The following is a 57,671-nucleotide window of genomic DNA, read 5'->3' as shown; positions in this document are numbered from 1 at the left end:
TATGCGGAAAATGCTGCCCAAAACTTTGGAAAGGAGCGTGGCAATGGTCAGGATAATCGTACTTTTAACAAAAGTTGACTGGCTCATCGTGTTGACCCCTGGCCTTTACCTTTTAACTTGAATACTTGGATGGCAAAGCGCGGCAAGGAAAGCATTCTGCCGAAGCGGCTTGGCTGGGAAAGCAATCGGTAAAGCCATTCCAAATTCAATTTTTGCCAAACAATCGGTGCGCGTTTGACGGTTCCAGCAATAACATCAAATGAACCGCCAACACCGATGAAAACACCATGGCTAAACTTGTCCAGGTTCTCGGAAATCCATTTTTCCTGACGCGGCACGCCCAATGCGACGAAAACTAAATCAGGCTGTGTTTCGTTAATGCGATCGGCGATATCATTCGAATTCCAATCAAAATATCCGTCTTGATATCCGACGATTTCTACGTTTGGGTAGGTTGCATTGATGTTTTCGACCGTTTTTTGAAGGGTCTCGTTTTTGGCGCCTAGAAGGAAAACTTTAAAGCGTTTTTGGTTGCCAATCTCAAGCAACTGAACCATTGAATCGTAGCCCGTTACGCGTTCAGGCAGCGGGTCACCGAGAATTTGCGCGGCTTTCACAACGCCAATTCCATCGGCGCAAACGTATGTCGCTTTTTTGACATATTCCATAAATTGCGGCTCTTCCTGTGCTTTCATCACCACTTCGGGATTCGCCGTAATGACAAACGTTTTTTCTTTCTGCTGAATGCGCTCTGTTAATAAGGAAACAAAGCCCTTCTGATCAATATGTAAAAAAGGGATACCCATTATCATCACTTGCTTCATTTACAATTAAACCTCATTTCTATTACCTGTTTACTGCCAACTATCATACCATAAAAGCGAATGCTGAAGGAAATTTTCGAAGGAGGGGGAAGTTGGAGAAACGGTGTAGAATGCTGGGTTCTGCAAAAAAAAGGATGTATTGATGTAATCAATAAGGTTTCTTTACTACTATCTCTACATAGCAATCGAATTTAACATTGAGTATAGATTATTGTCAAATCGCGATATAGAAGAAGAGGCATGAAGGAAAGAAATTCACGTGATGACTGGTCATGCCGTGAATTTCCCCCTTCATGCCCCTTTCTGTGTGCTTGCGGTTCAAAAATAATATGTTTTAGGTAATTAATCTCTTTACTTTAAAGATGTTTTACCAAGCTGTAAATCCCAACTACTTTTCCTTGTTTTTTTATGGGCATGGCTTTTACCTGAATCTCTATTTTTCGGCTGTCTTTGTGAACCACTTTAGTATGATATATGAGTGTTTGGCCTTGCAATACTCGATTAATATAATCCCTAATTTTAGGAATTTCAAGCATGGGCAACAAATGAGCAACGCTCTTTCCCAATAATTCAAAGGAAGAATAGCCACAAATTTTTTCGGTTGCCCCTTTTACTTCCAAAAAGAAACCATCTTCATCAAGGATATAAAGTGCATTATTTTTGAAGGTGCAAATATTTTTGCATTTGATTTTAAGGGACATCATTGTGTATTAGCCTCCTCAATTCAATAATGCTAGGTGGAATCATAATTTTTTACCTATTAAGCCGTTTTTACGTTTCACTTTTGTTGTTAGTTCTTTTCCCGTTTTCTGTAACCTATTAGAAGGCACTCTTCTCACAACAGATTAACTAATGCAGAAGTGGGCGTGTTGAAATAGCAATTCGCGGTTTCTTGTGGTTCGTCATAGCTGCAACTTCTATAGCAACACTTCAAATGACGAGCAACAACGAAATTTCATACGCCCCACATCCTTAATTGTCAACTAACTACACAGGTGCAAGGAATGCTCATATTATTTATGTATTTTGAAAATTCCTCACAGTTACAATTTATTATTAAAATATTGATATTTATCTACAATTACCTTCCTGTATGGTGGCAGACTTGTATTATTATTTAATAGAATACTAAAAGAATTAAGAAGAGTAGATAATGAAGCTTGTTCATCTTCTTCAAGAATAAACTTAATACCATATTCCATTAAATCCTCATTTATTTCTTCTTTCCAAACGATGCTCCCATTAAAAGTAATGATTTGTCCAAGAATTTCTGTTTTAAAACGGTAAATCACATCGCCTCTTATAGGTAACTTTAAATCAGATACGAATCGTAGACCACCAATACTGATATCTTCAATCAATACCTTTGATACCCCTAATTGCATAGCTCGACCCGCAATTGATGCAAGTAGTATGTCAGCCTCAAGCGGACTAGGTAAATTAATGCGATAATGTTTTCTTTTGCTTTGTTTCGCTTTTTGTTTAGGATCCATCGGCGATAATACTTTTTTCTGTAAAAGTACTTCAAACTCTTTAACGGGAACCGGGTGACTAAATAAATAGCCTTGGATTTCATGACATTGTTCTTGTTGAAGTATTTTTAATTGCTGAATCGTTTCTACACCTTCTGCTACTACTCTTACATTTAATCCTTTGGCCATATAAATAATTGATTTTGTAAGATGCAAATCTCGATCACTATAGTGCATGTTTCGTATAAATGATTTATCTATTTTAATCACATCAAATGGATATTGAGTTAAATAGGAAAGAGAAGAATAGCCTTTTCCAAAATCATCTAAAGCTATTTTAATTCCTAATTCTTTTAACATTAATATTGAATTTTTAACTATTTCCGAGTCATTTAATATCGTACTTTCTGTAATTTCAAATTCCATATCGGATGGATGAATTCCTACATCTCTAATAATTTCGGCAACTTTTCTAGGCCAATCTGGCTTCAAAAAATGAACTGCAGAAATATTAATTGAAATCGGTACAAGATGCATCCCCCTATCTTTCCAATTTTTTATTTGATTACAAGCTTCATTTAAAACCCAATCATCTATCTCAGTAATTAAGCCATTTTCTTCGGCAATTGTAAGAAATTCATGTGGAGAAATAAGGCCCCACTCAGGATGATTCCAACGGATAAGAGCTTCTGCACTAATGATTTGGTTTGAATGGGCATCCACTCGAGTTTGAAAATACAAAACCATCTCCCTATTCTCTACTGCTTTTTTCAAGTCTCTTCCAATACTATAGTTTTTATAAGATTGTATACTACTAGAATATGAGAGGATATGATAATTATTTTTCCCTCGTTTTTTCGCATTTTGTAATGCGTAACTTGCATTTCTTAATAGCTCCAAGCTAGTTACTCCATTTTCAGGGTAGGTACAAATTCCAATACTTACAGTGATATATAATTGATACTCTTTTATATTGAATGGTTTGTTAAGGGATTCATTTATCTTTTTGACTATTTCTTTCAGAGCGTCAAGCGAATTTATTTTGTCAACTAATATCATAAACTGATCCTCACCACGACGAGCAAGCAAATCTTGGGACGTTAAATGTTTTGTTGCGCGAATAGGTAATTGTTTTAACAACTCATCGCCAACTTCATTGCCGAGAGTATCATTGATATACTTGAAACCATCAATATTCAATTTTATGACTGCAAATTGATTATTGCTGTCAGCATACTCATCTATTATTTGATTTAACCTTTCAATGAACATATTCCGATTGGGGAGTTTTGTCAAAACATCGTAATTAGCCAAGTATTTAATCTTTTCTTCCAACACTTTTTGTTCAGTAATATCCGATATTAATCCATCAAGACGAACAATTTGCCCATTATTATTCCAAGATGGGATTATATAATTCTGTACCCACCGGATCCCACCGTTCTTATGTATAATCCGGAATTGATGCATGATACTTTCTGTTGCCGAATTAATAATATCCATAAATTTCTGTAAATCCTCAGGATGGATAATGGAAGGCCATTGAAAACCATTATAAATTTCATCGTTTGTATAACCAGCTAAATACTCTATCCCCTTTGAAATGTTGAATTTATCTGTGAGCATATCAAAAGACCAAATTCCTATATCTGAATTATCATAAAGTAATTTAATTTGTTTTTCTTTTTCTGATATATCATCAGAAATTCCATAATCTGTAACATCCTGGACGAATCCTACAAGACCCTCAAGGTTTCCTTTTTTATTAAGAAAAACTTCTGTTTTAACTTTAATTTGACGTACAGTTCTATCTTTTTTAATTATTCGAAATTCCATTTCATATCCAGTTTTTTCTCTTAATCCGTTTTGAACTGTATTTTTTACTCGACTACTATCTTCGGGATGGATAAAACGCAGAACATAATTCAAAGAGGGAGTAAAAGTTCTTTCCTCATCAACCCCAAAGATACTAGCGAATTGCTTAGAAAAATAGTGAAAATCATTAATGGCATCGTAATAAAAACTGCAGATCTCTTTAATATCGTTGAACACTTCAAGCCTTTTTTGCACTAGAGAAAGTTCCTTCTTCTGATCTTGATATTCAGTGATATTTTTTATGATTACATAAATATCCTTAATAGTATTCTTCTCTTTGATTGGAATAAATGTGACATTAATTTCAATCAAAGTGCCATTTTTTGTGACCCCTAAAGTGTTAAATTTCTCGGTCTTTCCAAGCAAAGCTTTTTCGAGATATTGTATGCAATTGAGTGAATCCCTCTTACACAGTACATTAAAGAATGGCTCTTTAAAATCTTGTTCAGTATAACCATATTGCTTTGCAAAAGCTTTATTATAAGAAACTAGCAGACCATTTTTATCCAATTTTACAACAGCATTTATATGATCATAAACTTCTGGAGTAAAATCCCCCTCAACTTCTAAAACTTGCTTCTCTTGTTCATTTGCTCTATTAAAGAAGATTCCCATAATCATAAATACCTCCCCACAAAGAAATTTATTTAACAATTAATTTTATAAAACTAATAAAAAAAACACCAAAATATTATATATCTCAAAAAAAGAATAGAAATTAAAATGAAGTGTAACCTTTTTCCTATTGTTAAAACTTTTATTAGTATATAAGTTTATATATGTAAAAAAAAGATTTTTTCACAAAAATAGGTAATTTGTAATAACGATATTTCAAATTTCTACATTAAACGATATAATCGCAATTTGTTTGACCAATTGAGGCTGCAATATATGTCTCATTCACAACAAACTTAGAAAATAAGAACATTAGATTTTTTAAATATAGAATATAAAAAAGGCATTGAGAAATTGGTAATGATCGAGGAGGAAATTATGGATTTACAAAAATATAGGAACCATTTAATTCAAAATATAAAAAATAAGTTATCGGAGTGGGCTCGCTCTGAAGAAACGGAACTAATTCCGTTTAAGGAAGTTTATCGTTTCCTACATTCAATTAAAGGAACTTCAGGAACGCTTCAATTGGTAGGTCTAGTGGAGATTTCTGCAGAATTATTATCTAAGTTGGAAGGAAGGGTGGAGAATTGGGATAAATTCGAGGTGAAGAATTTTTTATATCCATTAATTGAATTTATCTATAAACACGAAAACTCTAATGAACTAGCAAATCTTAATGAGACAGTCCTCTATTCTAATGCTCCTGTTATTCATATAATCGACGATGATGTTTCAATGCTTATTCTTCTTAAGGATGTGTTAGAAGGAGAAGGGTGGATAGTTATAACAAACACAAACCCAGAAAAGGCAGTTAAACAGTACTTTGAAATGAAGCCAGATTGTCTTATTATTGATATTCATTTGCCGCAAAAAGATGGTTTTCAAATATTGGAGGAAATCTACGAACATAATAAAAAACACTTCATTCCAACGATAATGATCAGTATTAAAAGCAGCAAGGAAACACGAATGAAAGCTTATCAAAAAGGAGCAGATGACTTTTTCAAAAAGCCAATTGATCTTGAAGAGTTTGTTGCAAAAATTAACCGTCATTTGCAACGTAAGAAACTTTTCGATGAATCAGTTTTAATTGATGAACTGACACAAGTTTATAATAGAAAATACCTCTTAGAAAGTTTGAACCGATTTTACCAAGACTTTAAACGAACAAAGCAGCCATTTTCAATTAGTATTGTTGATATTGACTTTTTTAAAAAAATTAACGATACATATGGTCATCTTATGGGTGACCAGGTTCTTAGGGATTTTGCTCAATATATCAAGAAAAATGTCCGTAACTTAGATATGATTTTTCGATATGGGGGAGAAGAATTTGTTATTATCTTTCCAAAAACCAATAATGTTGATGCAAAAAAGCGTTTAAATGAATTAATTAGGGGCTTTTCGCAAATTGAATTTACGCATAACGATAATAACTTTACCGTAACATTTTCAGCAGGTTTATTTACTGTAGATGATATGGGGATTGAAATTAGTGAAGCCCTCAAGGAAGCAGATAGCTCACTGTATGAAGCGAAGAGGCTTGGCAGAGCAAGAGTAGAATGCTTGCAAATGACATCTAATACTTACAAAAATAATGTTCTTAACATTTCTGTTATTGATGATGACATCATTATTCGATCACTATTGGCTCAAGTTCTAGACTCTATTTCCATTGAAAATTTTGAATTGAATATTAAGACATTTGAAAATGGACCATCCTTTTTAAATTCTGCACATGCAAAAGAAGAAGTAAACCATTTTTTAATTCTAGACGGAATCATGCCAGAAATGGATGGCTTAGAGGTTCTTCAAAACATCAAACAAGGGAAAAGTGTAAATAAATATAAAGTATTAATGCTTACTGGCCGAAATAGTAAATATGAGATTGAACGTGCCCTAAGGCTAGGTGCCGATGATTATGTAACAAAACCGTTTAATGTAAATGAGCTGCGAGTGAGAGTTGAACGAATACTAAACACATTAAAATGATTGTTTCACTATTGATTCAATTATTGAGATATAAATAAATTATAGTTTGTTAAATAATTAGAAATGGAGAGGCAAAAAAATGAACCGAATATTGTTGGCAGAGGATGAAGAAGTACTTCGTATGCTTATAGTAGATATATTCGAAGATGAAGATTTTACGATTGATGTAGCAGCGGATGGCGGTGAAGCAATGGAGTTTTTGAAAAATAATAAATACGATTTAGTCATCCTGGACTATATGATGCCTGTCTATACAGGTCTAGAAATCGTTGAAAAAATACGTTGCGCCGAAACAAATGAGCATACAAAAATTCTAATGCTTTCAGCGAAAAGTCAGGAATATGAACAAAAGAAAATTTTCGAAACCGGCGCCGATTATTTTATGGCTAAGCCGTTTAGTCCAATGAAACTATTAGCGTTGGTAGAGGATATTCTTGATGGAAATAATTAGAAATATAAATCATTCCTTAGCGCGTAAAGTTTTAGCATTAATGAGCATCTGTCTCTTCTTTTTTGCTATCGGGTGCGGGTCTATATTTTATTATCAGCATAAAATGCAGGATGAATACATTCAACAGCAGAGTATTATTAAAGAAAAACAGCAAATCACTAATACTCTTTTCAGTCTGTTTAATTCCGACTTTTTAATAATGCAGGACTCTATTGCTTTTAAAGTCCCAGCAAGTATGGAGGATGTGCTGAAAACTGAAACTGTCGTTAAACAAAACCTTGAAGAACTCAATCGTTTGATTGGAACGGAAGAAGAAGAGTTAATTTATCAGGAGTTTGATGGTTTTACATCTTATTATTTTGCTACACTAATTCCACTTATTATGAATGAATATGAAAAGAATCAAGATCCTAGTATTGACCTTCATGATAATTCGGTAACTTATAAAGTGAAAGAATTCCTAGAGCAAAACAGATTTTATGAAAATCTACTTGAAGAAAAACTAACAGATTTGTCTGAAGAGCTGGCAGAAAAACAATCGATTGCACAAAAGGCTATCATTATTTTTTCTATTTTTGTCTTAATTCTTTCGATTTTAGTAATCCAGAGAATACTTGCCAGCATAGGAAAACCACTTGCAAACTTTACTTTTGCTGCAAATGAAATCGCAGCGGGCAGAGATGCGATGATAGAAATAGATGAGAACCGGCAAGATGAATTAGGAGTTTTATCAGTTGCTTTCAAAAAGATGATGAATACTATTCAGGATAAAGAGCAGAGTTTGGTGGCTCATAACGAAGAACTAATTGCCCAACAAGAAGAACTTCAAGCCCAACAAGAAGCGCTCCTGGATCAGCAATCCGAACTACAGAACGCACTGGCCACACTTACAGATAAAGACCAAAAATTAATGAGAAGGAATCAGTTAATTAAGCACATTTCTACGTCTCTAAATAAAACAGAGGTTCTCCAAAGTATCATTGAAAACATGTGTAAAATTACCGAATCGGATAAGGGAATCTTTTCCTCAGTTCTGGACGATGCGATTGCTTCATATGGAATTTCGGATTTTGGCGTTGAACAATTTAGAAATAATATGGATAACGACGGTTTAATTCATCGGCTAAATAATGAAAAGAAGCCATTTACAGTGAAACGATTACAACATCCTATAGAAAAGGGGTATCATGAAACTTCTAATTATAGTTTCGATTTGTATTTGCCTATTATCTCTTCCTCTTATCTAGCAGGCGTTATAGTGTTATCTAGATACGGTGATCCTTATTCAGAAAATGAGCTTTCTGAGTATGAAACGTTAGTTAAGCAAGTTGCTATTTATCTTGAAAAAATAAGTTTATTTGAGCAGTCAGAGAACGATCGGCGATTAAATCAAGATATTATAAATACTGTTCAGGAAGGTATCCAGTTAATTGATACTGAACATAATATTATACAAATTAACAAACCTTTATCCGAGATATTTGAATGGTCTGAAACTCCTGAAAGAATAATAGGGCTTCCTTGGGGACAGTGGAGTCATATCATGGCAGGACAAATTCAAGAGCAAGAATTCATTCAAAATTTAGAGAATTTGATTCAATCTTCTTTCCTTTCTCCCGATGAAGAACATTCATTTATTTACAGAAAGAATAACAGCAATCAAGTCATTGAAGTGTATTGTAGAACAATTAAATACTGTAACGAACATATCGGGACCTTATTAGTCCATCGTAATATTACGAAAGAATATGAATTATCACAGATGAAGTCTGAATTTGTTAGTACAGTTAGCCATGAATTAAGAACCCCATTAGCGAGTGTTCTTGGATTTACAGAGTTGTTGTTAACAAAAGAATTAAAGCCTGAACGAAAAATTAAATATCTACAAACGATTTATAATGAATCAAAAAGACTTACTGCTTTAATTAATGATTTCCTTGATATACAAAGAATGGAGTCTGGAAAACAAACATATGAAAAGAATTTTATTGACATTACATCTATTTTAAAAAATGTCATTGAACTTCAAGAGGTTAACACCTCACTACACGAGATTAAGCTCTCTATAGAATTAGAAGAAACAATTATTCTAGGAGACAAAAATAAAATAAAACAAGTTTTTACGAACTTATTAAGCAATGCGATCAAATATTCTCCGGAAGGGGGGAACATTTTAATACGCATTTATGGTGATAATCAAAATGTATCTATTGATATAAAGGATGAAGGGCTTGGTATCCCAGAGGATTCTATACCTAATTTATTCCAGCAGTTTTATAGGGTAGATAATTCCGACAGACGGAAAATTGGGGGTACAGGTTTAGGGCTAGCGATTGTACAAGAAATTGCCAAGGCGCACGGTGGCAAGGTTACTGTAAGCTCTGAGTACGGGAAGGGAAGTACTTTTACTACGCAATTTCCTAAAACTTCGATGAAGGCCAATAAAGATAGTGTAAATGACAAAGAAACTTCCATGTTAAATTACTCCATAATGGTCATAGAGGATGACTTAAGCCTTGCAGAACTCTTGAACCACGAGTTGCAAGAGAGTGGTTTTCATGTAAACTTTCAAAATAGTGGCCAAAAAGCATTGGAACAAATGAGAAAAGAAACGCCCGATGCGATTGTTTTGGATATAATGCTTTCGGATGAAATAGATGGTTGGACAATTATGAAACAAATGAAAGAAACCAAAAAACTAGCAAATATCCCTATTTTCGTATCAACCGCACTCGAAGAAAAAGAACGAGGATTTTCCTTGGGAGCACAAGATTACTTAATAAAACCTTACAAACCAAGCCATCTATCCGAACTGATTAAGCAAACTTTAAAATCTAATGAAAAGAACGGACAAATTTTGATGCCTCATTAAAGAGAAAATCCTTTTATGGTATTTTAAAAGTAATAATCATCATTAGCTTTTATTTATGTTAAAAAGCTAAAACATCGAAGGTCCTTATCTGAATATGATTGTAAAGATAAAAATAAAATCTTAAAATTCAGCACAATGGATCAAGTGTCCATCGTGCTGAATTTTTTTCTTTGTATAAGCAATAATACTTACTTCCATTCATGCAAAAATACCTCCTTCCAAATCGAAAGGAGGATTAAATAATCTTTATTTCTTCGCAGTACTTGGTTCTTGAATATAATCCGCAGATACCCAACCCGGTTGCTGGTTATAAAGAACACTGTACCATTTTCCAGTGGAATCTTTAACAAAGTTTCCATCCTTATCTTTAACGCCAAGGATATAACCGTTAGCTTTTATGCCGCCGATTACCGCACTATAAGTGTTTGCTTCACTGCGAACCTTCAGGCCGGAAGTAACATTATTTTTTACTCTTAATGCATCTTTAAATGTTAAGTATTGACCAGACACCCAGCCTTCTTTGCCGTTTACGGAAATTTTGTACCAGCCGCCATTTTCGCCAAGCACTGTTACTTCTGATAAGTTTGGCAATGAAGTAAAGGCCGTACCATTCACAGGGTAAGTTCTCACATTTAAATTCACAGTCGTCACTTGAACAATTCCCGTTGCACCGTTCAATCCAGGGTCAACTGCGTACTGAATTTCAGCACTTGGCATTGGGGATGTTGCAGGTTGAGCTTCATATTTTGGAACTTCAAAGACTAATTTCGTCGATTCATCCGGATCGGTTAATGCATAAATGTCCCGAATCTTTTTCGCTTGAATCGTTGCCCACATCACATGTGTTGCATATTGGTGAGAAGCCGGATTTTCCGGGTTCCAACGCATTTTATATAATGTGTCCTGTCCAATTCCGATATATCTCTCTTTCACGAACTGGGCTCCACCCACAATTGCTTTGTCTATTGTGAACCAACCGTACGAGTAGGCTGTCTCTGAACCGAATTTATTTGGATCCTTATCCACGGCACCAATTCCATACACGTTATATGTCTTTTTAATGTTCGTCAGTTTTTCACGGTTAGCATCGGTTACCATTTCAGGCTTATTTTCCGCATTTAGCCCAACTTCGATTCCATTTGCCAATTTTGAAGCACCATTGGCCGTTTCATGCAGCGCATGTGACATTAAATAGATGGCATTTATATCAAAAGTTTTGCCCGCTTCGATAAAAGCCTCTGCTTTTCCAGTTAAAATCCCCTTATTTTGAAGCACATTGTTATTGATGTTGTTCACACTCAGCCCTTCAACGGCAGAAGATAATTTTAAGAATTGATAATATTCCACACTATCCTTTTTGAAGTTTCCTGGATTCATATAATAAGCCACCAAAGGTTGCGCAGCTGTAAAGATTCCGCCACCATCCACCTTTGGATTGTTGTTTGCTTGTTTTGCCAGTGCGGCATCAAAGCTTGAAGCAACCGTTTGTGTAACATATTCTTTTCCGCTAACAATAGGCGTATTCGTATTTTCCTCTTCTTTACCGCCAGTACCAGGCGTGCCCGTATTTACATCTAGATTAAGTACACGATAAATAACAGTTGCTGCTTCAGCACGTGTTGAATTCGCTAATGGAGCGAAGTTATTATTTTCTCGGCCAGCAAGGATATTCGCACCAACTACAGAATCCACAGCATAGGATGCCCATGATGCAATTTTCTGCTCATCTTTAAAAACATGGTTCGATGGCGTTGCTTGTACCCCTAAATAATTCAAGGCGCTTTTAATCATAACAGCCATTTCTTGACGAGTAATGTTGGCATTTGGACCGAACTTTCCTTTACCAATCCCATTTACCAAACCATGTGATGCAGCCACACTGACATCTTCGTAAAACCAATCTCCTTGTTTCACATCCGTAAAGCTGACAGTTGTGGAAGCAGGGGATAACTCCAAAGCTCTAACTAGGAAACTAGCAAATTGAGCGCGTGTAACATTGTTGTTTGGCGAGTAGTTCCCTTTTTCATCGCCTTTTAATATATCTTTGTCAATGAGCGAGCTCATCGCTTCGTAGGCCCAGTGATTTGAGATGTTTTCAGCGTATGTATTTGCTGGAAGTGCAGTGAGAGTGGAAGAAGCAAATAACCCAAGCCCTAATGCAATAGATAATTTTTTATTCATTTTATTTCTCCTTTTCTATAAATAACCTTTACTATATAAAACTACCAAACAATTAACTAAAAAAATAGGGAAGATTTATAAAATTTTATAGGAGAAATTTCCCTTTATGCTTACTTTTTGTCGTAACCAATGTAGAATTATGGTATATTTTGAATATCCTTAGTTTTATTCAGTAAGCTACCCCTACTTCTAATAGTAGGATAATTAAGAAAAATATAGCAATCTACCATTACTGAATAAAGTTAAGGATCGGGGCCGAAAGGGTCGAAAATATGCCAAGGCGTATTTGAAAAAATAAAGAAAAGAGGTTAGGAGAACCAACGATGGAAAGAAGAAGGTTTTTGTATAGTTTGTTTCTCATGCTGCTCTGCTTAGTGATTATTCCCAACAAATTTGCTTCCGCAAATTCGCTTTCTGATATACCGAATGCATACAAAGAGGAAGTGAACTATTTAATAGGAAAAAACATCATTTTTGGATATGAAGATGGAACGTTCAAACCGAATCAGTTAGTGTCTCGCCAAGAAGCTGCAACAATGATGGGGAGAGCTTTAAAGTTAGACGGCTCAACGCCAAGACAGACGGTATTCAGTGATGTCAACCCTAATTCATATGCTGCAGGCTATATTCAATCAGCAAATGATAAAGGCATTATTAGTGGGTACGGCAATGGAACATTTGGTCCGACAAAAAATATGACACGATTGGAAATGGCTTATCTGATTTCCAGTGCATTCAATTTGTCAGATTCAGGTGATGTATTCTATGTGGACATGCCTCAAGCTTCAGGTGCAAAAGCAGCTATAGCAGGAGTGACAAATGCCGGAATCACAAACGGTTATACAGATGGCACGTTCAAACCAAGCAGCTCGATTACCAGAGTTGAATTTTCACTTATGCTTGCGCGTGCGTTAAATCCGGATTTCAAAGTAGAGCCGATTAAAATGCAAGGCTCAACGAAATATGTAACAGCTTCCAGTTTGAATGTCCGTAAAGGCCCGGGAGCAAATTACGATCGAATTGGTTCTTTAACGAAAGGTGCTTCGATTACTGCTTATGGAAGTAGTGGAGATTGGGCGTTTATCGAAAATGGAAATGTAAAAGGTTATGTACATACAGCTTATCTTTCTTCCACAAAACCAACCGTTGCATCCGCTAGCACAACGAAAGGGAAAGTGATTGCCATTGACCCTGGTCATGGCGGACATGATCCGGGTGCAGTTGGAAATGGATTGAGAGAGAAAGATATTGTTCTTGGAGTAGGACTTGAACTTAAGAAATATTTAGAAGCAGCCGGAATCAAAGTGGTGATGACTCGTTCAACGGACAAGTTTATTCCATTGGATGACCGACCAAAAATCGCCAAAAACGCCGGGGCGGATACATTTGTCAGCCTACATATGAATGCAGCTTCTGCTTCAGCAAACGGAACAGAAACGTTTTATTCGAAAGGTGGAAGTTCAACAAGAGTAAATCAAAGTTCGGCTTTGGCTGGATTTATTCAAGACCGCTTGTTGGATACCCTTGACTCAAGAGACCGTGGAGTAAAAACGGCGAATTACTTAGTAATCTACCAAAATACACTCCCGTCAGTTCTAGTGGAAATGGGCTTTATTTCAAACAAGGCAGAAGCCACTTATATCAATTCACACCAAAAAGAAACAGCACAAGCCATTTATTTGGGAATCATGGATTACTATAAATGGTTAGGTAAATAAGAAATCTTAGCTTGCAGGAAAAGTCGATCTCGGCTTAGACTGCAAGTTTTTTTTTCAACAATATAACGACTTGGAGCTTCTTGTAATCTTTTTGCCAGACATTTGAAATACATAGAGCGTTTAACGTTGGTACGAAATTTTAATGGAGTAATTGTCATTATTTTGATACCCATTTTTCATTAAACGATAAACGTTGTAAAAACTCCTTTGTAATATTTGAAACATTTGTCATAAAATCTTAAGAAAAGAATATAGTGGGTAGGGAGTGGCTTTTGGAATAGGATTTTTGTAAAAAAATCCTATTCTTTTTTTGCGGGAAATCCATTGGGAGAGTAAGTATTGTATAACATTACCAAAAAGTATTATACCAGCTTCCATAATGTACAATACTTACCAGTATTATATCCTAATACCTGGGTGAATTCCTAAATCTTGAAATAGCGGCTTGAATTTGTAAATTGCTAGTGCTATACTTTTGGAGTAAGTAAATGAATCTACCAAAATGGTAAAAAATCTACTATAAAGTAAGATAATGCCTAATATGTGTAGAATTATTACTATATTTACTTTGTTTTCTATTATTCAAAGAAACTATAATACATACATTCGTGAGTATTATCCTAGTAATATAGTTTCGGAATAATATAACTTTTTCAAATTCAGGGAGGAATAAATGAATGGCAAAGCAAAACAAAGGTCGTAAATTATTCGCAACAACTGCATCTGCAGCATTAGTAGCATCAGCAATCGTACCGGTAGCATCAGCTGCTCAATTAAACGACTTCAATACTGTACCATCTTGGGCAAAGGATGCTGTTCAGTACTTAGCTGACAACAACATCTTACAAGGTGACGAAAAAGGAAACTTCAATCCGAACGGTACATTAACTCGTGCACAAGCTGCGGAAGTTCTTTACAAAGCTTTAGGATTAGAAGCTACTGGAACTGAAGATTTCAAAGACGTAACTAACACTAACTGGTACTACAAAGCAGTACTTGCAACTTCTCCAGAATTATTCGAAGGTTTCGGAGATGGCAACTTCAAGCCAAACCAAAAGTTAACTCGTGCTCAAGCTGCAAAAGTTTTAGTTATTGCTTATGATTTAAAAGGTGAAGCTGACGTTTCTAACTTCACAGATGCAGCAAAAGTTCCTGCTTGGGCTGCTGACTACTTCTCAACTGCAGTAGCAAACGGAGTAATCAACGGTAAAGGATCTCGTTTAGCTCCTAGCGACGACATCTCTCGTGCTGAATTCGCTACAATGGTTAAACGTGCAATCGACGCTGATACTGTAAATGCTGACGTTGCATCTGTAAAAGCAATTAACGCTACTACTGTTGAAGTTGACTTCAAAGAAAACATCGAAGACATCGATGCTCTTGACTTTGCAATCGAAGGTTTAGAAGTGAAAAACGCGGTAGTAAAACAAACTGACGCTTCTGTAGCTGTATTAACTACTTCTACTCAAGAAGGCGGTAAAGAATATACAGTAACAAACGATGGTAAAACACTTGGTAAATTCAAAGGTGTATCTGCTGTATTACCAACTGCTGTTAGCTTTGTCAATAAATCAGTACAAGGTATTTATGGTCAAGAAGTAACTGTTTCTGCACAAGTAACTGTTGCTGAAGGTCAATCTAAAGCAGGTATCCCTGTAACTTTCAACATTGATTCTAATGCTGACAATGCAACAGGTAGTTTCGGTAAAGATTTTGTAGCTGAAGCTTATACTAACGATCAAGGTGTTGCTACTTATTCATATACTCAATACAACTCAAAACGCACTGAAGACACTGTAACTGCTTATGCTACTGGTAAAGCAAACGCTCGTGGAACTGCTCAAGTTTACTGGGCTGATGTTGCTCGTTTGGCTGTTAAAGATGTAACAGAAGGTTCTACAATTGCTAACTCAAACACTAAAGTTTACCAAGTAACTTCTAAAGAAAATGCTGGCGAATATGTAGCAGTAACATTCAAAGAAAATCTTAATGTTGCACCAGACAAAGTTGTAAAAGGTGTTAAGTTCACAGATGCTAACGTATATAGCGTTTCTTCAACTGGTGCTTTAACACAAATTTCTAACGGTGTGCCTTTTGAGGTAACAACTGGTGGTCACCAAGTTGCTTTAGTAAAATTAAATTCAGATGGAGTAGGTAACTTCACATTAACTGGTGCAGATGCTACTGTAACTCCAATTGTTTATGATCATGAAGATTCTAAACTAAATGTATCAGCATTAACTTCTACTAAAGAAGAATTAGAGTACGATGCAACTGATTTACAAGCTACTGCATCAACTGTAACATTCTCAGTAAACCAAAACGTTGAAATCGGTATTTCTTCTAAAGGTGTACAAAAGGCTGCAGCTCGTAATGCTAATAATGGTACTGGTATCGGTGGACGCGAGTATACTGTAACTCTTAAAGATAAAAATGGTAAAGTAGCAGGTGAAGGAACAACTGCTTACATTTACTTCGATAAAGCATCAACTGGTAACTCAAATAGTTCTAACCATAATGTAACTTTAACAAAAGTAGTCGATGGTAAAGAAACTACAACTCATAATGTTGTAAGAGCTGATTCAAACAACATTTCTGATGCTATTCCTGTAACTGTTGATAAAAATGGTCAAGCTACATTCGTTATTCGTGGTGCGGTAAATGATTATGCTACTCCGATTGCAGTTTATAATAACGGTAACGATACAGCTAAAATCGACAGTTCAGATGCAAAAGCAACTGGTGAAATTGTATACTTCGGTGATGCTACAGTTGGTGCATCTAAACTAAAAATTACATCTGTAGAAACTGGTAAAGAAGTAACTTCAATTACTGGTAATGATGTAGCGAAAGTTGAATATATTGCAGTGGATCAAAACGGATTCCCTTACTATAATTCAACAACAGATGACTTCATTTCTACACTAAGCTTTACAGAAGCATTTGCTAACTACACTGTATCAGCAACAGCTGGCGGTGCAGAATTACCGGTAATTAGCGGAGAGAATAACCGTAAAACTTACCGAGTAACAGCTACAAATGGTAAAGTTACAGTATATGTATCTTCATCTAAAGGAACTGTAGACTTTACAGCTACAACAACAGACAATGTTCTAGAAGCAAAATCTGGTTCTATCACATTCAATACATTAGCTGACAATGCTACTTTAACTGGTGCTGTACACGCTGTTAATACTACAGACAACAAAGTAACATTATTAGTAAAAGGTCAATTAGTTGAGCTTTCATACAAAGATGCTGATCTTTTCTATAAAGGTTCTTCAATTGGAGTTGATGAAGCATACTTTGAAGGTAAACTTAAAGTTGGAGCTCAAGTAGCTTATAACAAAGCAACTGACTCTTCTAAAGCTAAATTCAATATCCTTGAAGATGCAGCTTCTTTAGCTGATTATGCTAACAGAGTTAACTATGCAAATTCTGCAACTGAAGTAGAAGGAATTTTGGCAACTGCTGGATTAACACCTACTTTTGATAACTTAACAACTACTCAAAAACGTGCTGTTGCAACTGATGTTTTCAATGGTATCGGAGCAGGCTATACTGAAATTAGCCTAAGAAATGCTTATCAAACTTCATATGCAGATGAAGTTGCAGCTGCAATTGATGCAGTCGAAGCAGCAGCATTAGCAGCTGTACCGACTAAGCTAGCAGAAGTTCCTGGACTTGATTTATCTGAGTACGATGCATTAACAGATTCAACTGAAATTGCAGCTGTTAACACTGCAATTGAAGCAGGAACTTATGCAGATTTACAAGCTTTACAAAATGGACTAACTGCTGCAATTAGAGCAGCAAAAGCAAGTTCTACATTTGCTGAGTTAAATGAAACTACAGCTGCTACTTCTAATGAAGATGTATTAGCTGCTTTAGAAGGCATTTCAGGAGTTAACTTAACTGCACTTAAAGCTACTAGCCCACGTGTACAAGGCAAAGTATTAGAGTCAATTGCTGCTGAAGCAGATAAAGCTTATGCTGCTCCGTCCGAAGTTAATGCTGCAATTCGTGGATATTTAGAAACTGCTGCAATTACAGACGATATCTCTGTTGGAATCGAATCTATCACTTACGCTTCTGTAGATGATACTGACACTCTTACATTTGTATTTAGCGATGAGTTAGATTTACCAGCTACTTTAGCAACTGCTGATGTAACAGCATTAGGTATTACATTTGCAGATGGTAATACTTTAGGTACTGGGGCAACTGCTACTTATGATGCTGCTACAGATACTTTAGAAATTACATTAGGAGCAGATCATGATATCGTTGCTGGTACTAGTGTTGTAACTGATATTCAAGTAAATGATATCTATGGCGTTGCTTTAAATCTATCAGCTGTTAAACCATCTGATGATTCTAATATTACTGATCCAGATGATTTAGAGGTACAATCATCATTATAAATTGTACTCAATGAATTCAGAAATGATTCTAACAAATAGTTAATTAGAAGAAGACTGGGTGAGAAAAAGCTCTATGAGGAGAAATCTTCATAGGGCTTTTTTAATTTTAATTATGGGAACTTTTGAAGGGAATTGTAAGTATATTGAAGAGTTGAAAATGCCTCGGCTTTTAAAATGCGATTTAAATTCAAAGTTTAAGAGTTTAAGAGTTTAAGCGATTAAACAACTTTTTAAAAAAACTTCATAAACTAGGGACGAATTACAAAACAGATTCATTGAAGCTACCGATAAAATAGAAAATGAAATGAAAAACTTAAAGCAAGAAGTGTTCCAATCTTTTTTAAAAGAATTGGTAAATAACTTTGATGAACAAAATTTATCATTCAATAAAAGCTCCAAAGCACAAGATGGTAAATTAAAAGAGATTTCGAACGATTTAGTAGAAATAAAAAAAATAACTCATGCTTTAGATCAACTTCATCTAGCCTCCGGAAAAATGAAAAACAAAAAGAGATTCCTAAATCGAAAACATGATACTTGCAGGACATGCAGGCATCAATATGACGGTGAAGTATTACATTAATACATTAAAAGAAGAAAAACAAAACGCAATGGATTTATATAAAAGATTTATGAAAGAGGGGAAAATAAATGAGAATCATTCAATGTTTAGCTGATATTGAGTATCTAAGGGCAGAGAAAACATTACCCATGGCCCTGATCAAAGAAATTGAACAGGACTGCCTTGGAATATATGATGCAGAAAATTATGATGACATCTATTTACTGAACTTTCGCTTGCCATTAGTGCAAGCTCTTTTTGTTTTCGAGAAAGGTGATGACGTAGTTGGAAGGTTAAACAATGTGTTTGAACTTGAAAATATTGAAAAATATAGAATTGAAGAAATAGATTACTATCGCTGTAGATTGCGAAAAGGAGAGTTATCTAACTCTATTACTCATTAGTGAATATTCAAAATACCGGAACTGAAAACTGGCTTTGTAAACAATGTATGAATTGTTTTAATTAATTGACAAAAAAAACGTTTGAAAGGTACTGTAAAACTATCAGAATAATGAAGGTGATAATTTTTTTATAACCAATATCCTTAGGAGGACAAATACCCATGTCATATCTCTACCTATTCCTTGCAATCGTTGGGGAACTGATTGGTTCTTCTCTATTAAAAGCATCGGAAGGATTTACGAAAATATACCCTACGATGGGGACAATCATCGCTTTTGTTAGTTGTTTATTCTTTATGTCGTTGTCTCTGAAAACCATTCCCTTGAATACTGTGTATGCAATCTGGTCAGGGTTGGGGATTGTTTTTACGACGATTATTTCCATTTTAATTTGGAAAGAGAAAGTTAATGGTGCAAGCATTTTAGGTATTATCCTTATTCTTGTGGGCGTTGTGATTTTAAATTTGTTTGGACCAGGGAATGAAGTGACTGATCATCAGGCAAGTCAATCGAATTCAATTAATGAAAATAGAGAAACCTAAAAACCTACTTATTATATAGAAGGATTTTTTTTATTTTACAACCGAATCGAAGCCTAGTATAAATCGGTCTATCATTTACCCACTTCTTCCTCTCCAATCCCATCTACTAATTTAAAACTTCATTCACTTCTTACAAACTCTATTATTTTTTGTGCCTTTTTCTATTTGTATTGCTAGGATCTTCAGTCTGTGAAGTATAAGAAAATCATAGCATACTTACAGATCTTGTCTTTTACTATAAAAACTTCTTTACAAAAAGACCCTTTTGACATGGTATACTTTACAGGTAATATTTTACTTTTTTGTTGTTCCAAGGTAATTTATTCAAACGAGTCGAAAGGGGACTGGAGAATGAAAGGAATGTTCAAACATTTAACCGCATCAATGTTGGGCTTCGTGCTGATTTTAACGTCCGTTGTGCCTGCAATCCGAGCGGAGGAAAGTGCACCCGATGTTAGCGCTTGGGCGATTGAGACGCTAAATGAAGGGGAAAAATACGGGATTTATCCAATTGAATGGTACTATGATGGATTTAGAAGTGACATCACGGCAAAAAAAGCAGATGAGCTGATTCGTTTAACGGAGAAGAAAATTGCAGCATTGCAACTTCCCGAAAATAAAAAGTATCGCCCGATTGCCAATAAAAAAGGCACAACAAGAGGGGATATTGTCAATCGGTTGTATGACATTGTTGCACGCTATGATTTATCGGTAGGCAACAATGCGGTTGCTTATATGAAAGAACGAAACATTTTAAAAGGCTCAACAAAGGGACTTCAATTAGGGAAAAAGTCAACGACGGAAAATGCGGTTGTGCTGGCGATTCGATTCATCCAGGATACTTACCACTTAGCAGAACAAGGCTCTAAAGGAGTTGCTTGGACAGTAGAAGATGAAGATACGTTGGTTTACTTATTAGGTTCGATTCATTTGGGTACGCCAGAACTTTATCCTTTCAACAAAAAGTTATTAACTGCATTTGAAGAGTCGGATGCGCTATTGGTTGAAGCGAATATTCTGGATCCGGAAGGTCTTGACTATTACGCGCAAAAAGCGCTATATACAGATGGCACAACGCTAAAAGATCATGTTAGTGCAGAAACTTTTGCTAAAATTGAAAAGGTTGCTAAACTTTACAATATGCCAATGGAACAACTGGTCAAACAAAAGCCTTGGCTGTTATCAAGCGCTTTTTCAATGCTTGGGGTAGATGAAACTTTTGGTTTGTCGAGTGAGGAAATGGCGATGCATGGCATAGATATGTACTTTTTGTTAAGTGCACTGCTTAAGGATAAAACAATTATTGAGCTAGAAGGAACAAAAGCGCAGGTGGATATGTTTGAGGCCCTTACTCCCAAAGCACAGGAACAATCTCTAGTAGAAGTGATAGATAGTATTTTAGAGCCTCCTGCCGAATCGGTTGGACCGTCTATGCAAGATTGGTTTGATAGTTGGAAAAAAGGGGAAGTTTCGGCATTTGCAGAAAGTTTGAAGCAAATGGAAGGGGAACCAAGTGAATATAATAGAATGCTCTTTGGCAAACGCGACCTAGACATGGCGCAAAAAATCCAATCAATATTAAAAGAGGAAGAAGGCACATACTTTGTTGTTGTAGGAGCAGGCCACTTCCTAGTGGATCAAAACATCCGCTACCATTTAGAAAAAGCCGGCTACTCAGTGGAGCCATTTTATCAATAATCCGTACCAGGTGCACAATCCTGAATTGTTTGTGTGCCTGGTACTTTTTTCTATAACAAAGCTTCCAATATCTATTAACTTCTATGGTATAATACTGGTAACTATATTTAATGGTGGATGGAGATGAAATCTGTGCAACCTCTGGACAGAATTGGGAGTCGTATTCCAATTGATGGAATGTACATAAAAAGGGAGTCAAACCAAGGTTCCGAGAGTAATTGGAACCTTGTATTCGGTGATGAAGCAAGAAAAGTTAATCCTCTATTTGATGTGAAAGTAAAACGGGATGAATTGATTTTAAGCTCGATTGCAAATGAGGATTGGTCGGATTATAACGAATTTGAAGCAAAGCAGCATCCAGCCTGGTATGAACAAGTAAATGGACAATACCAGCCGAACAAAGTGTATTATGGCAATCTGATTGAATCGAAAATCGGTGCCTTAAAAGAAGCACAGGCTAAGAACGATTTAGAAGGAATTGAGACGTGGACGAAAAGCTTGGAAGAAGCAATTGCTGATTTTAATCGTGCGCCCGGGATTGTTCCATACGTGGTCGGCTTAAATCATACGGCAGAAATTGCGGCAGCAAATGGTGTAGCGGAACCGAGCGATGAGTATTTTGATAGTAAATGGAATTCGCCACTTGCTGCAAGCCAGGGCAAGTTCGCACAGAACATGTGGTACGACAATGCTTATTTTGCGGAAAATCAACAATTGAAAGAACACATCGAAACATTGGTTGCTGGTTCGTTCCCTACATCGACTGATTCTGCTGCAACAGTAGTAGCTGAATCGAAAGAGGACAGCATACAATCTATCATAACCGAACAACAAGAGAATTCAGAATCTTCATTACAGGACATTAGTTTTCAAAACGTTTTATTGCATAACCTGAAGTTTGCCTATAAACCAAGCCTAAATTTAGTTGAAGAACTATATAAATAGTAAATTAAATTTGAATCGTTTTTACTACTTGGCTTTATTTACATAAATTACTAATGGTTATTATATTATTGCGTGGAAACTATTGATCAAGGGAAATAGTAGTTAATATTCCTATGAAAGACTATGAAAAAGAATGGAGCGAATTCGATTGTTGACAGTCGGGTTCGCTTTTTATTGGAAAGCGTTAAAAAATGGAAAGTTACTATTCTAATATAATTAGTTCCAAAAACCCGTTTTAGTTCTTTCCTCCTAAATTACCAATTTCTGAATAATTTTCTAGTTTTTTTGGTATTTATTTATTTTCCAATAGAGGTTATTATAAGTTTGTAAGGCAAATTTATGAAAGATTATTTCTATTACTTTTCATTTTTGCTTTTCTTGTAATAATACTTTTACGAAACTATTATTCTTGAAATATGAGATACATATTAAGGCAACTTAGAAGTTTTCAAGAATAACATCAAAATACTACAATTCACGGAGGAATAATAAACATGGCTAAGAAACATAAATTCTTCGCAACAACTGCAACTGCTGCATTAGTAGCATCAGCAATCGTACCAGTAGCGTCAGCTGCGGACTTAAAAGATTTCAACAACGTATCATCTTGGGCACAAGAAGCTGTTCAATACTTAACTGACAACAACATCTTACAAGGTGACCAAAACGGATACTTCAATCCAACTGGTACTTTAACACGTGCACAAGCTGCTGAAGTTCTTTACAAAGCTCTAGGTTTAGAAGCAACTGGAACAGAAGACTTCTCTGACGTTGCTCCAGGGCAATGGTTCTATGACGCAGTAGTAGCAACTTCTCCGGAGTTATTTGAAGGAATGGGTAACGGGAAATTCAAACCGCAAGATAAATTAACTCGTGCACAAGCTGCAAAAGTTATCGTACTTGCATACGGATTAGAAGGCGAAGCAGATCTTTCTAAATTCAGAGATGCTGCAACAGTTCCTGGCTGGGCAACTGAGTACTTCTCAACTGCAGTAGCAAACGGAGTAATCAACGGTAAAGGAACTCGTTTGGCTCCTCAAGACGAAATCTCTCGCCAAGAATTCGCAACTATGGTTTACCGTACAATTGAAGGTGTTTTAGAAGTAGAATCTGTTAGCGCTATCAATACAATCACTGTTAAAGAAGGGGAAGAAGTAAAATTTCCTGAAACAGTTGAAGTAACTCTTTCTAACGGTGAAAAAGCTCAAAAAGCTGTTGAGTGGGATACAGCTAAATTAGATACAAAAAAAGCAGGCGAATACACTGTTAAAGGTGATGTAGAGGGTACAGAACTTGAAGCAACTGTGAAAGTTGTTGTTGAGGCTGTAAATCCTGGAGTTACTGCTGTTAGCGCGCTTAATCTTAAACAAGTTGAAGTAACTTTCAACAAAGAGGTAGATGCGGAAACTGCAGAAAATGAAGCTAACTATACATTAACTGGAGGTTTAACTGTTGCAGATGCAAAAGCTAATGGGAACAAAGTTGTTCTTACACTAACTGCTAATGCTAATCAACAAGCATCTGAAGAGTTAACTGTTGCTAATGTAAAAGATGCAGCTGGTACAGCTGTAGCTAAAACTACTAAAGCAGTGAAATTCTTTGATGCAACCGCTCCTACTGTATCATCAGTTCAAGCAATTGGACCAAAAACATTAAAAGTTCAATTCTCTGAGCCTTTAAAAACAGCTCCAAGCTACAAGTTAGATAACGGTACATTAGCTATTGTTAACACTACTTGGACTGCTGGAGATTCAGAAGCTACTTTAACTTTAGGTACTAACCTTACTGAAGGTTCTCATAACCTAGAAGTTTCTGGTGGTAGTGATTATGCAAACTTTGCTATCGAAAAGGCAACTAACTCTTTCAACTATGTATTAGACACAGTAGCTCCAACAGCTACAGTTAAATCTGCAAGTGAAACACAAGTTGTTTTAGAATTCAGTGAAGACGTTCTAAACGCTGACGACGCGAATGTAGAATACTATCATACATTCAAAGGAACTGCTGCTTATAAAGCATCTGATGTTACTGTAGATGGTAACGAAGTAACTTTGACATTTGAAAATCCACTACCTGGAAACGCAAAAATCTTTGTTTCATATAAAGATGAAAAAGGGACAAAAATTCAGGATGTAACAGGAAATGTTTTTGAAGCTGTAACATTAAATGCTACAGTAGTAGCTGATACAACTGCTCCAACGGTAAGCAAAGTTGTTGCTACAGATAATACAAAAATTGATGTTACTTTCAGCGAAACTGTTGAGGGTGCAGATAATAAAGCAAACTATACATTAAAAGATGCAGCTGGAAAAACAGTTGCAATTACAAGTGCTACTAACTTAAATGGTAATACGTACCGTCTAGCAGTTTCTCCTTTAAACGGTGGTTCTTATACATTAACAGTTAAAAATGTAACTGATGCTTCTATTCGTGAAAATAAAATTGCAGATTTCACTACAAATGTTTCAGTTAATGACGTTGTTGCCCCAACAATTGTTGATACTGATTCAGAAACTAATGGAATCCAAGTGAAACAAATTGCATCAGACAAAATTAAGGTTGAATTCAGTGAAGTTATGAAAGCTGATTCAATTACTAATAAAGCTAACTATAAGTATAACGGTGAAGCTTTAACTGGGGATGACACTGTTACAGCTGTTGATGGTAATAAAGCTGTTATCATTACTGTTGAAGCCGATAATGTTGATGGTGATTCTACAGTTACAGTTGGTCGTGTACAAGACGCGGATGGTAACTACATCGAAAACTTTGAAACAGCTCTTGATGTTGTTGCACTTGCTAACGTAGATGTAGCTGCAGTTGAAGTAACTGGTAAAAACTCAATCAGACTAACGTTTGATGAAGTTATTACTAATGCTACTGTAAATGACTTTGAATATACATTAGATACTAATGCTAAAGATCAAGCTGGACAACCAGCTGTAGTATGGGCAACTCCTGCTGCAATTTCTACATCTGTATCAGATGGTAAAACTTACATTACTTTAACAGTAAATGAAATTGAAGATACAACTGCAGCTAATGTTGCTGTACGTACTACTGATGCTAAAGCAACTGAAAGTGCTGAAAACGTATTCGGTACTCCTGTACTGTTCTCTACAACAGGAGCTGATGATAAATATGCACCTATGTTAGAATCTGCAACATTTGCTGGAACAGTTGGAGATAAAAACGATGATACAGTTACAATTACTTTCTCTGAAGATTTATATGTAGCTTCTGTACAAGAAAGTGACTTCACTGTTGAAGGTTACACTATTAAATCTATCGCTACTAAAGATGATACTGTAACTTTAACTGTAGCAGATAATACTGCTGGAACTACAACTCCAAAAGTTACACTTGTAGGTGAAGTTGAAGATTCTGAACGTAACGCTACAAAGGGAACTAAAGAAGTAACTGCAACAACTGTTACTGCTGAATAATATTTAATACAACTTTAAAGCTAGAATTCTAGTGAAAGTCGTAAACACCTCATACTACAACTTATTGTTTGTAGATATGAGGTGTTTTTTTAAAATATTAATAGTGAATAATAGAATTGGAAAGGGTGAAGTTCTAATTCAATTTCAAATTAACAAATTAAAAAAAATTTAAGCTTACTAGAATATTTTACAATCCCTCCATCCCCCTTAACACTCCCTTAACAATCCACCAGTAAAATAGAACCAAATACATATAAGGATGGTACATATATCATGTCAAAATATCTTACTTCAAAAACACTTTTTGCATTAACAATGGCGGGTGCGGTGACGGTTGCCCCTTCAATTTCAGCAGATGCGGCAGGAAATGAGTACAAGCTTTCGCTCGATGCACGTTACGATTCCGGGGTGCAAAATGCGGATGGTGGTACAACGGAAATCGTTGCTTACAACAAGCATAATCATTCTACATATGTCGTAAATGGTGAGACTAAAAAGGTAGAGGCTGTTTCGTTAAATTATAATGCTGAAAATGCGCTTTCCTTAAAGCCGTTTCTTTCTATTGATATTGCAGATCTACTGAAAACGGTTGATGCGAACTTCCAATACGGGGATTTAACGAGTATTGCAGTTCATCCTACACAAAATGTCATTGCCGCTTCGGTACAAGCGGAAGGATACAACGACTATGGATACGCAGTCTTTTTAACAGGTGAGGGCAAGTTATTAAGCGCTGTAAAAGTTGAAGCGCAACCGGATAATATTGCGTTTTCTCCTGATGGAACAAAAGCGTTAACGTCGAATGAAGGGGAGCCACGCGAAGGGTATGGAGCGAATATCGTTGACCCTCAAGGTTCCATTTCAGTGATTGCACTTCAAAAAAGTTTTGAAAATCTGCAAGCGGAAACTATCAACTTCGAAGCATTCGATAGCGCGGAAAAACGAGCGCAACTTGTAGCGGATGGAGTGATCTTAAAGAAAGATACAAAGCCATCCGTAGATCTTGAACCGGAATATACAGTGGTTAGCGAAGATAGCAAATTCGCTTATGTTGCGATGCAAGAAAACAATGCCATTGCTAAAATCGACCTGACTTCCAATGAAGTAGTATCAATTAAAGGTCTAGGCTTTAAAGACCACAGTGTAAAAGGCAACGAAATTGATTTACGGAAAGATGATCAAGCGAAGCTCCAAAATGAAGATGTCTTTGGTATCTACATGCCGGATGGGATCGCTACTTACAGTGTCAACGGCAAAAACTATATTGTGACAGCCAATGAAGGGGACGGCCGCGAGTGGGGCGAAGAGGACACAGAAAACTTCCATTTAAATGAAGCGGAAAAAGAAATCGATGGAAATGAAATTGTCTTCTACGATACAACGGACTATGACGGCTTCCAGGAAGGCAAGGACTACATTTTTGGCGGTCGTTCATTCTCCATTATTGACGCGGATACGATGGAAATTGTCTTTGATAGCGGAAGTGACTTTGAACGCATCACGGCTGAGCTTTACCCTGAAACTTTCAATTCCAGCAATGACAAAGTAAAGTTGGATAACCGAAGCGGCAAAAAAGGACCAGAGCCAGAAGACGTTAAAATCGGTAAAATCGGGGATGAGGTATTTGCTTTTATTGGATTGGAACGCATTGGCGGCGTGATGATGTACAACATTACGAACCCAACAAAAGCCAAGTTCGTGGATTATTTGAACATGCGTGATTTCAGTGAAGATATCGCTGGCGATGTTTCACCGGAGGGACTCTCTTTCGTAACGGGCGACAATCCGCAGTTGATTGTCGGGCATGAAGTGAGCGGCACGGTTTCCGTATTAAATCTTCTTGCGAAAGATCAACCGGTAGAAGAAAAGCCTGAAGGAAAACCAACTTCAACTCAATTTAAAGATATCCAAAAACATTGGGCAAAAGATGCCATCATGCAAGTGACGGCAGCGGAATTGTTTAATGGTGTAACAGATACAACTTTCGCACCAAACAAGAGTTTTACGCGCGCGCAAGCTGCAGTCGTACTAAACCGTATGATGGGTGGTGCAGAAGCGTCGAAATTAGCAGCCTTTAAGGACGTCAAAAAGAATGCTTATTATGCCAATGCCATTTCTTGGGCTACAGAAAAAGGGATCATGACAGCAAACAATGCCTCAACATTCGCGCCAAATAAATCGATTACGCGTGAAGATTTTGCAGTGGCGATCTACAACTATCTGCTTCAAACAGGTGAAACGTTTGAAAAAGGAACAGCAACTTACAAAGATGACGCCAAAATTAGCAAACAAGCAAAACAAGCCATCTATGCATTGCAGGCAGAAGGTCTAATGGTGGGAAGCAATGACAAATTCAATCCACAAAAAGCCTTATCTCGTGCAGAAGCTGCAACCGTTCTTGCGCAATTAATTAAATAAATGAGCTTTCGCCCTGCTATTGTTTAGTAATAGCAGGGCTTTTTACAAAACATTTACAGTAATGTAAACCTCAATTTATAGGGAAGGTGTATCCTTAAAAGGAATATATTAGCGGTAAGTCTTTTATTTGGATAAAATCTCGCATATAAAAAATAATTGAGGTGTCTAACAAAGTGAAAAATAAGAAGTGGAAAAAGCCATTTAATGCATTTGTCGCAACTACTTTAGTAGCCGGTGTAGCAGTGCCCATGATTCCAACATCTGTTTCAGCGGAAACGGCCGCAACGGACTTAATCATTTCCGAATATATTGAAGGAAGCAGTTTTAACAAAGCGCTTGAACTATTTAACGGGACGGGTTCAGCCGTTGATCTGAGTAAATATACGGTTGAAGTTTACTTCAATGGCAAAACGGTAGCCGGCCAATCCGTGGCACTTTCCGGAACACTGGAACCTGGGGCAACTTTTGTACTCTATCATGGGGATGCATCGGAACAGATAAAAGCAAAAGGAAACCTAGAAAATACATCCCTTATCAACTTTAACGGTGACGATGCTATTGTTCTAAAAAATAACGGGACAATCATTGATTCGATTGGACAAGTTGGGGTAGACCCAGGAACATCTTGGGGCACAGATGTGAAAACAGCCGATATGACACTTGTTAGGGACAGCTCAATTGTTTCAGGCGATACGAATCCAGATGATGCTTTTGATCCAGGTACCGAATGGATTGGCTATGATAAAGATACGTTTGATTATCTAGGCAGCCATGGGCACCAAACCGTGCCGGGTGAGGAAGAACCGGTTGCTCCAACTGAAGGGTCTATTAGTGATATTCGAGCTCTTCCGATTGGCAGTCAAGTGACAACAACAGGAACGGTAACAGCTGTTCTTGGCGGTACTACTTATATACAAGATGAAAATGCTGGGCTTGTACTTTACGGTTTTGATTTAAATGTGAAACCAGGCGACAAAATCCAGGCAACGGGTGACTTGGCGGAATTCCGCTCCCTATTGCAAATTAATGTCACACCTGACAATGTTCAAGTCTTGGAAGAAGGTACTGTTCCAGAGCCGGAAGTCGTGACGGCTGCTCAACTGCAAGAAGAGTTGGAAGGGAAGCTTCTGACTGTAAACAATGTAAAGATTGAATCTTATGTTGGCGGCAATTATAAGGCTGTTGATGGGGAAGGGAACCAGTTTGAATTAAGACCTTCCGATGCATCGCTTCTGGCTGTCGGCACCACTTATGAATCAATTACTGGTGTTCTCGGCTCATATAATGACGTATATCAATTAATTCCTCGCAGTGTGGATGATATTGTAGAAGATTCATCAATCGTACGACCAGTCACTGCAACACCTGGTGAAGGGTTGGTAGAAGAAGGTACGGAAGTTACTTTAACGACTAAAACTGAAGGCTCAACGATTCATTACACAACGGACGGCAGCCAACCAACCACGGATAGTCCTGTTTATAATGAACCAATTACCATTACTGAAGATACAACGATTAAAGCCATCGCGGTGAAAGATGGACTGACAAATAGTGATGTAGCGGAATTTGATTATATGATTCAGCTTGAAGATATTCACATTCATGATATTCAAGGCGAAGGACATTACTCCAAATATGACGGCCTTAATGTAACGGATGTTGAGGGAATAGTGACCTATATAGATGGAAATGATGTTTATATTCAAGATTTGCAGCCGGATGATAATGCTAATACATCTGAAGGGATTCTGGTTTATAAAAAGTCCCACGGTGTTCAGGTGGGTGACGTGATTTCGGTCGATGGTACGGTAAAAGAACATGTCATGCCTGGATACAGCGAACGATATGAAACAGACCTGCCTGTAACGGAAATTGCCGCAACAACAATTGATATTACGGGTACGGGAGAGCTTCCAGACCCAATCATAATTGGGGAAGACGTGCAATTGCCAACAGAAATCATAGATAATGATGGACTTTCCGTATTTGATCCGGAAGAAGACGGCATTGATTTATTTGAAAGCTTGGAAGGAATGCTGGTTGGAGTAAATAACCCCAAAGTTGTCGCACTGCAAAAATACGGTGAGTTGACGGTCATTCCTGGCAACATGGAGACGAATACGACTGCCGGCGGGTTGCGCATTAGCGAACACGATTATAACCCGGAACGAATTACGCTTGATATTGGCGATGATAACTATGTCGCAAAAATGGGCGACCGTTTTGAAGGTTTGATTTCAGGGGTCGTAAGCTATGGATATAGCTATTATCAAGTGTTAACAGATAAAGAGGATTTACCGGAACTAATTGAGGGTCCGAATGAGCGTGAAGCAACGTCAATTACTCCAGCAGAAGATAAATTAACGGTTGCTGCCTATAATGTCGAAAACTTCTCAACGAAAACACCGGAAGATAAAGTAACGAAAATTGCAGAAGCGATTGTGTCGAACATGAAAAATCCTGACATTATCGGTTTGACGGAAGTGCAAGATAACGATGGCGGTACGGATAGCGGCACTGTTGACGCGAGTGAAAGTGCACAACTATTAATCGATAAAATTATCGCTTTAGGCGGACCAAAGTATGTCTATACGGATATCGCGCCAGAAGATAAACAAGATGGTGGGGCACCTGGCGGAAATATCCGTGTTGGTTTCCTTTACAATCCGGAAAGAGTCAGCTTGACTGAAGGAGAGAAAGGAACTGCAACAGAGGCGGTTGATGTAGTGGATGGCAACTTAACGTTGAATCCTGGCCGCATTGATCCAACAAATCCTGCATTTGAAAGCAGCCGCAAACCTTTAGCTGCGCAATTTGATTTTAAAGGCGAAAAAGTGATTGTGGTCGCAAACCACTTCAACTCAAAAGGCGGGGACCAACCGTTATATGGTAAAAACCAACCGCCAGTGTTAGGCAGTGAAGAGCAACGCATGGAAATTGCTTCGATTGTAAACGGATTTGTCAAAGATGTATTGGCGGAAGACCCGAATGCCAATGTCGTATTGGTAGGGGACTTCAATGATTTCGAATTCTCGAATCCAATTGAGGAATTAAAAGGTCAAGAGCTTACAAACATGATAGATTTGGTTCCTGCTGAGGAGCGCTACACATATTCTTACCAAGGAAATGCTCAGGTTCTGGATCATATTTTGGTAACGAATAATTTAGTGGACAATACAGTTGTGGATATTCTTCATATCAATTCAGGTTTCATGGAAGAACACGGCCGTGCAAGTGACCATGATCCAGTAATGGTTCAAATTGACTTAAAAAAAGAACAGCCAGAACCAACAGAACCAGTGAAACCTGAAACTTTTGATAAAGTCTATGATTATCAAAATTTGAATAAAAAAAAATTGATGATTCCTCAAAAAAACGTATGGCTGCAATTGGATGAAGAGTCGAAAGTCGATGAAATTGTACTTAAAGGCGAATACGTAGAACTTCAAGGAGAAGGGCTGCAACACTCAACGGTCATCTTTGAACCAAAAAAACTAGGAGCTGTCCTTGAATTGAATGACAAGGTATCAAAGAAAATTATCATTGATGGCAAGAACGTAAGTGAAATCCGCGGCGCTGCAGAAGGACAAATTTTTGAATTTGTGAATGGCGCTGCAGAAAGTGCTATTGAATTTAATTAAGCTCTATCTAAAGTTCTACATTGTCTGCATGAAAGAAACTATTCCTAAAAACGACACAAAGAGGGAGACCCAAAACTGGATCTCCCTCTTTTTAATAAGAACTTATGCGACGAACGGCTTTTTCATTTTTATTAATCCATAAATATAATAGAAGATACTGCCTGTGATAAACATCAGAACCACAAAAAGAATGGATGTGCCCGAATCTCCCGTCCAACGGAAGAACAATCTGTAAATAAAGTAAACGGCAATAACGATGAGTGCGATTGAAGCTAGAACGCCGATAAATGGTACAATTGATAAAATGCCTAGCCCAATATAAATCAGCAAGAACATGAGTGCTTCTTTTTTGATTTCATCCAGGGAAGTTTTTGTGGAACCCAGTGCAAATAAGACATAGATGTTCAATACTGGAATCCAGGACCAAAAGGCGATTTCACCTAATCCATTTGTTTTGGCACTGTAATAATAGATAAGAGCGGTAATAATATAGCCTGCTATTGCGAAAATGATTGTTGCAATGATTATCGTCACGAACAGTCCGCCAAAAAGCACATCATAATCGCTTGGCGTGTAACCATAACTATTCATCTACAACCCTCCTTTGTTGAAAATCATCTTATTATATGTAAGGACGTTAGCGTTTAAGCCAATTCTGTCCTGCGCAATAAATAAGATGGTTTTAAAATGTAAGTAAGTTTCTCCCTTTCATTATAAGCAATACATGTGTCAAAGTGTATTAACCATTTGTTAATTTAAGACAACAGGAAAAAGTTACTCTATTCTTTCTAGTAAATCACTCCTATCTTTCTACTAATCTGCCAAAATTGGAGAAAAATATGATAACATTCTAGTTATTATTACATTTTTCTACACATTGGAGTGAATACATTTGGCAAAAAAATTAGGAATGATCGTAGCATCTTTCATTCTCTTGCAATTTTCGTTTCATTTCTCGACCGCCTCAGCCTCGGATTTTAATAATAAGGTAGCCGAAGAGAAACTCGAAGTTTCCCCTGGTGTTACCCATCTCGAACGCAAATACCAATCCAGCACGACCAAGCAAGTGGTGAATGTACTTGATGTGAATCTATCAAATACATATACAGAGCTGGAGCTTGGACTTCCAAATCCCATGAACTCCTTAAGAACAACATCTAGTTTGGCAAAATCCTATAGCACTCTTGGACATCGCGTTGTTGGCGCGGTCAACGCTTCCTACTTTTTAGGGAATGGCGTGCCAGCAAATCTATTGGCGCAGAATAACGAGATTATCAATTATGGTATTTTGGGAGAAGGAACAGAAAGTCCGACTCAAAATCCAATTGCTTTCGGTATTTCCAAAACAGGAAATGCAATCATTGATAGCTATATCACAGATTTGAACTTTACCGTTAATGGAAAGGAATATAATATTGATTTAATTAATAATGAACGTTCAGCAAATAAAACCGTGTTATATACCCCAGATCAAAAAACGACGAAAACCAACCAATGGGGTACAGAAATCGTCGTTTCTTCCGCAACTCAAAATACGGAAGATTTGCATTTTGGCGATCAATTTTCCGGTGTTGTGTCAAAAGTAACAGCATTTAACACACCTGGGAATTCTACGATACCAACTGATGGTTTTGTCATCTCCGTTCAAAATAAAAAACTCGCAGATGAATTAGCTGCTTCCGTTTCGACAGGAGCAACGGTGGAAGTTGAGCTTTCAATCGATCCAAAATGGATGGATGCCGAATATATTATCGCAGCAGGACCATTGCTAGTTAAAGATGGCAGAACCAATATTTCAATGTCGAATTCTTCATTGTTTGCATCATCACGTTCGCCTCGTACAGCCGTGGCGGTGGATTCTACTGGCAAGCGAGTATTTTTGGTAACAGTGGATGGCAGACAGGACGGGTACAGTAATGGAGCAACGTTGCCGGATCTTGCATCATACTTAATTTCGATGGGAGCAAACAATGCCATTAACTTGGATGGCGGCGGTTCCACAACAATGGTTGTTAGAGAGCCAGGCGGATATTACCCAACACTAGTGAACCGGCCTTCCGATGGCAGTGAAAGAAGAGTTTCAGCTATTCTTCAGGCGGTAAACACTGCGCCACAAGGAACATTAAAATCGATGACACTAGGCAATATTCCAAGCGAGGTTGTGAAGGGTTCCACTATCTCCTTGTCAGTTAAAAGTGCCTACGACCAATACTTGAATCCAGTAGAAATCGATTCTTCTAAAGTAAAATGGTCAGTCGAAGGAAACATTGGAACAGTGAATGGATCAACGTTCACAGCGACTGCAAGTGGGCAAGGAAAGATTATCGCCGAGTATGAAGGCTTAAAAGTTTCCAAGTCTATTAAAGTAATCAATGTAGAAGATACAATCGTATTAGATAACTTTGACAATGCAGCAAACTGGTCTTCAACAGCTGCTAAAGCGACAGCCTCCATTAGTTCGGCGTCGGAGCCTGTAAAAGAAGGAAAGGCGAGTTTGAAATTGAACTATGACTTTTCTACTTCTGAAACCGGCACAAAAGCAGCGTATGCTGTGGCCAAAACGCCAATTGCCATCACAGGAAAACCGAAAACAATCGGTTTATGGGTATATGGCGATGCCGCAAATCATTGGCTCCGAGGCATGATAGTGGACGGAGCTGGTACAAAGCATGCCATTGATTTCACGGAACAAGGCGGATTGAATTGGAGTGGCTGGAAGTATGTCGCTGCGGAAGTACCATCAACGGTAGAATTGCCAATTAAATTTGACCGCATTTATGTAACAGAGCCAACAGCATCCAACCAAAATAAAGGCGTTCTTTACTTTGATGGACTGCAAGCGGTTTATGTGGACGATTATGCTGGACAACCATCTAAACCGGAACAACCATCTAATCCAGAACCATCTTTTTCAGATGTAAGTAAAAGTCATTGGGCTTATACCGCGATTAATTACTTGAATCAAGAAGATTTAATCAAAGGATATACAGACGGCACATTTAAGCCAAGCAATAATATTACGCGTGCGGAAGCAGCGACGATTATTGCGAGAGAATTGGATTTAAGTTCGACAAAATCGTCAAGTTTCACGGATGTGAGCAAAAACCATTACGCATATGCAGCAATTGCAGCGGTAGAAGAGAAGGGCATTATTAACGGACGATCACCAGGGAAATTTGACCCGAATGGCAAATTGACTCGCGCGGAAATGGCGGCGATTTTAACAAGAGCTTACAATCTGACGGGTACGGGCAAAATTCCATTCACCGATGTGAAACCGAATCATTGGGCATACCCTTACATTCAAACGTTATATGCCAATGACTTGGCTGGCGGCTTTGCCGACAATACGTACAGACCAAACGACAATATTAACCGTGCCCAGTTTGCAACATTTATGTATCGTATTTTGAATCGATAGTTTTAAAGGAGCTTATCTTGAAATTGACTTTCAAGATAGGCTTTTTTGTTTTTAGAAGAATGGAGCAATTTTGAATAAGCCATTTTTCTGTAATTTGACTCGTGGACTGAGAACCGCTAGAACAACGGGATTGAGTCCATGAGATAGGTGTTCATGGACTGAAGCCAGGCAAATAAGCGACAGCGAGTCTTTGAGAGAGGCACTCATGGACTGAACCAGTTCAAAACAGCGATAGAGAGTTCCCGAGAGAGGTGCTCGTGGACTGAAGCCAGGCAAATAAGTGGCAGCGAGTCTTCGAGAGAGGTGCTCACGGACTGAGAACAGGCAAAACACCGATAATGAGTCCCTGAAAAAGCCCCCCCATCCAAATCAAAAAAACACAACCCAGGCAAAAGGCCAGAGTTGTGCTTTACAAAAGCTATTTATTTCGTTTCGATATAAACTGCAACAGGGAGATTGCTTCCGCCTGCATGCATGAATTCCAGGTGAATGGTATCGGTTGCGCCAGTCACCAAGTATTCCGGAAGTTCGACGTATTCCGTACCTACTTTGATGGTTGGAACGATGAAGACCTTGTCATTCATTTTCACGACGCCGCTATACGAGCCGCCACGGCCTGCAATTTTCAGCTTCACCGTTTTGAAAGAGCCGGATGGGTTGGCAATCGGAATGTCCACTTTATAGGTTACCCCGAAGTGGCCTGGATTTCCCACTGCTCCATTCACTGTTGATAGAGAATTTTCGGCTGTTTGAAGGTGATCTGTTTTGCCATTTGAGATATTGTATCCGACCATTGGTGTATCCATCGTGTAAGTCGGCAACTCTGCCTTAATGGTTGAGCCAGGCCAAACTCCTCTAGGATGTGCGTTGTATGGATCAATTGGAACAGGATCCGAATGAATCGCCGTTAACTGATCATCGACTTTATTAATCACTGTGCGAATTGTGTATTGCGCTTTTTCGCTGTTTGACGCTTGAATATCCAAATCATGCAGGAAACCGACAATATTTCCTTGTGCGAGTTGGTAAGCTTCAATGACTTTTGTTTCGCCTGGAGCAATAGTGATGCCTTTGCTGTCAGATGCTTTGAAGTTGTCATTAAGAACCACATCCGCAATCGGTACACCAATATCATATTTGATTGCCGTTTGTCGATTGACTTTTGAAACGCCTTCAGAGTTAACGATTCTTAAAGTTGCGTTTTCAGATGTATTTTGAACTGTAATTCCAATTGTTGCGGCATTTTCCAGGTTATTTACATGCCAACCAAAAATGCGGTATTCTTTTAAAGCATTATTTGTGTCTACTTTATATTCACTCAATGTAGCCGTATCTGTCGGAACAAGAGATGGCGTCAAGTTTTCGGGATTATCGCTCACGATCAATGTGCGCTCTCCTTCATAACTGGCGGATGGCACAAATTGAGGAACCATCAAACTTCCGTACTGCTTACCTAGAATTTGACTGCTAAATAGGTAATCATTGATATAGACATATAATTCGTTGTTGTCTCGATAATAGCGAACGCTGCCGCCATTTTCCAAGCTATTGACAATTAGATTGACTGGAACATACATTTCGCCTGACTGAATGAAAGGCTTTTCGCTCACAGTCAACGGGATGCCGTCAACATAAATCTCGTTGCTTCCGTTCGTAAACATAAAATTAGTACTAGCTACCTGCAATTCCATCACATCTTCTGAAAGCCATAATGAATAGGCGTTTTCTAGATAATTCTCGAAATACTTTGCAGGAATGTATAAGCGCCCATTTCGATTGATGAATGGCTTGTCCATGATTAGCTTTGTACTATTCATATGTAAGATATAATCGACTTTGGGTGTCTCGGTTACCGGTGGTGTTTCTGAACCAGTACCATCATCCGAGTCCGTTAGGTTGATTGTTACGCTTTGCGCGGCTTGGTTCCAGATAACTTGTCCATCCAGATTTTCACTCACAAAACGCAATGGAACGTAAGTGCGGTATTTATACATGATTGGCGCGACATTCATGGTTACCGAAGTTCCATCGACTAGTGCTCTTTTCGAATCAATCGTTAATGCAACAGAGCGCCCATTTTTATAACTCGTTGCTGTTTGCGATTGTTTGCTCCACGTTACTGTAGCTCCAATTGCTTCATAGAAATCCCTCATCGGCAAAAGAGTTGAACCGGATTGATTGAGGATCGGGTCGTTAAATTTAATGGTTTCTCCATTAATAATGATTTCGACATCATTTTTTACATACAAATTCTTTCCCACTTTCGTCGCAGCAGAAGCATCTGAATGAAAGGTAAGAAAACAAGCGACAAAGAAGGCACAACTTAGCGATAAAAATCTATACATTTCCACTTTCTCCTTATATTAATAGTATGGCACCATCATACCATACACCCAGCCAAGATTCGCAACTTATCTACAGAAAAAGAAATATTTTCCTCTAAAATGATGATATTTCGTCGATGTTTATAAAATTCTAGCGAAAAATGACAACTCTTTACTTTTCCCGCCAACTCGAAAAAGTAAACACGATAATGTGTGCTGATTCGTAAGGTGAACGTCGAAATATTACGTAGAATGCGACAGTTATATTACAGAAGTATTACAAAAAGGTAATTCAATCCTCACGAACACTGATTTATAGCCTATTTTCCTCTATTTTTCGTCGAGTTTATTTGCAATAAATCGTTACACAATTGAAAAATTACTATTCTATTTTTTATGTTAATCTTAACAAGTAGACAAATCAGGAAAGTGTTGTTTCCGAAGGGAGTATTTAACTATATGAAGAAGAAATGGTTATTGCCTGTATTCGCATCATTTATGTTATTTACAGGTTTCTATAATACAGATCAAGCCGAAGCGGCTACAAATAAAGAATTAACAAGCACTGCTTATCAATATATCGGGGTTCCATATTCATGGGGAGGTACGACAACAAACGGTTTTGATTGCTCAGGTTTTGTGCAAAGAGTGTACAAAGATCTTGGAATCAACTTAAGTCGTACTACGAAAACACAATACAAGGAAGGTTCTGCTGTTTCGAAAAGTAATTTAGAAACTGGCGACTTAGTGTTCTTTAACACTTTCGGTAGCGGTGTATCTCACGTGGGGATTTATGTAGGAAATGGCGACTTTGTCCATGCATCAAGCAGCAAAGGTGTAACTGTCTCTGGCCTTAACGAGCCGTATTGGGCAAATCGTTATATCGGCGCAAGACAAATTGCGGAATTTAATAATGAAGTAAAGGCAGTTGCCAAGGCAAAAGCAGAGGTGAAATCGGCTGCAATCGACTTCTCGGTCATCGCTTCTCGTGCAGAAGTAGCTAACCAACTTGCACAGGCACTAAACCTGGATACAACTGACACAGCAACTACATTCACTGATGTAAAATCAACAAGCAATTACGCGGGTGCTGTCAACGCACTTAATAAATTAGGCATTTTTGAAGGTGATGAAAACGGGAAGTTTAATCCAAACTCACCAATTACACGTGCAGAAATCGCAAAAGTTTTAGTTCTTTCATTCGACTTGCAATTACAAGGCAATCCATTGACATTCACTGATGTGAAAAAAGGCAACTGGGCTTATGAATATGTAAGTATTTTAGCTTCGAACAAAATTACAGTTGGCATGGGCAACGGACAATTCGGTGCACAAGATTATGTGACGTTAACTCAATTGGATGCATTTATCCATCGTGCCATCAACCAATAATACATAGAATATCAGCAAAGGGGGGGATTTCGTATCCCTCTCTTTTTCTGTGTAAAAATTTTCGTAAACAGGTATACTTTACATAGTAATCTATGATATTCTCCAATTGATTATGCGAAAAACTTAAAATCTATTTTCGAAAGTTGTTATTAATTGAATTCCCAAATTCTAAACTATTAAACCTCTATGAAACTTTTTTTGTGCTAAAATAAATTATTACTTTTGATGTTAATGGAGGGGATGTTTGGTAGTTTGGAATTGCCAAGGAACAAAAGTATAAGGGGAAATGATATGAAGCGTCATTTATTGAAAATGTTATGTTGGGGTTTAATTTTTTTAATTGCCATCCACGGTCCAGCAATTGCGAGTGCAAATACAAAATTATACGAAGATGTTTCTCCGAATCATTGGGCCTATTCATCGATCTCAGTAATGAAAGAAAAAAATATTATGGACGAGGATTCCAAGGGGATGTTTGTTCCAAATCGGTCCGTTACTAGAGCCGAAGTGGTTTCACATATCTATCTTGCATTAAATCAAAGGAAAATCGGCCAGTCGAATTTTTCCTTCGAGGACGTTCCTAAAAATGCACCTTATCAAGAAGCATTATCTGCATTAACGGAGCTTGGGGTGATTGATCGGGCAAACAAGTTTTACCCGGATAAAAATGTTACGCGCGCTGAATTATCCAAGATGATTTCTATCGCATTCAATATTGTTGTAGATCAAAAGAATGCCGCGAAGTTCCGAGATGTATCTTCCAAACATTGGGCCAAAGATTATATTGAATCCATGGCAGATACGAATCTTATAAACGGAACGGCAAAAAATATTTTTCAACCGAATAATCGGGTAACAAGAGCACAAATTGCGGTTATTTTATATCGGACATTGCAGTTTAAAGATCAGTTGGCATCTTACAAAATTATTTATGATTACTTAAAAAAGGATTATGTTTCTACCATTAACGGCTTCCCGAAATGGACGAACAAAGCGATAGAATTGGTGAATGCAGAACGCAAAAAACAAGGGCTTTCCGCATTGAAAACTGATCAGCAATTAACGCAGTTAGCGGTCGTGAAAGCATCAGACATGATCGAGCATCACTATTTTGAGCACTATTCACCAAACTATGGAAATGCCTGGGATTTGGCGGGGGTATTCGATTACTCCTTTACAACAATCGGCGAGAACATCGCAAGAAATTATAAATCTCCTGAAACGGTAGTGGAGGCTTGGCTAAAATCGCCTTCCCACAAAAAGAACATCATGAACCAAAACTACACGAATATCGGCATTGCTTGCATGAAGAGCGACAATGGCGAATACTACTGGGTTCAACTATTCTCCAGTAAGTAAATAGTGCTACTAACGAAATCCGTCCTATTTTAATGGGCGGGTTTCTTTTTTTTTTGTGTAAAAGCTCTTGGGAGTTGGAACAGCATTTTGAAAGAGCTTGTTAAAAGCAGTTCATATGAGCGATGAAAGTCTTTGAAGAACAAAGTGTTTGTCAGATACATTTCATTAGAAAGATATGTGCATTTGATGGTAGAACTGCTCGGTGACTTTACCTAATTTGAGTATAAAGTGCATATTAAAAAATAAGAGCACTCTATTATACCTTAAAATGGTAATATATTACATTTTGTAATGTGTTTTTCAACTAAATCGGTGAAAAAGAGGAAATTTCGCTAAAAATAACTAGATTCTATAGTGAAATCAAGAATAATGGGATTTTTGAACTAATGGCAATAAGAATGTCGAATTTTGTCTTAAGCAATATTGATTAGTTTTTTAAACTTTTATGTGCCAAAAGTCTTTATCTATTCGATAAAATAGTATATAATTTTGTTAATGGATGGAATATATTATAAGAATTTAGCATTTTATAGATAAGGTGGAAATAGGTATATGGCACGTGGACGGAAAGTGAACTCGAATGGCGAAAGAAGTAAACAACTTTTGCGAGAAAAAGCGATTGAATTATTTTCAACAAAAGGCTATTATCAAACCAAAATCAGCGATATCGTCAAAGCTGCAAATGTAACGCAGCCGACTTTTTATTTATACTTTGAAAGCAAAGACTCATTATTTTTGGATTTAAATGAGCAATTTCAAACAAATTTGTATCAGAACATTGAAAATGTCGCAATTCAACATAATAGTCAAATGCCACAAGTTCTTCATTCTATATTTGAATATTTTCAGGAAAATCCTTTACTAACGAAAATTGGTCTTTATCAATCTGAACAATCCCATACGGTAAAAGAAAAGCTTGTTGAAATACTTGAACAAATCATACGTAAACAAGAGCAATTAAGCGATCACCTGGACCCGCATATTATCGCAGAATGTTTAGTGGGCTCGATTGAGCGTGTCACTTTGACGCTGCTATTTGCTAAGCACAAAACGGTGGAAGAGCTTGTCGATCAATTGGTTTCTATTTATTATAATCAAACGAATAAGGTTGCTTTTCTTGTATAAAAAGAAAGCCCAAGTCAATGAACGTTTGTCTGTTCATTGACTTGGGCTTTTTTACTTTTGAACCGTAATTTTTAGGTGATTTCCGGTTTTCATTGCTTTCCCTTTTGCATCTTTGATTTTTGGTTCGATAATCAAGATGTATTCGCCGCCTTTATCAAGTGGGGCAGTTGGGGTTACAAATAATTGTTTGCCAACAGCTTTTAAGGTAATATCCACTTTTCCGCCGCCAAGCTGTACTAACTTGACAGCCCCCGGATCCACCTTTTCATGAATGGCTTTATTGAAGTTGACCGAGAACACTTTTGTCGTTGGGACGTTTTCCAGCGTTTTTAATTCCTTATAACGAGTGCCCAAGTTGTCTACTAAACTGTCATAATGGGCTTGATATAATGGATTTGATGTTGTAACAATATTGGGATTGACGCCAACCTCTTTTACAATTGTTCCTTTAGGGCCGAAAAATTCCCCCGTCGTCAGCTTTAGGATACTTCCATCGCTCAATTCAAAAAATGATTGCATCGTTCCTTTGCCATACGTCGGCTCGCCATAAAGAATGGCTGATTGTTGATCTAGCAGTGCTGCAGCCGTCATTTCGGACGCACTTGCACTAAAACCGTTGACTAATAAGCGCGTTTTTGTTGGGAATGTAACACTCTGTTGAACAGCACGCACTAATCCTGATTTTGTCGATAATTTCACCTTGTAGGCATATGTAGCGCCAGGGAACATGCCGATCAGTTTTTCGGCAGTTAACACATAGCCGCCGCCGTTGTTTTGAAGGTCCACAATAAAAGAAGTGGCTCCTTGGTTTAAGAGACCTTTATACGCTTCGGCCACTTGGTCAGCGGCATTTTCGGCAAAAGTGCTAACAGCAATATAGCCTACATTCCCGTAAAGAAGTTTAGAATCCACAATAGGCAATGAAAACGAGCGGCGTTGAATTTGTTGCTTCTTGGTTTTTCCGTTTGTTTTCAATAGTTCTAATTCCACAATGGTATTTTCTTCACCCATAATCAATGACTGGGCTTCTTCCATACTCATAGTGACCGTCGATTGGCCGTTGATTTTCGTGATAATATCGCCAGCTTCAATGCCAGTTTTCACAGCACTGCCATTTTCAATTACGTTTACAATTAATATTCCTTTTTCATGCTTTTGTATAATTATTCCAATACCAACCGATTCATTTTCAATAGATTGGATGAAAGCTTCATATTCTTCCTTTGTGAAATAGTCCGAATAAGGATCGAGCATCGCGATTACTTGATCAACTGTGGTGGCATTATTTACATCGCCCTTAATCTCTCCTACATACTCGCTTCTGACAATCGATTTGACATCATCCAAAATCGAAGCATAGGTATTAATGGGGAGGATGAGCAGCAGCAACATCGTTAAAAATATTGCCAGCGTCTTTTTCATATGGAAAACCCCTCTATTTTTTAATATAACCATTATATACCTTTCAAACCATTAAACTAGTAGAAGTTTGATAAATTTAAGTGAAAAGATTGTCATAATTAATCAAATTCGCCTTGGCGTATTTATGTCCAGATTTTATCCAGCCTGCTCGATAAAGTGCCTTTAAAAATCTGTGACTTCCGCTGGAGGCTTTAGCTTCATTCAGCTGTGGTTTCAAGCATGCTAAAATGATAAATCTTTTATCTTCTTCAAACTTTTAAGAAAGCAGGGAAATTTGCTGAATGGAGCTAAAAAAACTCTTCCCCTGAATACGGGAAGAGTTTTAGAGTTTATTTTCTCATCAAATGGATAACCCAACCGATTGCCATGCCGACAATTGCCGGTAGGAGCCAGCCAAGACTTTGTTCATATAATGGTAAAATGCTTACCAGGTTCTCATACCAAGCGATTTCAAATCCGGCCGTTTTGATTCCATCGTATAAGCTGACAAGCGCTGTTGCGATTAACGCCAAGCTATAAACGATTGGTGCACGGTCGAAAAGTTGGTCGAATAATACCAAGAACATTAAAACAATTGCAATTGGATAAATGAACATTAATACCGGTAATGTAATCGCGATTAATGTAGATAATCCGAAGTTTGAGATTAACAAACTAAATAAAGAAAAAATAACAGCCAATAATTTATAAGAAAGGTTCGGGAATTGCTTTTTGAAAAACGTGGCATTGGCCGAAACCAAACCAACTGCCGTCGTAATACACGCTAAAATAATTACGGCTGATAAGATGATATTCCCAAAACCTCCGTAGAGCACACGTGCAGATGCTGCAATAATAGCGCCGCCATTGCCTAAATAGCCAATTGCATCTGTACTAGTTGCACCAATGTACTCAAGTGAAATATAAACAAAAGCTAAACCAAGTGCCGCAATAACTCCGGCGAAGATTGTCGTTTTCACTTGTTTTGCACGATCAGTAATTCCTTTTGCTTGTAAGGATTGTACGATGAGAATTCCGAATACTAGCGAAGCCAAAACGTCCATTGTTAAATAACCTTGGACGAAACTTTCTGAAAAGGCGTTTGTAACATAGACGCCATGAGGCTCGCCAAAATCGCCCATTGGTGTGATGAATGCTTTTAACGCAAGCAATGCAATAACGATCAATAATGCAGGTGTTAAAATTTTTCCAATCCGATCAACTAATTTAGTTGGGTTTAAAGATAGGTAAAGTACAATGCCAAAGAACACAACAGACGTTATAAATAACGGAACCCAGCTACCTTGCGCCGATTCAGATAAAAACGGAGCAATCCCAATTTCGTAAGTTACAGCTCCTGTTCTCGGAATGGCAAATAGTGGCCCGATGGATAAATAGACAACAGATGTGAAAATAAGACTGAATATTGGATGAATTCGATTCGCTACAATTTGCAAATCTCCGCCATTTTTCGCAACAGCAATAATCCCCAATAACGGCAACCCGACACCTGTAATTAGGAACCCGATGATGGACGGGATAAATTCAGTTCCCGCGTTCTGCCCTAATTCCGGTGGGAAAATGATGTTACCTGCTCCAAGGAATAATGCAAAAAGCATAAACCCTACAGCAAGATTTTCTTTAAAAAACTTCATAAAAAATTTCCTTTCTAATTGAAAAGTATAAAATTTCTAAATATTTAGTCGTGATGAGTGCCACACACAAGGATTGATTATAGCATACCCTTTTGTCGAATAAAATAGATAATTGATATTTTTTGCGACCAATTAATAGAAAAAATACTAGTTTCTAAGAAAAGTTTAATAGAATATTCTCTTAAATACAGTTATCATAAAAGTAAGAGATAAATAGGTTAGGGGGATTTTGAGAATGCGGCAGAAAAATAGGTTTCTTTTATTCAGTACAGCTGTGCTCGCAACATCGATTTTCGCAGCGCCCATTGCAGAGGCATCTACTTATACAGTAAATAAAGGCGATACCTTGGCCAAAGTTGCCAGAGAAAATAATTTAACATTAAAGCAAATCCGGGATTGGAATGGTTTGAAAAGCGATACGATTTACACTGGACAAAAACTGGCGGTACAAGAAACGAAGCTAACGACTAGTCAAGCAAAACCATTAAAACAAATCATCGCTAGCGCAAAAATGGTGGAACCAGCTAATTCTTATAAAGTGGCGAAAGGCGAGACGTTAACCAAAATTGCGAAAGCGTCGAATGTGACGGTTGCCAATCTGAAGAAATGGAACAACCTAAAAAGCAATGCGATTTATGTAGGACAAGTTCTGAAACTCAGTGAAGGAATAGACGATGCTTCTATTAAACAGTCGCCGGTTGCTAGGAAAAATGCAACATCCGCATCTAGTACATATAAAGTAGCAAAAGGAGATTCTTTAACCAATATCGCAAATAAACATGGTCTTACCGTAGCGCAATTAAAGAATTTAAACAATTTAACCTCCGATCTTATTTTTGTTGGGCAAGACATAAAAATAATAGAATCGGTGGATGAAGTGGAGTTTTCCACTCCTTTAAATCCAACGAAACTAAAAAACTCGGAACAAGTAATCCTGGAACAATTGGCAAAAGAAAAGGCAATTGCATCGAACCCGGCACGATCGGGACAAGCGCTCTACGCAAATGTACTGGAACTTGCCGATTCTTTAACGGGCACACCTTATGTTTTCGGGGGCAATACACCTGCCGGATTTGATTGCAGCGGTTTTGTGAAATATGTCTTTGCTAACGCAGGATTGGAAGTTTCCAGAAAAAGCAGCCTCGATTATTTTATGAACGATACAACGGCGGTCCAAAATCCGGTTCCCGGAGATGTGGTGTTCTTTAAAAATACGTATATAGAAGGCATTTCACATATGGGCATTTACCTGGGCGATGGACAATTCATCCACGCAGGAAACAGCGGCGTGCAAATTTCCAATCTTTCTTTTGATTACTGGTCTTCTAAATTTGTGGCATTTAAACGATTTAATGGAGTTTCATGATTTAGAAGGGGAGTTTTGGTAGAAGGATGGATATTACAGCTGAATAATGGTAGAAAACGCAGGAACGAAAATACATTTCTGCGTTTTTCGTTGTGGAAATATGCGTTTCTATGTAGCCTTTTTAGAGAAATTGCCGTGGCAAAGGGTATATACAGCGGTTGTATGTTACCTTTCTAATGAAATTCCGTAGTCCAAGGGCATTAATAGCACTTCTAAATAACCTTTGTAAACGAATTTCTATGGTAAAGGGAATATACAGCGCTTTTATGTAACCTTTCTAATATAATTTCGTAGTCAAGGGGCATTAATAGCGCTTCTATATAACCTTTTTAGCTGAATTCCTGTGTCAAAGGGAACACACAGCGCTTCTAAATTACCCTTCTAATATAATTCTGAAGTTAAAGGGAATTAACAACATTTCTATATAACCTTAATAAATAAAGTTCTAAATCAAGGAGCATTTAAAATTTGTAATGTTAGTTAATGGCACATCATTGCCAAAAAACACACAAAGAAGGGTGACCCCAAATTAGGATCACCCTTTCTAAAATACTTCCCCGTATAAAAGCCTATTCCTCAAACCTCGAGGCAGGACACTTACACTTTTTTAATTTTTCTGCGTCACTCTAGCACTCCAACGGGATAGGTCGAAGTCGCCTTCTTGGATCAAGTCTTTCGGGAAGATGAATGTCCAAGGTTTTGTCGAGTTCGGTTGCACCGTTAGCACCGGGTTCAATCTAAATGAACCTTTTGCTACTAATTGGTTGTTGGCATCGACAATTTCAAGTGGAAGTTGTTCGATATTGATTGCTTTTGTATTGCCATTTCGAATAAAGATGGAAGTAACCAAACTTTCATCTTCCTGGAATTTTGCTTGCAAGCCTGTAAAGTTTACTTCGTTTTTACCCAGCTTCGGTAAATCCTTTACAATATTCTTCAATACTTCTTGCTGTTCTTCAGGAAGTTGCTTTTTCCATGTTTCATCCAATTCAAGTTGGTGGCCTCTTAATGAAATGAGGTTGAACGCGATTTTCCAGCCTTCTTCCGGTACTTCATCCGCTGCGATTGTGCTTTTTTCAAACGTAAATACCCAAGGGCGCGCGCTTTTTGCCGGAATGGTTCCAAGGTCGGCAAAATTGAATGATTTGGAAGCCAATTGGCGGTTTTCTTTATCCAACAGCAATAATTCGATTTCCCCAAGCTGGATGCTTTGATTCAATGAAGAACGCACAAACGCTTTTACATTCCACGCTTTTGAATGAGGATCTTCTTCAATACTAATCGCCGCCAAGGACAACTGATTTGGTTTTAATGGTGATAGTTCGTTCGCTAAAAAGCTGAAAATATATTTTTGTTCTTGCGGCACTTCCCAGTCAGGATGGAAAGAAAGCTTTGTTTCAACAAGTTCTGTTTCATTTGCATTAGACTCTTGTCCAAGTTCCTTTGAATCGATGGCACTATCTGTACCGACTTTATCTGTCTTTTTAAAAAATGAAAATAATCCCATTATGCTTCCTCCTCCGTATTATGCAGCGATTTCATAAATCCGACTAATTCTCTCACGATGGAACGGCGAAGCTCCTGATAGTTTTTACCGAAGAGTTCAAGCCCTTCTCTTTGGTAGATGCGCATTGGATCTTCCTGCTGGTATTGGCGCAGTCCAATTCCTTCTTTTAAGTGTGTCATTTGCTCCAAATGGCGGACCCACATGCTGTCAATATAAGATAACATGACGCGCGGCACAATTTGCATGACTTGTTCGTTTTGTTCAAAACCTTCAATTGTTTCGATGAGTTCATCCACTGAAGGCTGGACAGATTCCAAAATGCGTTTTACTTTCACTTCATTTCGGTCAATTGAAACAGGTGTTAAGAATAGGGAATTTACCGTGTTTTCCATTCCATCGAAATTCCACTCTGTAGGGTTTAGCTCTTCCGGTGCATTGTCCCTGATGGCGAAGTCAACTGTTTCATTTAGCATCGTTTTTAATTGGCCAATTAAATCTTCGCGTTTTAACACGCTATCGCGAAGGTTATAGATAACACGGCGTTGATCGTTAATTACGTCATCCAATTTCAAGTTGTATTCGCGCATCGAGAAATGAGCGCCTTCTACAATGCGTTGCGTACGGTCTACCAATTCAAGTACTTCTTTGTTTTGAATCAGCCCTGACTCATCGGTAACCTTTTTCTTTTGGAATTTTTCTACATCTTCCTCCGCAAAACGTCGGAACATATCGTCCTCAAGAGAGAGGATGAATCGGCTTTCCCCAGGGTCGCCTTGACGCCCGGATCGACCGCGCAATTGGTTGTCCACTCGCCGGCTTTCATGCTTTTCGGTTCCGATCACATAAAGACCGCCCAATTCGTCTACACCTTCGCCAAGCGTAATATCGGTTCCGCGCCCAGCCATGTTGGTTGCGACCGTAATTCGTCCTTCTTGGCCGGCTTGAGAAATGAGTTCCACTTCTTGCTCAACAGTTTTTGCATTGAGCAGCTGGTAGGATAACTTATATTTATCCAAATAGCTTGCCACTGTCTCGGATTGCAGGATGGAAGTGGTACCAATCAAGATTGGTTGACCTTTTTCATGCCGAGCCTTTGCTTCTTTTGCAACATAATCGTATTTTTGCTCTTTCGTTTCGAAAACTAAATCTTGTTGGTCGATTCGAATTTTCGGACGGTTTGTTGGAATTTGAATAACACTCATTCCATACACATCAAGAAATTCTTTTTCTTGCGTTTTGGCAGTACCAGTCATACCTGATAATTTCGGGTACATACGGAAGTAGTTCTGAATCGTAATTTGAGCCTGCGCTTTATTTTCTTCCGTAATGGTTACGCCTTCTTTAGCCTCAATTGCTTGGTGCAAGCCGTCTGACAGTGAACGGCCCTCCAAGATACGTCCCGTGAACATATCCACTAATTCGATTTTATCGTCTTTGACTATGTAATCTACGTCGCGCTCAAACATCACATGTGCTCTCACTGCTTGAATGACAAAGTGGTATAATGTTTGGTGCTCCAAATCGTATAAATTATCAATGCCAAAAGCCGCTTCTACCTTCTCAATTCCTTTTTCAGTTAAGGAAGTTGCTTTTGTTTCAGGATCAAAATCATAATCCTCATCTTTTTTGAAGCGTTTTGCCAATCTTGCCGCGATATGGTGGAAATCTTCGTTGGAAGACATTTTTCCTGCGATGATTAACGGTGTTTTAGCTTCGTCAATCAATACCGAATCCACTTCGTCAATAATGGCAAAGTGATAAGGGCGCTGAACTTTGTCTCCAATTGAACTGGCCATATTATCGCGAAGATAATCGAAACCAAATTCTGTTCCTACTCCATACGTAATGTCGGCGTTATAAGCAACTTTTTTCTGGTTTGGATCCATCATTGGCACATTCAAGCCAACAGTTAAGCCAAGGAACTGATGGATTTGTCCGATTAACTCAAAGTCACGCTTTGCCAAGTAATCATTCACGGTAATTACGTGGACGCCTTTTCCTTCCAGTGCACGGACGTACGAGGGCAGGGAAGCCACCAATGTTTTCCCTTCACCGGTTGGCATTTCGGAAATATTCCCCTCGGTCAGCACGAGGCCACCGATTAACTGGACATCAAAATGGCGCATGTTGAGTACGCGTTTGGCTGCTTCACGCACTACTGCGAAGGCATCCGGCACTATATTGGATAATTCTTCGCCATTCTGTAACCTTTCTTTAAACTCGAACGTCATATTTCTTAACTCATCATCTGTCATTGAGGAGTATGTTGATTCAAGTTGATTGATTTTGTCGACAATTTTATAATATCGTTTTAATTCTCGAAAACTTGTTTTTTCTTTGTTTCGATTAAAAATGGACAACATAATTTTCGCTCCTTTGGAAGTCGTCTAAAGGTACTAGACACTTAATTATTCTACCAAACTTTCCAAGGTATGACTACTTGCCATCGAGGAAAACTAAATGAAATAAAATCCGGTAAGGAAATTTATTTCCATATTCATCAAAACAGGTATTAGAATAGAGAGCTCCAAATTTAATCAATTTGTCTTAAATGTTCTTTTTTTGTAAACCGGAAAAGCTATATTTTCCTCAATGTTCATGCTATAATGATTGAGGTTTAAGGTGCAGATAACTATCTAACTAATTATTTTTTTGAGGAGGAGAGACATGCTTTACGTGTCTTTAATCGTGGCATTTATCGCTGCCATTCTTGTTACTCCACTTGTCAAACGGTTAGCATTCCGAATCGGTGCAGTAGACGCACCCAACTATCGAAAAGTACATTCGCGGATTATGCCCCGACTTGGTGGTTTAGCTATTTTTATTGCATTTATCATTGGACTAGCTGTTCTTAGACCAATGCCTGCTGTACAAAATGGAGATAATCCACTGTTCATTCCTTTAGCCATTGTATTAGGGGCTACGGTGATTGTCATTACGGGTATTCTGGATGACATGTACGAAATTTCAGCAAAAGCGAAAATGCTGGGCCAGTTAGTCGCGGCATGTATCATCGTCTTTTTAGGGGATATTCAAATCGGATTCATCAACTTGCCATTCGGTGGGGAATTGGATTTTGGATTTTTAAGTATTCCGTTTACCATTCTTTGGATTGTCGGGATTACAAACGCGATTAATTTAATTGATGGGTTAGATGGTCTTGCAGCTGGTGTATCTACCATTGCACTCATTACATTAGCTTTCATGGCCTTGATCATGGGCAATGTGTTCGTAGTGGCAACAGCAGCAATTTTAGCTTGCAGTACAATTGGTTTCTTATTCTATAATTTCCACCCAGCGAAAATCTTCATGGGGGACACAGGCGCTCTATTTTTAGGCTTTATGATTGCGGTTCTTTCCTTACTAGGATTTAAAGGAGTCACAATCTTTTCATTCATCATCCCTGTTATTATGTTGGGGGTACCGATTTCTGATACATTCTTTGCAATCGTTCGTCGCTATCGAAACAAGCAAAAATGGTCGGATCCGGACAAATCACACTTGCATCACCGCTTGCTCGACATTGGTTTCTCCCATAGACAAACGGTATTGATTATCTACGGAATTGCAGCAATGTTTGGGTTGGCAGCCATCATCTTCTCCATGGCAAAACTTTGGGGAGCGATTCTATTGGTCACAGTCATTCTAGTAGCGATTGAACTTTTCGTTGAAATCATCGGACTCGCCGGCAAGAACTATCGACCATTGATGAATCTGGCAAGAATCTTTAATAAACTTTAATTTCAATCAGAGAATTCTCTTTAAATAAAAAGCTACGACATCCAATCGTTTCTTAAAACGAAGTGATGTCGTAGCTTTTTTGATGTTTAAAATTCAGGAAAAGATGGTATATATTAAATGGTCGATTTTTTGTCAGGTTAGAAGAAAATCATAAAAAAAAATGTACACTTCAACTTTCGCTGAAATGTACATTTTATCATTCTATCTTGACGATGAAACCGCTTCTGGAGAATACGGCAATCCGGATGCGTTTTCGCTTGTGGATTGGCCTTCTGTTCCCGAGATATCCGAAGTATCAGGGATTAATTCAAGATGGGCTTGCAAGATATGTTTTGTTTCTTCCAAAGACTCTGTATCGAGTTGGTAATAATAAGTACCGGTAGATGTGTCATCATAGCCGTCCAATGTTAGGGAATCGATTTGTGGAACACCTTCCGTGAAATAGTTAATAAACGATTTCATTTCATCAAACGTCATGTCTGTTTTCATGTTAGTGCTGATGGCTTGAAGCACATCGTCATATTTTGTAATGGAAGATGCGGAAGCAGCCTTTTTCGCAATGGCTTCGATAATGTCTTGCTGGCGCTGGCCTCGCATAATATCGCTGTCATGCTTACGCGTACGGGCAAGGGAAAGTGCTTCTCTTCCGTCCAATTCCTGCAACCCTGGTTCTAGATAGATAGACTTGTTGTCGTTTTCGTCCATTTCATAAAAAGCATAAGGAATGTCAACATCTACTTCAATTCCGCCTAATGCATCGATTACATCGATAAAGGCATTAAAGTTCATGCGTACATAATAATCAACGGGAATTTCGAATAATTGTTCTACCGTTTCAATGGTAGCAAGCGTACCTCCATAGGCATGGGCATGCGTGATTTTATCGTTGTAGCCTACATATGGGATATAAACATTCGAATCACGAGGAATGCTAATCAGTTTTACGGTTTTTTCTTCATTATTCAACGTTGCCAAAATTAAAGCATCCGAACGGGAAGTTTCCGAGCCTTGAGCACGCTCTTCACTATCGTCAATTCCGACAAATAAAATCGAGACATTATCTTCGAGCGGTTTGACTGCGGCATCACGCAAGTCCGATCCGGCGCGCCCAATTTCTTCATACGACTGTTCCGCTGCTTTCTCCGCTTTTTTCGTTATGTATACGCCATACGCTGTCACACATAATAATAACGAGGCGGACAATACCAGAAGAACTTTTAAGACAAAAGAAAACTTTTTCTTTTTCTTCTTGTTCAAGTTATTAAGTTCTGATCTTTTCATTTAAACTCTCCTCTGAGTGGGAATATACTATTCTATTTATTGCTGGATGCTGTTTCAGGAAGCCGAACTTTTAAATAGAGCATCAGTGTTGTAATTTTCTTTAAAACCAAAATATTCGACAACTAGGCCAGTAAGTTTAATTATACTGTGTTGTCGAAAGACAGTAAAATATTATTTTAGTTTCATAGATTAAATTTTTTAAAAATTTATGTCAATAAAGAGAACTGCCTGTTTTGCAATGGAGTAGAGGAAGCCAGGAGGACTGTTTCCATGCCGCTTCCTCCATGTGAAAGTTGTCGATTGGATACGTTGGTACCCCTAAACCACAAACTCCACAAATTTTTTATCAATGCAAGCGATAGTTGCTTGGCCATTCGTTAGCTCGGTGATCCACTCTGTGAACTGTTCTTCTTCATCTTTTAAGACATCAACGATTACTTCCACTGCTTCGGCGTATTGGATTTCGCTTAAAGTGTAGTGGGAATTGCGCACTTCATTTTCCACTTTTCCAAGCCACGTGTAATCGATGGACACTTTCATGACATGATGCAGTTTTCGTTCGACTACCTGGGCTGCATCGATTCCTTCGGTTGTGGCTTTGCCATACGCGCGGATCAGCCCTCCGCCGCCCAGCTTGATACCCCCAAAATAACGAGTCACCACAACAACCGTATCTTTCAAGCCTTGTTTTTTTAATACCTCAAGCATGGGGACGCCTGCCGTTCCGCTCGGTTCCCCGTCGTCGTTCGCTTTTTGAATCTGATCATGTTCGCCAACCATATAACAAGAGCAGTTGTGTGTGGCGTTGGCGTGTTTTTTCTTGATGCTGTCTATAAATTCAATGGCCTCTTCTTCTGTCTCCGCTCGATTCACATAGGCAATAAAACGCGATTTTGAAATGACAATTTCTTTTTCGCCATAACCCTTAATTGTTTTATAGTCATTTCGCATTATTTCATCTCCTTAAAATTAAAAAGCCTTTAGTAAGATATTTGGTTAAATTTTTTTATAAAAATGCTATAATAGTAATGAACAATTACAGATACAGGTTTACCGCTTTTTTCTATTCTATATCTGCTGAAAGTAATAGATCATGCTTTATTTGAATGATTTGTTACAAAAGTGTAATCTGTTTAACACAAGTCTGACATCCAGACGCAATATCGCTATGGTGTAATTAAACATTATATATAATAATAACACCAATTGGATTGGGGTAAAGGTATGTTTTCAAATGAAAAAATCGATCTTGGCTCGCTTGATGTGATATTTAACCGAATGATTGAAACGATCACAAGTTCCAAAAGCGATATCTTCATTATTAGTGAACAGAGCCGCAACAGTTACGAAGAGATGAAAACGGAATTGGAACTCATCAAGCAGAGTATCAAACTGATAATAGATGAAAATGATGACTTGGAAAAAAGAACTAAATTGGCGAAGCAACGTCTGGTAGAAGTGAGTAAATACTTCAACAAATACTCCGAAGAGCAAGTTCGGGAAGCTTACGAAAATGCGAACGACCTTCAAATTAAACTTTCCTTGACACGTTCCGAAGAAAAGCGTTTGCGTGAAAAGCGCGATGATCTGGAACGCCGATTAAAAGCATTGTTCGATACCATCGAACGCGCCGAGCATATTGTCAATCAAGTCAATGTTGTGTTGAACTATTTAACAACGGATCTGAAAAACGTGCCGATTGCCTTGGAAAATGCAAAAATAAAGCAAGACTTTGGCATTAAAATTATTGCGGCGCAGGAAAAAGAGAGAAAGCGTTTATCCCGTGAAATTCACGATGGTCCGGCGCAGATGATGGCAAATGTCTTAATGCGCTCGAATTTGATTGAACGGACGTATAAGGAAAAAGGGATTGACGCGGCAATTCAGGAAATTGCCGAGTTGAAAACGACGGTTCGCAATGCATTATCGGAAGTAAGGCGAATCATTTATGATCTGCGTCCAATGGCTCTGGATGATTTGGGCATTGTGCCTACCTTGAAAAAATATCTTTCCACTGTGATGGAATATAACCCAGGTGTACATATTCATTTCCAGCCGGTTTGCGATGGAATGAGGTTGCCGACGGATTTTGAAGTTTCCATCTTCCGAATTGTCCAAGAATGCGTTACGAATGCCATCAAACATGGCAAGGCGCCTGATATTTGGGTGAAAATGGAGTGGCTCGAAAAAAATGTGAGTGTGCTCGTGAAGGATAATGGCTCCGGTTTTGATAAAATCAGTGTGAGGGAACAGTCTTTTGGCATTATCGGCATGAAAGAGCGAATCGATTTGCTAAAAGGCACGTTGAAAATACAAAGCAGCCCGGGAAGTGGGACGAGCATCTATTTCAACGTTCCATTACCTGAAAAAATAGAAAAAATAAAGACACATAATTAGGTGCAATTGTAGGGGGAAAAGGATTTATGACGAAAATTATTATTGTAGACGATCACCAATTATTCCGCGAAGGGGTAAAGCGTATCCTGGACTTTGAAGATACATTTGAAGTGGTAGCTGAAGGCGACGACGGTTCAGATGTAGTAAGCATCTATCGTCAACATTTACCGGACGTTGTTTTAATGGATATTAATATGCCCGGCAAAAACGGCGTAGAAGCGACTGCTGAGTTGCTTGCGGAATTCCCTAGCGCAAAAGTGATTATGCTGTCGATTCATGATGATGAATCGTATGTCACGCATGCATTACGATCAGGGGCATTAGGCTATATGCTGAAAGAAATGGATGCAGAAGAAATCGTGGAAGCCATCAAAGTCGTGGCGAATGGCGGCTCTTACCTGCATCCAAAAGTAACGAAAAACTTGGTTGCGGAATTCCGCCGTTTAAGCGAGCACGAAAATAAAGGCAACTTCCACCAAACGGAAATTCGCCGTCCATTCCACTTGCTGACAAAACGTGAATGTGAAGTGCTTCAATTGCTGACAGATGGCCAATCCAACCGAACAATCGGGGAAACGTTGTTCATCTCCGAAAAAACGGTGAAAAACCACGTATCCAGCATCCTGCAAAAAATGAACGTAAACGACCGCACGCAAGCCGTTGTCACAGCAATCAAAAACGGCTGGGTTGAAGTGCGATAAAATCATCATCCATTTATCCAATTAACGAGTTTTCGTTGATTGGATTTTTTTGCTTTCCAGGTAACAGGAAACTAATTTTCCATACACAACGTCTTAAAAATGTGAAGCAAGAGTGATAAAAAATGCATACAATTTTGGACTTTTAATATGTAAATAGCCATAGTTTAGCATCTGTGCTACAATATGGGCGTTGGAGGGAAGATTTTATGAATAAATGGATAATGCTGGTGGCAGCGCTGTTTTTGCTATCGGCGTGTAATGATAAAGATGAAGCGAATACGAATGAACAGCAAGTGGCTTCTAATGAAAGTACGGTTGGTTTTGAAATAACGGGTGATGAAGTGGTAGAAGCACCAGATATCCCAAAAGAGGAACAAGCCGCAATCGTGGCCGCATTCAATGAATATATTGACTCATTTAATTCAAAAGACATCGATCGATATGTTGAAACCTTATCCAAACATCCCCAAGGTTTTAACGTTGAAGAAGATGTAGAAGCGGCAAAACAAGCGTTTGAACAATATGATATTGCAAGGTCAGCAACTGACGTGACCATCGTGAAATATGATGAAGAGGAAGCGCAAGTGTTTGCAAACTTGGATATCCACATGACAGAAATCGAAACAAATGCAGAACTAGCAAGCAGCGGCCGCCAAGTTACCGTCTTTGTCAAAGAAGATAACGATTGGAAAGTGACGAGTGTCTATTACATTGGCGATGAATCTGCACAATAAAAAACAAGTTGGAAATTGGTTGATTTTGTCTAACGAAAGTTTCAAACAAGGATGGGCGTTTCGTGTACAATAGTTTTTAACGTATACGAAGTGCTTTTTTTATGCGAATAAACGAGCGTGATTTTTAACATTTGAAGGCTAATCATTCTTGAAATTTGTTTTTTGAAATGATTGCGAGAATCAAGTTCACAGATGACTAGAACTAAAGTAAACTATGAATAACAGGGAGTGGAGTTTTATGAGTATTGCGGTCGTAACAGACAGTACAGCATATTTGAGGCGAGAGGAACGGGATCGGTACAACATTCGGATGATTCCGCTTAGCGTCATTTTCGAAGATGCCAGCTACGAAGAAGAAGTCGAAATTACCTCATCGGAATTTTACGATAAAGTGCGGGAAGCGAAGGTTTTTCCAAAAACAACGCAACCGGCCGTCGGTAAATTTGCCGAGTTGTTTGAAGAGCTATCAAAAGATTATGATGAAGTTATTTCCATTCATATATCCAGCGGCATGAGCGGCACATACCAGGGAGCCGTTCAGGCAGCCCAGATGGTGGAAGGAATTAAAGTATATACATTCGATAGCGAAATTTCCTGTGCCCCTCAAAGCTATTATGTGTTGAAAGCGGCCGAAATGGCCGAGCAAGGCGCAACGGCTGAGCAAATTTTAAGTACGCTGGAAGAAATGAAAAAATTGGTGAAAGCCTATTTCATTGTAGATGATTTATCGCACCTGCAACGAGGCGGCAGACTTTCCGCTGCAGCTGCTTTAGTAGGCGGTCTATTGCAAGTAAAGCCAATTCTCTGGGTTGAAAATAAAAAAATCGTCCCATTAGAAAAGATCCGCACAAAGAAAAAAGCATTGCGCAGAGTAGAAGAATTGCTGGCTCAGGACGTTCAAAGTGGCGATTCATATATCGCAACCGTGATCCATGCCAACTGTGAAGAAGATGGTCGCGCATGGATGAACCAACTGGCTGAAACCTACCCGAATGTGGAGTTTAATTTAAGTTATTTTGGACCTGTAGTGGGCACGCATTTAGGTGAAGGGGCTTTAGGGCTTAGTTGGGTAAAACAGATTTAGTTAGATATTGATGAAATGCAGTCTTTGCCATTTGGTGGGGACTGTTTTTTGTTTGATTGTGGTTTGTTACCGGACACAGATTTGATTTTACCGGACCGTT

36 protein-coding genes (1 of these 36 running past the window's edge) are annotated in these 57,671 nt (G+C 38.1%); 23 read left to right on the top strand and 13 right to left on the bottom strand.

Annotated features, from left to right (window positions below):
• The 4 genes from D1B33_RS03780 to D1B33_RS03765 form a co-directional block, all read right to left on the bottom strand.
• Window positions 1-87 carry the 5' portion of a putative polysaccharide biosynthesis protein gene (locus tag D1B33_RS03780; protein ID WP_118874986.1) on the bottom strand. The gene continues 1,467 nt to the left of window position 1, outside the view, so 87 of the gene's 1,554 nt are visible here — the first part of the coding sequence; its start codon is at window positions 85-87; its stop codon lies off the left edge, out of view.
• Complete coding sequence (locus D1B33_RS03775) at window positions 84-824, bottom strand: WecB/TagA/CpsF family glycosyltransferase (protein WP_233549375.1); 741 nt, start codon at window positions 822-824, stop codon at window positions 84-86. Before D1B33_RS03775 ends, D1B33_RS03780 begins: the two co-directional genes overlap by 4 nt.
• A gap of 356 nt (window positions 825-1,180) precedes the next feature.
• A complete protein-coding gene (locus tag D1B33_RS03770; RefSeq protein ID WP_118874985.1) occupies window positions 1,181-1,528 on the bottom strand; it encodes a PAS domain S-box protein in 348 nt (115 codons plus the stop codon).
• Between the two features lie 339 nt (window positions 1,529-1,867).
• Window positions 1,868-4,792 (bottom strand): EAL domain-containing protein, encoded by a 2,925-nt coding sequence (locus D1B33_RS03765; protein WP_118874984.1) that lies wholly within the window; start codon window positions 4,790-4,792, stop codon window positions 1,868-1,870.
• A gap of 372 nt (window positions 4,793-5,164) precedes the next feature.
• Between D1B33_RS03765 and D1B33_RS03760 the strand changes: the two genes are divergently transcribed.
• The 3 genes from D1B33_RS03760 to D1B33_RS03750 all read left to right on the top strand — a co-directional run bounded on the left by D1B33_RS03760 (window position 5,165) and on the right by D1B33_RS03750 (window position 10,104).
• On the top strand, window positions 5,165-6,781 hold the full coding sequence (locus D1B33_RS03760; protein WP_233549374.1) for a GGDEF domain-containing response regulator: 1,617 nt from the start codon (window positions 5,165-5,167) through the stop codon (window positions 6,779-6,781).
• Between the two features lie 79 nt (window positions 6,782-6,860).
• Window positions 6,861-7,232, top strand: coding sequence for a response regulator transcription factor (locus tag D1B33_RS03755; RefSeq protein WP_118874982.1), 372 nt, complete (start codon window positions 6,861-6,863; stop codon window positions 7,230-7,232).
• A complete protein-coding gene (locus tag D1B33_RS03750) occupies window positions 7,219-10,104 on the top strand; it encodes an ATP-binding protein (protein WP_118874981.1) in 2,886 nt (961 codons plus the stop codon). The genes D1B33_RS03755 and D1B33_RS03750 overlap by 14 nt, the downstream gene beginning before the upstream one ends.
• A 246-nt stretch (window positions 10,105-10,350) precedes the next feature.
• On the opposite strand, the gene D1B33_RS03745 is transcribed toward D1B33_RS03750, so the two are convergent.
• Window positions 10,351-12,285, bottom strand: coding sequence for an S-layer homology domain-containing protein (locus D1B33_RS03745; RefSeq protein ID WP_118874980.1), 1,935 nt, complete (start codon window positions 12,283-12,285; stop codon window positions 10,351-10,353).
• Between the two features lie 323 nt (window positions 12,286-12,608).
• On the opposite strand from D1B33_RS03745, the gene D1B33_RS03740 reads away from it, so the two are divergent.
• From D1B33_RS03740 to D1B33_RS03695, 10 genes are all read left to right on the top strand, one after another.
• Window positions 12,609-14,003 (top strand): N-acetylmuramoyl-L-alanine amidase, encoded by a 1,395-nt coding sequence (locus D1B33_RS03740; RefSeq protein WP_118874979.1) that lies wholly within the window; start codon window positions 12,609-12,611, stop codon window positions 14,001-14,003.
• Between the two features lie 677 nt (window positions 14,004-14,680).
• Window positions 14,681-18,427 (top strand): S-layer homology domain-containing protein, encoded by a 3,747-nt coding sequence (locus tag D1B33_RS03735; protein WP_118874978.1) that lies wholly within the window; start codon window positions 14,681-14,683, stop codon window positions 18,425-18,427.
• Between the two features lie 304 nt (window positions 18,428-18,731).
• Entirely contained in the window at window positions 18,732-19,010 is a 279-nt protein-coding gene (locus D1B33_RS03730; protein WP_118874977.1) for a hypothetical protein, read from the top strand.
• Between the two features lie 68 nt (window positions 19,011-19,078).
• Window positions 19,079-19,393, top strand: a complete 315-nt coding sequence (locus D1B33_RS03725) for a hypothetical protein (RefSeq protein WP_118874976.1) — start codon at window positions 19,079-19,081, stop codon at window positions 19,391-19,393.
• Window positions 19,394-19,554: 161 nt separating this feature from the next.
• A complete protein-coding gene (locus tag D1B33_RS03720) occupies window positions 19,555-19,935 on the top strand; it encodes a DMT family transporter (RefSeq protein WP_118874975.1) in 381 nt (126 codons plus the stop codon).
• A gap of 351 nt (window positions 19,936-20,286) precedes the next feature.
• Window positions 20,287-21,633 (top strand): TraB/GumN family protein, encoded by a 1,347-nt coding sequence (locus D1B33_RS03715; protein WP_118874974.1) that lies wholly within the window; start codon window positions 20,287-20,289, stop codon window positions 21,631-21,633.
• A gap of 123 nt (window positions 21,634-21,756) precedes the next feature.
• Window positions 21,757-22,578 carry a hypothetical protein gene (locus D1B33_RS03710; RefSeq protein ID WP_118874973.1) on the top strand — a complete coding sequence of 274 codons (822 nt, stop codon included), beginning with the start codon at window positions 21,757-21,759 and terminating at the stop codon, window positions 22,576-22,578.
• 494 nt (window positions 22,579-23,072) lie between these two features.
• On the top strand, window positions 23,073-26,024 hold the full coding sequence (locus tag D1B33_RS03705; protein ID WP_118874972.1) for an S-layer homology domain-containing protein: 2,952 nt from the start codon (window positions 23,073-23,075) through the stop codon (window positions 26,022-26,024).
• 273 nt (window positions 26,025-26,297) lie between these two features.
• The gene (locus tag D1B33_RS03700) at window positions 26,298-28,442 is read left to right on the top strand and encodes a choice-of-anchor I family protein (protein WP_233549373.1); all 2,145 of its coding nucleotides are present in this window, start codon (window positions 26,298-26,300) and stop codon (window positions 28,440-28,442) included.
• Window positions 28,443-28,615: 173 nt separating this feature from the next.
• Window positions 28,616-32,083, top strand: coding sequence for a chitobiase/beta-hexosaminidase C-terminal domain-containing protein (locus D1B33_RS03695; RefSeq protein ID WP_118874971.1), 3,468 nt, complete (start codon window positions 28,616-28,618; stop codon window positions 32,081-32,083).
• A 102-nt stretch (window positions 32,084-32,185) separates the two neighbouring features.
• On the opposite strand, the gene D1B33_RS03690 is transcribed toward D1B33_RS03695, so the two are convergent.
• Window positions 32,186-32,674: a hypothetical protein gene (locus D1B33_RS03690; protein WP_118874970.1), complete on the bottom strand. Its 489-nt coding sequence runs from the start codon at window positions 32,672-32,674 to the stop codon at window positions 32,186-32,188.
• A gap of 301 nt (window positions 32,675-32,975) precedes the next feature.
• Here D1B33_RS03690 and D1B33_RS03685 point away from each other — a divergent pair, with 301 nt between their 5' ends.
• Window positions 32,976-35,504, top strand: coding sequence for an S-layer homology domain-containing protein (locus tag D1B33_RS03685; RefSeq protein WP_233549372.1), 2,529 nt, complete (start codon window positions 32,976-32,978; stop codon window positions 35,502-35,504).
• Window positions 35,505-35,926: 422 nt separating this feature from the next.
• Here D1B33_RS03685 and D1B33_RS03680 read toward each other — a convergent pair whose 3' ends face one another.
• Entirely contained in the window at window positions 35,927-37,849 is a 1,923-nt protein-coding gene (locus D1B33_RS03680; protein ID WP_118874969.1) for a stalk domain-containing protein, read from the bottom strand.
• A 438-nt stretch (window positions 37,850-38,287) separates the two neighbouring features.
• On the opposite strand from D1B33_RS03680, the gene D1B33_RS03675 reads away from it, so the two are divergent.
• The 3 genes from D1B33_RS03675 to D1B33_RS03665 all read left to right on the top strand — a co-directional run bounded on the left by D1B33_RS03675 (window position 38,288) and on the right by D1B33_RS03665 (window position 41,704).
• Window positions 38,288-39,220, top strand: a complete 933-nt coding sequence (locus D1B33_RS03675) for a C40 family peptidase (protein WP_118874968.1) — start codon at window positions 38,288-38,290, stop codon at window positions 39,218-39,220.
• A 291-nt stretch (window positions 39,221-39,511) separates the two neighbouring features.
• Window positions 39,512-40,579, top strand: coding sequence for a CAP and S-layer homology domain-containing protein (locus D1B33_RS03670; protein ID WP_158582908.1), 1,068 nt, complete (start codon window positions 39,512-39,514; stop codon window positions 40,577-40,579).
• Window positions 40,580-41,131: 552 nt separating this feature from the next.
• The gene (locus D1B33_RS03665) at window positions 41,132-41,704 is read left to right on the top strand and encodes a TetR/AcrR family transcriptional regulator (RefSeq protein ID WP_118874966.1); all 573 of its coding nucleotides are present in this window, start codon (window positions 41,132-41,134) and stop codon (window positions 41,702-41,704) included.
• A gap of 51 nt (window positions 41,705-41,755) precedes the next feature.
• On the opposite strand, the gene D1B33_RS03660 is transcribed toward D1B33_RS03665, so the two are convergent.
• Window positions 41,756-43,126 carry a S41 family peptidase gene (locus tag D1B33_RS03660; RefSeq protein ID WP_158582907.1) on the bottom strand — a complete coding sequence of 457 codons (1,371 nt, stop codon included), beginning with the start codon at window positions 43,124-43,126 and terminating at the stop codon, window positions 41,756-41,758.
• Between the two features lie 329 nt (window positions 43,127-43,455).
• On the bottom strand, window positions 43,456-44,760 hold the full coding sequence (gene brnQ, locus D1B33_RS03655) for a branched-chain amino acid transport system II carrier protein (protein ID WP_118874964.1): 1,305 nt from the start codon (window positions 44,758-44,760) through the stop codon (window positions 43,456-43,458).
• A gap of 235 nt (window positions 44,761-44,995) precedes the next feature.
• Between brnQ and D1B33_RS03650 the strand changes: the two genes are divergently transcribed.
• Window positions 44,996-46,126, top strand: a complete 1,131-nt coding sequence (locus D1B33_RS03650; protein WP_118874963.1) for a C40 family peptidase — start codon at window positions 44,996-44,998, stop codon at window positions 46,124-46,126.
• A 607-nt stretch (window positions 46,127-46,733) separates the two neighbouring features.
• Here D1B33_RS03650 and D1B33_RS03645 read toward each other — a convergent pair.
• The gene (locus tag D1B33_RS03645; RefSeq protein WP_118874962.1) at window positions 46,734-47,633 is read right to left on the bottom strand and encodes an accessory Sec system S-layer assembly protein; all 900 of its coding nucleotides are present in this window, start codon (window positions 47,631-47,633) and stop codon (window positions 46,734-46,736) included.
• Window positions 47,633-49,996 carry an accessory Sec system translocase SecA2 gene (gene secA2, locus D1B33_RS03640; protein WP_118874961.1) on the bottom strand — a complete coding sequence of 788 codons (2,364 nt, stop codon included), beginning with the start codon at window positions 49,994-49,996 and terminating at the stop codon, window positions 47,633-47,635. The genes D1B33_RS03645 and secA2 overlap by 1 nt, the downstream gene beginning before the upstream one ends.
• 304 nt (window positions 49,997-50,300) lie before the next feature.
• On the opposite strand from secA2, the gene D1B33_RS03635 reads away from it, so the two are divergent.
• Window positions 50,301-51,374 (top strand): glycosyltransferase family 4 protein, encoded by a 1,074-nt coding sequence (locus D1B33_RS03635; RefSeq protein WP_118874960.1) that lies wholly within the window; start codon window positions 50,301-50,303, stop codon window positions 51,372-51,374.
• Window positions 51,375-51,575: 201 nt separating this feature from the next.
• Here the strand turns inward: D1B33_RS03635 and D1B33_RS03630 are convergent, their stop codons facing one another.
• Window positions 51,576-52,655: an LCP family protein gene (locus tag D1B33_RS03630; protein WP_118874959.1), complete on the bottom strand. Its 1,080-nt coding sequence runs from the start codon at window positions 52,653-52,655 to the stop codon at window positions 51,576-51,578.
• A gap of 318 nt (window positions 52,656-52,973) precedes the next feature.
• Window positions 52,974-53,606, bottom strand: a complete 633-nt coding sequence (locus tag D1B33_RS03625; protein WP_118874958.1) for a YigZ family protein — start codon at window positions 53,604-53,606, stop codon at window positions 52,974-52,976.
• A gap of 273 nt (window positions 53,607-53,879) precedes the next feature.
• On the opposite strand from D1B33_RS03625, the gene D1B33_RS03620 reads away from it, so the two are divergent.
• The 4 genes from D1B33_RS03620 (at window position 53,880) to D1B33_RS03605 (ending at window position 57,571) form a co-directional block, all read left to right on the top strand.
• Entirely contained in the window at window positions 53,880-55,052 is a 1,173-nt protein-coding gene (locus D1B33_RS03620) for a sensor histidine kinase (RefSeq protein WP_118874957.1), read from the top strand.
• A gap of 26 nt (window positions 55,053-55,078) precedes the next feature.
• Entirely contained in the window at window positions 55,079-55,753 is a 675-nt protein-coding gene (locus tag D1B33_RS03615; protein ID WP_118874956.1) for a response regulator transcription factor, read from the top strand.
• A gap of 206 nt (window positions 55,754-55,959) precedes the next feature.
• On the top strand, window positions 55,960-56,487 hold the full coding sequence (locus D1B33_RS03610) for a nuclear transport factor 2 family protein (RefSeq protein ID WP_118874955.1): 528 nt from the start codon (window positions 55,960-55,962) through the stop codon (window positions 56,485-56,487).
• A gap of 238 nt (window positions 56,488-56,725) precedes the next feature.
• Window positions 56,726-57,571 carry a DegV family protein gene (locus D1B33_RS03605; RefSeq protein ID WP_118874954.1) on the top strand — a complete coding sequence of 282 codons (846 nt, stop codon included), beginning with the start codon at window positions 56,726-56,728 and terminating at the stop codon, window positions 57,569-57,571.
• The last annotated feature ends 100 nt before the right edge of the window (window positions 57,572-57,671 follow it).

The sequence above is a fragment of the Ureibacillus yapensis genome, assembly GCF_003515775.1.
In the GTDB taxonomy this organism is placed as follows: Bacteria; Bacillota; Bacilli; order Bacillales_A; family Planococcaceae; genus Ureibacillus; species Ureibacillus yapensis.
The sequence above is the reverse complement of the archived record's forward strand: the minus strand, read 5'-3'. Positions and strand labels throughout refer to the sequence as shown.

Bases quoted from the DNA above. Each gene is read 5' to 3' on its own strand.
- D1B33_RS03775 (WP_233549375.1), bottom strand. From the start codon at position 824: ATGAAGCAAGTGATGATAATGGGTATCCCTTTTTTACATATTGATCAG.
- D1B33_RS03770 (WP_118874985.1), bottom strand. From the start codon at position 1,528: ATGATGTCCCTTAAAATCAAATGCAAAAATATTTGCACCTTCAAAAAT.
- D1B33_RS03765 (WP_118874984.1), bottom strand. From the start codon at position 4,792: ATGATTATGGGAATCTTCTTTAATAGAGCAAATGAACAAGAGAAGCAA.
- D1B33_RS03760 (WP_233549374.1), top strand. From the start codon at position 5,165: ATGGATTTACAAAAATATAGGAACCATTTAATTCAAAATATAAAAAAT.
- D1B33_RS03755 (WP_118874982.1), top strand. From the start codon at position 6,861: ATGAACCGAATATTGTTGGCAGAGGATGAAGAAGTACTTCGTATGCTT.
- D1B33_RS03750 (WP_118874981.1), top strand. From the start codon at position 7,219: ATGGAAATAATTAGAAATATAAATCATTCCTTAGCGCGTAAAGTTTTA.
- D1B33_RS03745 (WP_118874980.1), bottom strand. From the start codon at position 12,285: ATGAATAAAAAATTATCTATTGCATTAGGGCTTGGGTTATTTGCTTCT.
- D1B33_RS03740 (WP_118874979.1), top strand. From the start codon at position 12,609: ATGGAAAGAAGAAGGTTTTTGTATAGTTTGTTTCTCATGCTGCTCTGC.
- D1B33_RS03735 (WP_118874978.1), top strand. From the start codon at position 14,681: ATGGCAAAGCAAAACAAAGGTCGTAAATTATTCGCAACAACTGCATCT.
- D1B33_RS03730 (WP_118874977.1), top strand. From the start codon at position 18,732: ATGAAAAACTTAAAGCAAGAAGTGTTCCAATCTTTTTTAAAAGAATTG.
- D1B33_RS03725 (WP_118874976.1), top strand. From the start codon at position 19,079: ATGAGAATCATTCAATGTTTAGCTGATATTGAGTATCTAAGGGCAGAG.
- D1B33_RS03720 (WP_118874975.1), top strand. From the start codon at position 19,555: ATGTCATATCTCTACCTATTCCTTGCAATCGTTGGGGAACTGATTGGT.
- D1B33_RS03715 (WP_118874974.1), top strand. From the start codon at position 20,287: ATGAAAGGAATGTTCAAACATTTAACCGCATCAATGTTGGGCTTCGTG.
- D1B33_RS03710 (WP_118874973.1), top strand. From the start codon at position 21,757: ATGAAATCTGTGCAACCTCTGGACAGAATTGGGAGTCGTATTCCAATT.
- D1B33_RS03705 (WP_118874972.1), top strand. From the start codon at position 23,073: ATGGCTAAGAAACATAAATTCTTCGCAACAACTGCAACTGCTGCATTA.
- D1B33_RS03700 (WP_233549373.1), top strand. From the start codon at position 26,298: ATGTCAAAATATCTTACTTCAAAAACACTTTTTGCATTAACAATGGCG.
- D1B33_RS03690 (WP_118874970.1), bottom strand. From the start codon at position 32,674: ATGAATAGTTATGGTTACACGCCAAGCGATTATGATGTGCTTTTTGGC.
- D1B33_RS03680 (WP_118874969.1), bottom strand. From the start codon at position 37,849: ATGTATAGATTTTTATCGCTAAGTTGTGCCTTCTTTGTCGCTTGTTTT.
- D1B33_RS03675 (WP_118874968.1), top strand. From the start codon at position 38,288: ATGAAGAAGAAATGGTTATTGCCTGTATTCGCATCATTTATGTTATTT.
- D1B33_RS03670 (WP_158582908.1), top strand. From the start codon at position 39,512: ATGAAGCGTCATTTATTGAAAATGTTATGTTGGGGTTTAATTTTTTTA.
- D1B33_RS03665 (WP_118874966.1), top strand. From the start codon at position 41,132: ATGGCACGTGGACGGAAAGTGAACTCGAATGGCGAAAGAAGTAAACAA.
- D1B33_RS03660 (WP_158582907.1), bottom strand. From the start codon at position 43,126: ATGAAAAAGACGCTGGCAATATTTTTAACGATGTTGCTGCTGCTCATC.
- brnQ (WP_118874964.1), bottom strand. From the start codon at position 44,760: ATGAAGTTTTTTAAAGAAAATCTTGCTGTAGGGTTTATGCTTTTTGCA.
- D1B33_RS03650 (WP_118874963.1), top strand. From the start codon at position 44,996: ATGCGGCAGAAAAATAGGTTTCTTTTATTCAGTACAGCTGTGCTCGCA.
- D1B33_RS03645 (WP_118874962.1), bottom strand. From the start codon at position 47,633: ATGGGATTATTTTCATTTTTTAAAAAGACAGATAAAGTCGGTACAGAT.
- secA2 (WP_118874961.1), bottom strand. From the start codon at position 49,996: ATGTTGTCCATTTTTAATCGAAACAAAGAAAAAACAAGTTTTCGAGAA.
- D1B33_RS03635 (WP_118874960.1), top strand. From the start codon at position 50,301: ATGCTTTACGTGTCTTTAATCGTGGCATTTATCGCTGCCATTCTTGTT.
- D1B33_RS03630 (WP_118874959.1), bottom strand. From the start codon at position 52,655: ATGAAAAGATCAGAACTTAATAACTTGAACAAGAAGAAAAAGAAAAAG.
- D1B33_RS03625 (WP_118874958.1), bottom strand. From the start codon at position 53,606: ATGCGAAATGACTATAAAACAATTAAGGGTTATGGCGAAAAAGAAATT.
- D1B33_RS03620 (WP_118874957.1), top strand. From the start codon at position 53,880: ATGTTTTCAAATGAAAAAATCGATCTTGGCTCGCTTGATGTGATATTT.
- D1B33_RS03615 (WP_118874956.1), top strand. From the start codon at position 55,079: ATGACGAAAATTATTATTGTAGACGATCACCAATTATTCCGCGAAGGG.
- D1B33_RS03610 (WP_118874955.1), top strand. From the start codon at position 55,960: ATGAATAAATGGATAATGCTGGTGGCAGCGCTGTTTTTGCTATCGGCG.
- D1B33_RS03605 (WP_118874954.1), top strand. From the start codon at position 56,726: ATGAGTATTGCGGTCGTAACAGACAGTACAGCATATTTGAGGCGAGAG.